This window comes from Actinomadura opuntiae, assembly GCF_030283205.1.
GTDB lineage: Bacteria > Actinomycetota > Actinomycetes > Streptosporangiales > Streptosporangiaceae > Spirillospora.
This window is the reverse complement of record NZ_JASNWF010000020.1, coordinates 111363-166421: the sequence shown is the minus strand read 5'-3', so window position 1 is coordinate 166421 and position 55059 is coordinate 111363. Positions and strand designations below refer to the sequence as shown.

Below are 55059 nucleotides of genomic sequence, written 5' to 3'. Positions count from 1 at the left end.
CGCGACGGGCCGGAGGCCCCGCGCCCCTCCGACCAGGAGCGCTACGGCCTGTCCGGCACCGCCTGCGAGGACGAGGAGGAAGAGGAGACCTCCTGACGGCCGGAGGCGCCCGCCCGTCCGCTGATCAGGAACACCGCCGCGGCGACGAGGCACAGCGCGCCGGCCGCGCCGAGGCTCGCGACGTCGAAGCCGTGCACCGCCGCGCGCGCCCCCGCGCCGGGATGGGCCCGCAGGTAGTGCGCGGCGGCCGTCCCGGCGACCGAGCTGAGCAGGGCGGTGCCGAGGGACGCGCCGATCTGCTGCGACGTCATGACGGTCGCGCCGGCCACGGCGGTGTCGGGGCCCGCGTCGAGGGTGGCGGTGCTGTTGGCCGTGACGAGCACCCAGCCGGTGCCGAGCCCCACGAGCAGGAACACCGGCAGCACGTGCGTCCAGTAGCCGCTGCCGGCCCGCACGGTTCCGAGCAGCGCGAGCCCGGCGGCGACCGCCAGCAGCCCGGGGGCCAGGAGCGCCCGGACCGGCGCCCGCACGAGCAGCCGGCTCACCGCCCGCACGCCGATCATCAGCCCGGCGGTGAGCGGCAGGAACGCGACGCCCGCGCGCACCGGCGAGTAGCCGAGCACGTTCTGCAGGTAGAAGGTGAGGAAGAACAGCGCGGCGAACATCCCGGCCGACAGGCCGAGGACGGCGAGGTAGGAGCCCCCGCGGCGCCGGTCGAGGACGACCCGCGGCGGCAGCAGCGGCGCGGGCGCCCTGGTCTGCGTCCAGGCGAACACCGCCAGCAGCGCGGCCCCGCCCGCGAGGGGGCCGGCGGACGTCGCGGCGCCCCAGCCGTCCGGTTCCGCCCGCGCGAAGCCGAGGACGAGGCCCATCAGCCCGGCGGTGGCGAGCAGCGCCCCGACGACGTCGATCTTCACGCCCGGGGTGCGCGGCACCGGGCGGACCGCGTGCAGGACCCCGGCGCCGGCGGCGACCGCGATCGGCACGTTCACGAACATGCACCATCGCCAGTCGAGGTAGTCGGTGAGGACGCCGCCGAGCAGGACGCCGAGCCCGGAGGAGCTGCCCATCACCGTCCCGTAGATCCCGAACGCCCGGCCGCGCTCGGCCGGGGCGGGGAACGTCGCCGCGAGCGTCGCCAGCACGGACGGGGTGAGCAGGGCCCCGAAGGCGCCCTGGGCGGCCCGCGCGGCGAGCAGCGGCGCAGGGCCGGGCGCCGCGCCGCCGAGCGCGGACGCCAGCGCGAACCCCGACAGCCCGGCCAGCAGCGCGCGGCGGCGGCCGATCAGGTCCGACAGCCGGCCGCCGAGGAGCAGCAGGCCGCCGTAGCCGAGCGCGTAGGCGGTGATCACCCACTGCCGGCCCGGGTCGGACAGGTGCAGGGAGCGCTGCAGCGAGGGCAGCGCGATGTTCATGATCGTCATGTCGATGCCGATCATGAGCTGGGCGGTGGCGACGGCGGCCAGCGCCCACCAGCGCCGCGGGGCGGGCGCGGCCGGGCGCGTGCCGTCCCGGTGGCCGGGGGCCGTTTCCGTGCTCACGGCCGCCTCAGAACATTCCGTTGTCGTTCGCGGCGGTCTCGGGGATCGGCTGCATCACGTCCCAGTGCTCGACGATCCTGCCGCCCTCGAACCGGAAGATGTCGACGATCGCGGTGCCGGCCTGCCCGGGCACCCGCACCCCGTGCACGTGCGCGATGACGCGGTCGCCGTCGGCGTACAGGGCCTTGACCTCGGCGCGCAGGTCGGGGAACTCGGCGCGGATCGTGTCGACGAAGCCGCGGAAGCCCTCGATGCCGTCGGCGATGCGCGGGTTGTGCTGGACGTAGCGGTCGCCGATCAGCCGTGCGGCGGCAGCGAAGTCCTTGCGGTTGAGCCCGGCCTCGTAGAAGGCGCGGACGGTCGCCTTGTTGGCCTCGGTGTCGTGCGGAGCCGCGTCTGCGGTCGTGGTGGACATGGTGCGCCCTTCCAATTACTGAACGGTTGTAGCGCTACGACTGTAGCGCAACGGTCGCCCGAATAGAATGCCGGGCATGGGAACGACGCGGCCCTCGCGCGGGCGGAACCGGCGCGGCCAGGGCGAACGGCTGCGCGAGGAGATCGTCACGACGGCGCTGCGGCTGCTGGACGAGCTCGGCGACGACGAGGCGCTGTCGCTGCGCGCGGTGGCCCGGGAGATCGGCATCGCGGCGACGTCGGTCTACCTGCACTTCGCCGACCGGGACGCGCTGGTCCTCGCGGCGATGGAGCGCAGCCACGCCGACCTGGTCCGGGCCGCCGACGAGGCCGAGGACGCCGCCGGCGACCCGGTGGGCGGCCTGCGCGCGCGCGTGCATGTGATGGGCGCCTGGTCGCACGAGCACCCGGGCCTCTACAAGGTGCTGCACGAGAGCGCCGTCAACCAGCGGCACGACACCTCGTTCAAGATGGCGCTGGGCAAGCGCACCACGGCGGCCGTCCAGCGGTGCATGGACGAGGGCCTGGCGCCCGCCGGCGACGCGGCGGCCGTCTCGCTCGACCTGCGCGCGGCCGTGCACGGCGCGGTCTCGATGCGCGTCAACGAGCCGAACCTGCCGTGGGAGCCGCTGGAGCAGCAGGTCGACCGGCTGCTCGCCAAGCTCGTCGGCGTCCGGCTGCGTTGACGGGGCCTAGAGAGTTGACGGGGCCTAGAGATACGCGCGGGCCTGGAGCTCGAACAGCTCGGCGTAGAGGCCGCCCTCGGCGAGGAGCGCGGCGTGGTCGCCGGCCTGGACGACCCGGCCGCCGTCCATGACGACGATGAGGTCGGCCATCCGGACGGTCGAGAAGCGGTGCGACACCAGGATCGTGATCGCGCCGGTTCCGGCGGCGGTGCGGCGGGCGGCGTCGAGGTAGCGGCGGAACAGCGCGTCCTCAGTGGGCGCGTCGAGGCTCGCGGTGGGCTCGTCCAGGACGAGCAGCAGCGGGCGGTCGCGCATCATCGCGCGGCCGAGGGCGAGCTTCTGCCACTGCCCGCCGGACAGGTCGGCGCCGCCCTGGAACGACTTCCCGAGCGGGGTGTCGAGGCCGGACGGCAGCTCGTCGACGACGCCGGTCCCGGCGGCGCGGTCGAGGGCGGTGCGGACGGCGTCCTCGTCGCCGAGGCGGGGCAGGTCGCCGATGCCGACGGCCTCGCCCGCGAGCAGGTTCCACTTCACGAAGTCCTGGAAGGCGGCGGACGTGCGGGCGCGCCACGCGGTGCGGTCGACGGCCGCCAGGTCGGCGCCGTCCAGCAGGATCCGCCCGCTCGTCGGCGGATACATGCCGGTCAGCAGCTTGACCAGCGTGGTCTTGCCGGCGCCGTTCTCGCCGATCAGCGCCACGGTGCCGCCGGCGGGCAGGGTGAGGTCCACCTCGCGCAGGACGGGCGCGCCGGCGCCGGGGTAGGTGAACGCGACGTTCTCCAGCGTGATGCCGTGGTCGAGCCGGTCGGGGGCGGGCGCACCCGGGGTGCGCTGCGCGGCCGCGTGGTCCTCCAGCCACAGCAGGCTCTGCGCGGCGGACGCCGTGGTGACGGTCTGCCCGATGGCGTTGGACGCCTGCGACACGGTGAGCTGCGCGCGCCGCAGCAGGCTGACCGCCAGCACGACCTGGCCCGCCGACGCGTCGCCGCGCGCGGCCCGGACCGCGATGAGCGCGATCGCGCCGGAGAAGGCGGCGGCGTACAGGAACCAGCCGAGCGCGCTCCACAGCGCGCCGGCGGACGCGGCGCGGACGGTCGCGCGGCGGGCTGTGGCGCTGAGCCGGTCGTGCCGGGCGCGCAGCTCGGGCCCGAGGCCGTAGGTCCGCAGCTCCTTGGCGGGCCCGGCGGTCGCGGCCAGCTCGAACAGCTCCCCGGCGAGCCGCCGCTCGTCCGCGACGGCGGACTCGGCGCGCTCGCGCAGCTTCACGGACCGCTTGTCGGCGAGGTAGGGCGGCAGCCCGGCGAGCGGGAGCAGCGCGAGCGGCCGGTACACGGTCGCCAGCAGGATGGCGATCCCGGCCGTCCGGACGGCGACGGACGCGAGGGTGAGCGCCTGCCGGGGCCCGGCGGCGAGCATCGGGCGGCGCCGTTCGAGCCGTTCCAGCTCGGTGAGGTAGTCGGGCCGCTCGAAGTGCTCCAGGCCGGGGACGGCGTTGACGAGCGCGGCGATCCGGGCCGACAGCCACACCGACACCTCGTCGGTCAGCGCGATCAGCCGCCCCGCCGACACGATCATCAGCGTCCAGGACAGGGTGAACAGCACGGCGACGGCGACCGTCCCGGCGATCTCGCCGGACACGTCGTGCCGCGCCAGCGCGTCGATCATCGTGCGGATGCCGATCGGGTAGGTGACCTGCGTGAGCGCCGTCGCGAGGGTGGTCAGCGCGGCGACGGCCATCGGGCGCGGCGCCGCCCGGAACCCGTCGGCGACCAGGACGCGGAACGTGCGGCGGATCGTCGTCATGCGTCCTCCTCCGGGGCGTGGAAGCGGGCGGCCTGGAGGCGGAACATCTCCGCGTAGATCCCGCCGAGCGCCATCAGCTCGTCGTGGCCGCCCTGCTCGGCGAGGCGGCCGCCGTCCAGCACGCAGATCCGGTCGGCGCGGCGCACGGTCGAGAAGCGGTGCGAGATGACGATGGACGTCAGGCCGCGGGTGAGGTCGAGGAACCGGTCGAAGAACGCGGCCTCGGCGCGGACGTCCAGCCATGCGGTCGGCTCGTCCAGGACGAGCACCTTCGCGCCGTGCTCCACGGCGAACAGCGCGCGGGCGAGGGCGACGCGCTGCCACTGCCCGTCCGACAGGTCCGTTCCGCCCGCGTACTGGCGGGACAGGACGGTGTCCCAGCCGACCTCCTCGGCGAGCCCGAGGGCGCCGGCGCGTTCGGCGGCGCGGGCGCGGCCGTCCTCGTCCCCGGCGTGCTCGACGGCGCCGAGCGCGATGTTCTCGCCGAGCGTCAGCGGATAGCGGTTGAAGTCCTGGAACACGGCGGCGAACCGGCGCTGCCAGCCCGCCGCGTCCAGGTCGCGGAGCGGGACGCCGTCCACGGTGATGGTCCCGCCGGTCGGGTCGTGCATGCGGGCGAGCAGCTTGACCAGCGTGGTCTTGCCGGCGCCGTTCACGCCGACGATCGCGGTGGAGCGTCCAGCCGGGATGTCGAGGTCGAGGCCGTCCAGGACGGGCTCGCCGCCGGGGTAGGCGAAGCGGACGCCCTCCAGCCGGATGCCGCGCTCGGGCAGGCCGGCCGGGTCCCGTCCACCGCTCAACTCTTCGCGGGCGGCGTGCAGGCGCGCCTCCAGCGCGGCCTGGTCGGGCAGGGCGGAGACCATCCACTCGGCGGAGATGTCGCCGGTGGTGACCGTGCCCGCGTACATGGTGGCGGGCAGGAGCGGCAGCATGACCGACAGTTCGCGCAGCCCGATCTGGTGGTGCAGCGCCGCGTACGCGAGGGTGCCGCACGCGACGAGGTAGACGGCGAGGACCGCGCCGGCGAGCAGGTAGGCGCGGCGGCTGAGCCGGGCGTAGCTCTCCCGGGTCGTCGCCATGCCCTCCGCCCAGTGCTCGCGGTAGCGGTCGATCGTCCAGTCGCCGAGGCCGAAGACGCGCAGCTCCTTCGCGGCGGCCGGACGGATCGCCAGGTACAGGAAGTACCAGGCGCGCCGCAGCACCTCGGCCTTCGTCCGGAACCCGACGATCTGCGCGAGGATGATCGTCCGGAGCGGGCGCCGGATCAGCAGCCAGACGGCCAGCAGCGCGAGGCCGAGCCACCACCGGAAGGTGGCGAGCACCGCGCACGCCGCGATCCCGGCGAGCCGGGACCCGGCGGCCGAGGCGAGCGCGACCGGCGCGTCCGCCGGCACGTGGCCGGTCAGCTTGCCCTTGGCCAGTTCGAGCCGGTCCTGGATCTGCGGGTCCTCCAGGTGCGCGACGCCGACGGGCCCGCTGACGGCCGCCATGAGACGGCTCTGCAGGTCGTCCACCAGGCGCGCCTTCACGCAGGCGCCGAGCCACTCCTGGTAGGGGCCGGTCAGCAGCGTCGCCGCGTACAGCAGGCCCGCGACCAGCAGCGCGACGGCGAGCGCCCGTCCGGGGGCGCCGTGCAGGTGCGCGGCGGCAGCGGCGGGGATCCGCCCGACCGCGTAGCCGAGGGCGACCAGGCTCGCGTTCGGCAGCACCGCGTTCGCCGCGACCAGCAGGGCGACCGCCGCCGTCCAGCCCGGCCACCGCGGGCGTCAGCTGGGGCACGTTCTTCACCTACTTCCCCAGCAAGGACGACGTGGTCCTGGAGGCCGCGACCGCCGCCTGCGCGGCGTTCGCCGACGCCTGCCGCACGGGCCTGGCGAGCGGCGCGCGGACCGGCGTGATCGTCGGCAACGCCTTCACGGCCCTGCGCCGCACGGCGCCGGCGCCCGGCCCGCTGCGCGACGCGATCATGCGCGGCATCGCCGACCGGCCCGAGCGCCTGTCCGACCATCTCGGCGAGGACGTCCCGGACCCCGTGCTCGCGCTGAGCGAGGTCCTGGAGGCCGGGCAGCGGCGGGGCGAGATCACGGCCGGGGAGCCCGCCGAGTCGCTGGCGGCGGTGCTGGTGCACGCCACGGTCGCCGCCGGGCAGCGCGAGGCCGCGATGGCCCGCGCCGCCGGCGCCACGGAGCGGACCGGGCTGCCGCTGACCGTCCTCACCGTCCAACTGCTGCTGCGCGGCATGCGTCCCGAGCCCGAGCCGGACGACGCCCGCGCGGTCGCGCTCCAGCGCGCCGCGGCCGCCCTCACCGACACCGCGCCCGGCAGCGCGCCCGACGCCGCGCCGCGGACGGAGTGACGGGCCCCCTCGGCCGATCTTGGCCAACGGGGGCGGCGGGTGCGGCATCGCGGCGAGACTGGCGGGCGACGGTCTTCCCCATCCGACGGAGCGCCCATGCCCGAGCACCCGGAGATCGACTCGTCCGTCCCGCATTCGGCGCGGATCTGGAACTACTGGCTGGACGGCAAGGAGAACTACCCGATCGACCGGGAGGTCGGTGACGCGTTCGTGCGGATCTTCCCCGGCCAGGTGGACATCGCCCGGCACTCGCGCGCGTTCCTCGGCCGGGCGGTGCGCTTCCTGGCGGGCGAGGCGGGCATCCGGCAGTTCCTGGACATCGGCACCGGGCTGCCCACCGTCGACAACACCCACGAGGTCGCGCAGCGCGTCGCGCCCGAGTCCCGGATCGTGTACGTCGACAACGATCCGCTGGTGCTGGCGCACGCCCGGGCGCTGCTGACCTCGACTCCGGCGGGCGTGACCTCCTACATCGACGCCGACATCCGCGAGCCCGGCGCGATCCTGGCGAAGGCGGCCGACACCCTCGACTTCGGCGAGCCGGTGGGGCTGCTGCTGCTCGGCATCCTCGGCCACGTCACCGACGAGGAGGACCCGGAGGCGATCCTCGCGCAGCTGGTGGACGCGCTCGCGCCGGGCAGCTACGTCGTCATCAACGACGGCACGAACGTCTTCGGCGGCGGTGGCGACGGGGACGGGGACGGGGACGGGGACGGGGACGGCGAGCAGGCCGAGAGGCCCGACGAGACGGCCCGCGTCCGCGCGATCGCCCGGTACGTGGAGGCCGGCGGCGTCGCCTACAACCTGCGCTCACCGGAGCGGATCACCGCGTACTTCGACGGCCTGGAGCTGGTGGAGCCCGGCGTGGTGCCGGTGTCGCGGTGGCGGCCCGAGGCGCTGCCGTTCGGCGAGCCCGACGAGGTCGACGCGTTCTGCGGCGTCGCCCGCGTCCCCTAGGCGCCGCCGTCCGTGATGAGGGGCCACAGGCCGCCGGCGCCCGCGTCGAGGGCCCGGCCGCCGACGGCCTCGCCCCATTCGGCCTCGTTGCCGCACTCGTCGCGCCAGGCCCACAGCCGCGTGGTGGCGTGCCGGAGGCCGTGCTCGTCGGTGAACCCGATCGCGCCGTGGACCTGGTGCGCGAGCCGGCACACGGTCCCGGCGGCCTCGCTCACCGCCGCCTTCGCCGCCGCGACGGCGAGACCGGTGCCCTCCGCGGCCGCCGCCTGCGCCGCGACCCGCGCCATCAGCGTCTCGCCCGCCATCTCGGCGAGGTGCTGCTGGACGGCCTGGAACTTCGCCAGCGGCCGTCCGAACTGGACGCGCTCGCCCGCGTAGCGGAGCGCGAGACCGGTCGCGGTCTCCATCGCCCCGGCCATCAGCGCCGTCCGTCCGAGCGCTCCGCGTTCCCGGAACGCCTGCGCGGTCGCCGCCGAGGCGAGCACGTGTGCGGGCGCGGCGTCGCGCAGGTGGACGGTGTCGCGCGGCTCGCCCGCGAGATTCGCGCCGTCGTCGATCTCGAAGCCGCCGCGCGGGACGTAGGCGACCTGACCGCCCACCAGCACCGCGATGCCCTCCGCGTGCCGGGCCCACGGGACGCGCGGCAGCGTGCCCGACAGCCTCCACCCGTCGCCGTCCTGCCGGAGCGCGACGTCGGGCCCGGCGAGCGCGGCGGTCAGCGGCCCGGACGGGACGTCGGCGCCGACGTCGGCGAGCAGCCATCCGGCCAGCAGTGCGGTCTCCGCCAGCGGGACGGCCGCCGCGTGCCGTCCCAGCGCGCGCAGCACCTCGGCCGCGGTGGCGAGGTCGGCTCCGGCGCCGCCGCGCTCCTCCGGCACCGGCAGCAGCGTCACGCCGACCTTTTCCAGCTCGTCCCACAGGCGCGGGTTCCAGGTCTGCTCGGGGTCGGCGTACCGGGCGCACACCGCGTCCACCGTGGACACCAGCGCTTCGACGACGTCGTTCACCGCGCCTCCCCTCCTCCGGCCAGGATTGCTTTGGCGACGACGCCGCGCAGGATCTCGTTCGTCCCGCCGCGCAGCGTGAACCCGGGGCCGTGGAGCACCGACTGGGCCAGCAGCTGGGCGAGCGGGTCGGACGACGCGAGATCGGGTTCGACGCGGACCAGCAGCCGGACGGTCTCGGTCAGCGCGCCCTCGAACCGGGTGCCGAGGTCCTTGACGACGGCGGCCTCAATGGCGGGCGCGTCCCCGGCGGCGAGCCGCGCGGCGACCGCGAGGGACATCTGCCGCAGCGCCCACAGCCGCGCGACGAGCATCCCGATGCGGGCGCGGTCGGCGGCGTCGGCGCCGCGTTCGGCGAGCCGCCCGGCGACGGCCGCGAGCAGCGGGAACGTGCTGAGGATCCGCTCGGGCCCGCTGCGCTCGAACGACAGCTCGCTGGTCACCTGCCGCCAGCCGTCGCCGACCGTGCCGAGCACCCGGCCGTCGGGCACGAACACGTCGGTGAGGACGACCTCGTTGAAGTGGTGCTCGCCGGTCAGCAGCCGGATCGGGCGGATCTGCAGGCCGGGCGAGCGCAGGTCGACGATCAGCTGGGTGAGGCCCTCGTGCCGGCTCTGCCCGGCCGGTCCGGTCCGCACCAGCGCGATCATGGCGTCGGCGAGGTGGGCGCCGCTCGTCCACACCTTGGCGCCGTTGACGACCCAGCCGCCGTCCGCGCGCTCGGCCCGGGTCCGGACGGACGCCAGGTCGGAGCCGGAGTCGGGCTCGGACATGCCGATCGCGAAGGACGTCTCGCCGCGCGCGATGCCGGGCAGGTAGGCGCGGCGCTGCTCCTCGGTGCCGAACTTCAGCAGCGACGGCCCGGACTGCCGGTCGGCGATCCAGTGCGCGGCGACCGGCGCCCCGGCCGCCAGCAGCTCCTCGGTGACGGCGAACCGGGCGAGCGATCCGGCCTCGCTCCCGCCGTAGGCGCGCGGGAACGTCATCCCGATCCAGCCGCGCTCGCCGAGCCGCCGGCTGAACGCCGGATCCCAGCCGGCCAGCCAGTTGTCGGCGTGCGGCACGATCCGTCCGGCGGCGATCTCCTCGGCGAGGAAGGCGCGGACGTCCCGGCGCAGGCCGTCCAGCTCGGGCGGCGGGACCGCCGCGTCCAGCCTCAGTGCGGGCACGGCACCTTCTTACCGGATGCCCCCAGAACGGGATTCGGCGGCACCGGCCCGCGGGCCGTCCCGCTGGTCGGGAGGCGGTGGCGGGGGCGGTGCGCGCGGCCCGTTACCCTACCAAACAGTTGTTAGAAAAAAGGCGGTCCGGCAGTGACGAGGGCCCTGGAGGAGGCACCGCATGGATCTTGAGTTCGGGGCGGCGGACGAGGCGTTCCGCGCCGAGGTGCGGGAGTGGCTGCGCGCGAACGCGCCGGCCGAGCCGCTGCCGTCGCTGGAGACCGAGGAGGGCTTCGCGCTCCACCGCGACTGGGAGCGCCGGCTCGGCGAGGCGCGGCTGGGCGTCGTGTCGTGGCCGGAGGAGTACGGGGGGCGCGGCGTCTCCGTCCTCCAGTGGCTGATCTTCGAGGAGGAGTACTACGCGGCGAACGCGCCGGGCCGGGTCAGCCAGAACGGCATCAACCTGCTGGCGCCGACGCTGCTCAAGCACGGCACGCCCGAGCAGCTCGCGCGGATCCTGCCGCCGATGGCCGCCGGCGAGGTGATCTGGGCGCAGGCGTGGTCGGAGCCCGGCGCGGGCAGCGACCTCGCGGCGCTGCGCTCCACCGCGACCCGCACCGACGGCGGCTGGCTGCTGGACGGCCAGAAGACGTGGAGCTCGCGGGCCGCGTTCGCCGACCGGGGCTTCGGGCTGTTCCGCTCCGACCCGGAGTCGTCGCGGCACAAGGGCCTGACGTACCTGATGTTCCCGCTGGACGCCGAGGGCGTGACGGTCCGACCGATCGGCCGCCTCGACGGCAAGCCCGCGTTCGCCGAGCTGTTCCTGGACGGGGTCTTCGTCCCGGACGAGGACGTCATCGGCGCGCCCGGCGACGGCTGGCGGGTCGCGATGAGCACCGCCGGCAACGAGCGCGGCCTCACGCTGCGCAGCCCCGGCCGGTTCACCGCCGCGACCGAGCGGCTCGTCGAGCTGTGGAAGGAGCGCGCCGACCCGTCCGACACCGCGCTGCGCGACCGGGTCGCCGACGCGTGGATCCGGTCCCGCGCGTACCGGCTGAAGGGCTTCGAGACGATCTCGCGGGACGACGACATCGGTGCCGAGTCCAGCCTCAACAAGGTCTTCTGGTCGGAGCTGGACGTGGCGCTGCACGAGACGGCCCTGGACCTGCTCGGCCCGGACGGCGAGCTCGACTCCGACTGGCTGGAGGGCTACGTGTTCTCCCTGGCCGGCCCGATCTACGCGGGCACCAACGAGATCCAGCGCAACGTAATCGCCGAGCGGCTGCTCGGCCTGCCGAGGGGGTCCCGGTGAAGTTCGTCCTCTCCGCCGAGCAGCGGATGTTCGGTGAGACGCTGCGCCGGCTGCTGGCCGGCGCGCAGACTGCGAAGGCCGTCCGGGCGTGGGCGGCGGGCGACGCGGCGCCGGGCCGGGCGCTGTGGGCGCAGGCCGCCGAGGCGGGCGTGTTCGCGCTGGCCGTGCCGGAGGAGCACGGCGGCATCGGGCCGCTGCCGGTCGAGCTGGCCGTGGCGATGGAGGAGCTGGGCCGCGCCGCCGCGCCCGGCCCGTACGTCGAGACGCTCGCCGCCGCCGAGGTCCTGACCGACGGCGACCTGCTGGCGAGGATCGCCGAGGGCGAGGCGCTGGTGTCGGTCGCCGTCCCGCACGCGCTGGACGCCGACGCCGCCGACCTCGTCATCACCACCGACGGCACCGCCGTGCAGGCCGGCGAGCGCGTCGCGTCCCTGGACCCGGCGCGCCGCCTGTTCAAGGTGGACGGCGAGCCGTCCGGCCTCACCGACCTCGGCGTGATGCTGTGCGCCGCGCAGCAGATCGGCCTCGGCCGCGCCCTGCTGGACGTGTCGGTCGAGTACGCCAAGACGCGGCAGCAGTTCGGGCACCCGATCGGCGAGTACCAGGCCGTCAAGCACCACCTCGCCACCGCGCTGGTGGAGCTGGAGTTCGCGCGGCCGCTCGTCTACGGCGCGGCGCTGTCGTACGGGACGGACGACTTCGCGCGGGACGCGTCCGCCGCGAAGGTCGCCGCGTCCGACGCCTCCTACCTCGCGGCGAAGACGGCGCTGCAGGTGCACGCCGCCATCGGCTACACCGACGAGTACGACCCGTCGCTGTGGATCCGCAAGGCCCGCGCCCTGTACTCGGCCTGGGGCACCCCCGCCCACCACCGCGCCCGCGTCGCCGCCGCCCTCTAGGCGCCGGCCTGCTCTTTGAGCTCGACGCGGCGGACCTTGCCGGACGCGGTCTTCGGGAGGTCGTCCACGAAGACGACCTCCCGGGGGACCTTGAAGTTCGCGAGCCGCTCGCGGCAGTGCGCGACCAGCTCGTCGGCGGTCGCGGTGCGGCCGGGGCGCAGCCGGACGTAGGCGCGGCCGACCTCGCCCATCCGGGCGTCCGGGACCCCGACGACGCCGGACTCGGCGACCGCGTCGTGCCGGGCCAGGACGTCCTCGACCTCCGCCGGGTACACGTTGAAGCCGCCGACGACGAACATCTCCTTGGACCGGCCGGTGATCGACAGGTTGCCGCGCTCGTCCAGGCGTCCCCGGTCGCCGGTGTCGAGCCAGCCGTCGCGGATCGTCTCGGCGGTCGCCTCCGGGTCGTCGAGGTAGCCGCTCATCACGTTGTAGCCGCGGACGAGGACCTCGCCGTCGGCGCCCGCCGGGACCTCGGCCCCCTTGTCGTCGACGATCTTCACTTCGACGTCGTCGATGGGCCGGCCGCAGGTCGTCGCGATCGTCTCGTCATCGTCGTCCACCGAGCAGGCGGTCACCGTGCCGGTGCACTCCGTCAGCCCGTAGGCGGTGACGACCTGCGGGAACAGCTCCTCGCGGATCCGCCGGACGAGCGCGACCGGGACGTCGGCGGCGCCGGTCACCGCCAGCCGCAGCGAGGACAGGTCGCGGTCGCCGCGGCCGGGGGCGTCCAGCAGCGTGGTGTAGATCGTCGGCGGGCCGGGCAGCACCGTGATCCGCTCCGCCTCGATGATCCGCAGCGTCTCCGCGACCTCGAACACCGGCTGGAGCACCATCGTGGCGCCCTTCAGCACGCACGCCAGCACGCCGGCCTTGTAGCCGAACGAGTGGAACATCGGGTTCACGATCAGGTAGCGGTCGCCGGCGTGCACGCCGGTCCGCGCCGCCCACGCCTCGAACGTCCGGACGTTCTGCTCGTGCGTGCACATCACGCCCTTGGGCCGTCCGGTGGTGCCGGACGTGAACAGGATGTCGGCGACGTCGCCCGGGCGGACGGCGGCGGCCCGCGCGTCCGCCTCCTCCGGCGGCACGGCCTTGCCGACGAACGCCGGCCACGACGTCACGCCCGGCCGCTCGTCCCCGTTGAAGGTGACGACGGCCTCCAGGTCGGGCAGGCCCGGGTACGCGCCGGTCGCGTCGACCCCGAGCATGCCGGGGTAGTCGATGCCGAGGAACCCGTCGGCGACGAACAGCATCTTCACGCGGGCGCGGGTCAGCGGCCAGCGCGCCTCGTCGCCCTTGTAGCGGGTGTTGAGCGGGACGAGCGTCGCGCCCGCGCCCATGGCGCCGAGCACGGTGACGATCCACGGCAGCCCGTTCGGCGCCCAGATCGCGATCCGGTCGCCGGGCTCGATCCCGGCTCCGGCGAACGCCGCGGTCGCCTCCCGCACGCGGTCCCGCAACTGCGCGAACGTCACCCGGACGTCCCCGTCCACCACGGCCTCGGCGTCCGGATACGCCTTCGCCGCCCGTGCCAACACCGCCGGAATCGTCAGCTCGCCCATGACAGCCCATAGTGGCCCCGGTCACTCGAAATCGGCCAGAGCGTCCCGCTCACCGGTACCCACCGCGCCGCCCCCGCGGCCAGCGGCCCCCATCGCCTCCCTGGGGCTCGCGGGGACAAACGGGGACATGTATAGTCCCGGTTCATGCGGATGGGCGAGGGCGTCGAGTGGGGGCTGCACTGCTGCGTGACGCTGGGCTGGCTGGACGACCGGGCGCCGGTGTCGATCCGGCGGCTGGCCGCCTGGTTCGACCTGCCGCAGGAGTACCTCAAGAAGCGCCTCCAGCCGCTCGCCCGCGCCGGGATCCTGACCTCGAGCCCGGGGGTGCGGGGCGGCTGGTCGCTCGCCCGGCCGCCCGAGAAGATCACGGTGATGGAGGTCGTCACCGCGCTCGAAGGGCCGCTCGAACCGTTCCGCTGCACCGAGATCCGGCAGCGCGGGATCGGCGGGCGCGACGCCGGCCGCGAGTTCGACGGCCCCTGCGGCATCTCCGCCATGATGCGCCGCGCCGAACTGGCCTGGCGCCGCGAACTGGCCGGCCGCACCATCGCCGACCTGATGGAGGACGCCCCCGAGGGCGCCGCCCGCACCCGCCGCAACTACGGCCGCCTCGCCGACTGACCCTTTCCGGCCCGGACGCGCCCGGGCCCTTCTTGTGGGAGAAACAGGGACGTTGAATACCCCGATACATCGCTCAGTGGACCGGCCGGCCCCGCCGGAGATCGCCCCGCGCGGCCTGCGCTCGACCCTCGTCCTGGCCCTCGGCACCTTCGCCGTCGGGACGGACGCCTACGTCGTCGCGGGCTTCCTGCCCGAGATGGCGTCCTCGCTGCACGTCTCCGAGGGGACCGCCGGGCAGTCGGCGACGGCGTTCGCGGTCACCTACGCCGTCCTGTCACCGGTCCTCGCGACCGTCCTCGCCCGCGTCCCCCGCCGCGCGCTGCTGGTCGGCGCCCTCGCGGTGCTGGCCGCCGCCAATCTCGGCTCCGCGCTGGCGCCGAACTTCGCACTGCTGATGGCGTCGCGCATCGCGGCCGCGTCCGGCGCGGCGGCCTTCACCCCGAACGCCGGGGCGGTCGCCTCCGCGCTCGTCGCCCCGGCCCAGCGCGCCCGCGCCCTGGCCGTCGTCATCGGCGGCCTCACCGTCGCCACCGCCCTGGGCGTCCCGCTCGGCAACCTCGCCGCCCGGGCCCTCGACTGGCACGCCGCGCTCGCGCTGGTCGCGGCCCTGTGCGCCGTTGCCGCCGCGGGCGTGTTCGCCGCGATGCCCGCGCTCCCCGGCGGCCCCCGCATCCCGCTCCGCCAGCGGCTCGCCGCCCTGCGCCGCCCCGGCGTCGTTGCCGTCCTGCCCCTGACCGTGCTGGGCATGGCCGCCGGGTACGGGCTGTACGCGTACGCCGTCCCGATCATGCGGACGCTCGGCGCCGGTGAAAGCGCCGAGCCCTGGCTGCTGTTCCTCTACGGCGCCGGCGCCGTCGCGGGCAACCTCGTCGCGGGCACGCGCGTCGACCGGCACGGCCCCATCCGCGTCCAGGCCGTCGGCTACACCGCCCTCACCGCGACGCTCGCCCTCTTCACCTGGGCCGCCGCCGCGCGCACGGACTGGCTCCCCCTCACCGCCGCCCTGATGATCGCCTGGGGCGCGACCACCTGGTTCCAGACCCCGGCCCAGCAGGTCCGCCTCATCAACGCCGCCCCGCAGGAGACCGCCGTGGTCGTCGGCCTGAACGCCTCCGCCCTCTACGCCGGGATCGGCCTCGGCACCGTCCTCGGCGGCGCCCTCCTTCCCCTGGGCGCCACGGCGGCCCTCGCCGCCTGCACCGCCCTGGCCGCCCTCTGCCTCGTCCACCTCCTCCTCACCCGCCGCCACTGACCGCGCCCGCCGGCCGGAACCGCTCAGGCGGAACGCCGCTCGTAACGTGCGCGGGCCAGCTCATGGGCCGTACGAAGCAGCTCCAGGACGACCGTCCCGGTTCGCTTCCCGGGATTCACCACGGCCAGCCACCCCGCGTTCCCGTAGACCGGGTGCGCCATCAGGACGTCCTCCGCGCTCGGGTCCGTTTGTGCCGCCCACCGCGCGGAGGCGTCCTTCCCGGCGGCGATGTTCACCCGGAACGCGCCGGGCCGATCGAGCCGCGACCCCTCGTCGCCGGGGTAGTCCTTGGTCACGATCGTCGCGAACGGCTGCGTCGTCTTCGGGACGTTCCCGTCCGGCGCGTAGTAGAAGAACGCGTCGCCCCAGGCGATCTCGGGCGAACCGTCGCCCTCTTGCGGCCGCAGGACCAGCACGCCCTCGAACCCGTCCACAACCTCGATGATCTCGTCGATGCCCATGCGTTCCAGCGTCACATTCAAGTGTTTGTGGAGACTTGAGCACGCAGACCACAAGCTAGAGGGGTGGCAAGTCTCCAATCCGCTCTTCGCACGGTCGACGTCGCGCGCCGCGCGGGGTACTCCGTCCAGCAGGTGCGCAACCTCGAACGCGACGGCGTGCTGCCCCCTGCGGCGCGCAGCCCTTCGGGCTACCGGCGCTACACCGAGGCCCACGTCCATTCCGCCGTGGCGTACCGGGCCTTCGCCGCCGGCACCGGTCCCGTCGAGGCCAAAAGGATCATGCGCGCCGCCCACGCGTACCCCGGTTCCGACCTGCTCGCCCTGCTGGACGCCGCGCACGCCCGCCTCGCCACCGAGCGCCGCGACCTCGCCCTGGCCAGGCGGGCCGCCGAGGCGATCACGGCGGAGCCCATCGAGGACGTCCGCCCGTCCGACTCCCTGACCATCTCCGAACTCGCCGCCGCCCTCGGCGTCCGGACCTCGACCCTGCGCCACTGGGACGCCGAGGGCCTCGTCGTCCCCCGCCGGACCACCCCGCGCGGAGCCCGCCGCTACGCCCCCGCCGACGTCCGGGACGCCCGGATCGTCCAGCAACTCCGCATGGCCGGCCACCGCATCGCCCCCCTCAAGGCCCTGATGCCGCACCTGCGCGACGCCCACCACCGCAACACCGTCATGACCACCCTCACCGCCCGAGACGCGGCCATAGAAACCCGCTCCAAAGCCCTCCTCCAAGCCACCACCACCCTCGCCGCCCTCCTCCCAATCCCACCGGTGTGACCGAGCCCGGCTCACCTCGGTCACTCTTGCTCTGGCCCGTGAACCGAACTACTGTGAACTGAACTTCACAACACTCGGGAGGGAAGCCGTGGAGCCACTGGATCCGCCGCCGGACATCGACCCGCGCGAGCACGCCACCGACTCCTGGGCGTGGGGGGATCAGGGGTACCACGTCGTCCGGCACGGCGACCGGTGGTACGCGTGGGTGGACGCCCAGCCCGAGGCGTCGGTCTACGAGGTCGCCGACGAGCACGAAGCCCGCGCGGTCCTCGACCGCGAGCAGGCGTGGTGGGTGTTCGCGTCCGAGCACGGCAATCGCGTGGCCAGGGTGGAGGTGGCCGACCGCCCGGGCACCGACCTCAACGGCGTGCTGCGGACGTTCTATGACGCGGTCCTCGTTGACGGCGGCGAGGCCGGTGTCCTGCTGGCGATCCGGGAAGAGGAGAACTACGCCCTGCAGCGCTTGCCTGATCTGGTCGATGCCGGCGAGGCCTTCGCCGTCGAGGCCGAACGGTTCGCCGAGCAGGTGGAACGGCAGGGACTGACCCGGTTCCCCGATATCGCCGCGGCCAATCTGCGCTACCGCGCGGCGGTGGCGCGGTCCGACACCGCCCGGGTCGCGCTCGGGGACGCGGTGCGCCGCCACGAGGCCCGGCTGCGGGGGGAGCGCGGGCTGACGCCGTTCATGGCCCACCGCCTCGGAGTCTCCCGCGAGTTCCTCTACCGGGTGCTGGCGGGACGGGAGTGGGCCGGGCAGACGCCGGGGCCGTCGCCGTCCGCCGGCTGGACGGCGACGGCCGGGTTCGCGATCGAGGGCGACGGCCTGCGCCAGGCCCACGACATATTGGTGCAGGTGCTGGAGACGATGGGCGTCTCGTTGACCGAGGACGCATCGCTGGAGGAGGGACAGCGGGGCATCTGGTTCGCCCGATGCCGGCTGGACCTGACCGACCTCTCAGAGGTCGCACCCGACGACGCGCTCTCCCGCCTCAGGTACATCGTGCGGGAGTTACCGGAGGTGACCTGGCGGGCGCAGGCCCGGCCCGGCCGGCGGACCGGCCGGTTCGACTGGCCGAGCGGCTGGGACACCCGCGACCAGGTGCTGGTGCACCCGGCCGTCCGAGCCGCCGAGATCCAGGTACACGAAGCCGGCTGACTTACACGTGGATCGGGACGCCGCAGTGCCAGCCCTTGTAGCTCTCGCACGCGGTGATCTCGATCTGCGAGTAGGTGCTGAAGTGGCTGCTGTCGTGGAAGTGCACTTTGTGGTTCTGCCGCGCGCCGGCCTTTCCTATCTGCTTGTTGTGCGCGCTGCTGCCGAAGTTCTTGTAATGCAGATACAGGTAGACGGTCCCACTGCGGCAGGAGTTGTAGACGTTGCCGTCGTACTCCACGTAGCCGGGGAACGCGACCGACCCCCAGCCACCCCAGCCCAGGGTGCCGTCACCGCCTCCACAGCCGACGCGAGGGTGCACACGGTGTTTGTGGTCGTTCACCTTCTTGGACGGGCTCGGCTTGTTGCGGTGGGGGTCGGGCCCACGGGCGGAACTGGCGAAAGCCGCAGAGGCCGGGAGCACGCTCAGCGCCGCCGCCGCGGCGGTGGCGGCAACGAGTCGTTCGATCTTCACAGTCGGTCCTTCCCTTCGGGGGATTCAACGCAGTGGCACGTGATACCGACGGACGCGAACGAAAGCGGACGCGGCCCGAAAGTCGAGCACGCCGGCATCACGCCCTTACGCGTGGACTGATCGGCCGTCCGTCCGGCCGGAACTGCGAAAATCTTGGCGCGAATACGACGAAATACCCATCCGGAAATACACATACTTCAACAGGTTGTTGACACGCGTGTTACCGGCTGAGGGTCGTGGTTCTCTCGTACTCGGCCGTGATGGGAGCGACGTGCCTTAACGGTCTGGGGTGAGGAGGGGGAGGCCGCTTGTCAGGGTGTGTAGGCAGCGGACGACCAGGTGGGCCGGGGATTCGGCCGAGTCGGCGTCCGTTGCGGCCCAGGCCTCCAGGGAGACGCGGATCGCGCTGGTCGCTGCGGCGGCGACCAGGCGGATTTCCAGGGGGTCCGCGTCCGGGCCGGCCAGCCTGGTCAGGACGGGGAGCAGGCGTAGCTCTGACTCGTGGTTCACGCGGGCCCAGACGGCTCGTAGGGCGGGGTCGTTCTGGGCCGCGCGCAGCAGGCCGCGCGTCCAGCGGAGAGCCTCCGCCTCCGCTTCGCCCTGCGTGGTGAGGGAGGCGACCGCCGCGGACTCCAATGCCTCGGCCAGGCCGACGTCCGGGGCGGTCTCGGCGAGCAGGGCGCGCCAGCGGTCACCACCGGACGACAGCAGCGGTCCGACCGCGTCCTGCTTGTTGCGGAAGTACCGGTAGAACGTGCGCAGCGCGACTCCAGCCCGGTCCGCGATCTCCTCGGCGGTGGTGGCGTCGGGCCCCTTGTCGGCGAACAGTTCGGCGGCCGCGCGGGCGATGTCGAGCTGTGTCGCGGCCTTGCGGCGCTCGGTCAGCGAGGGCGTCCGGTCCTGTCGCGTCCTGGGGCGGCTCATGGAGGGAAGCCTACGTCCGGCAGAGCCGATCAGGCATGGAAAGCCGCTCTGACAAAACGTGCCACTTTGACGTACCGTGGACAGAGCCTGCTTCCCATAAAGCATCGGAGAACGATATGGACCGCTACAACGGACGCCGGGTGCTCGTCACGGGCGGAGGCTCGGGCATCGGTCAGGCCACGGTGCTGCGCATCCTCGCCGAGGGCGGGGACGTGGTCGCCGCCGACGTCAGCGAGCCAGGCCTTAAGGACACCGTGGCCAAGGCGGGCGCCCATGCCGAGCGTCTGAGCACGGTGATCGTGGACGTCGCGGACGAGGCGTCCGTGCGGGCCGCCGCCTCCGCCCTCTCGGCCCTCGGCGGCCTGGACGTCCTGGTCAACGCGGCCGGCATCCTGCGGTCCTCGCACACGCACGAGACGTCCCTCGCCGACTTCACCAAGGTGATCGCGGTCAACCTGACCGGCACGTTCCTGATGATCCGCGAGGCGATCCCGGCGCTGCTGGAGGGCACGGCACCGGCGGTGGTCAACTTCAGTTCGACCTCCGCGATGTTCGCGCACCCCTACATGGCGGCCTACGCGGCGAGCAAGGGCGGCATCCAGTCGATGACGCACGCCCTGGCCGCCGAGTACGCGAAGCAGGGCATCCGGTTCACGGCCGTCCAGCCCGGCTCGATCTCGTCCGGCATGACGGACGGTTCGGGCGAGAGCAGGCAGAGCCGGGGCCCCGGCCTGCCCGAGGACGCCGACCTGGGCCTGTTCGTGAAGCTGTCCCCCGCGCTCGGGAAGGGGTTCGCCGGCCCCGAGTCGGTGGCGGGCGTCGTCGCGATGCTCGCCTCCGAGGACGGCGCCTTCATCACCGGCACCGAGGTCCGCATCGACGGCGGCACCCATTTCTGAACCCGGCCGCCGGGTTCAGGGCCGTGTTCCGAGGACGATGCCGGCGCGTTTGACGGTCCGGATGTCGGTTCCCTTGGCGGCAGCGCGGACGACCCCGCCACCGGAAGGTCCGCACTCGCTCGCGACTACACGGACGCGGTGCAGCTGGCCCTGGCGTTCAGCCTCGCCGCCGTGGCGCTGGCGTGCCTGCTCGCCTTCCTCTTCCCTCGGCGCACCACGCCGGCCCGCACCACCGGTGAGGAGACCGGCGGTGCGAGGGAGGATCCGGGGCGAGGCGGCCGGGTCAGGTGAAGCGGGCGTGGGCGGCGGAGAGGACCTTCGTGGCGTCCACCGAGGCCTCGAAGGTGACCGTGTCGTCGGTTTTCCAGGCTTCGACGGCGAGTTCGTCGCCGGGGAAGACCGGGGACGCGAAGCGGGCTTCAAGTTCCTTCAGATCGGCGGGGTGGGCGCCGACCTCCGTGGCGAGAGGCAGGGTCACCGCCGCCAGGGTGCACAGGCCGTGCATGAACGGGCGGGGCATGCCCGCGGCCTGCGCGGCCGACGGGTCGATGTGCATGTGGTGGCGGTCGCCCAGCAGCCGGTAGAGCGCCGCCTGATCCGGGTTGGTCTGGACGGCCAGGGACAGATCAGGTGCCGTGGACGGGCGGGGCCGCGCCGACGGACCGCGCTCGCCGCCGAAGCCGCCGCAGCCCGGGGCGAACAGCGACCAGGTCGCCTCGAAGTAGTCGCTGGTCACCGTGACGTCGAAGACGGCGGCGCGGCCCTTGTCCCAGACGTTCGAGACGTGCGCCGACATCTCCACCGTCCCCGAGCGCGGAAGCTCCCGGAGGACGCGGAGGCGCTGCGTCCCGTGCACCGCCGTGCGAACGTCGAACGCTCCGGCGGAGCCGAGGGCGTCCGGCGCCCACTGCGCGAGCGTCAGCGCGAAGGTCGGCAGGACGCGCAGCTTCTCCTCGAAGACCAGGTCGAGGTCGGTGGCGTGGGCGCCGACGGCGAGCGCGTAGAGGATGGGGCGCGTCTCGTCGTAGGAGACGGTGCGGGTGCCGAGGGCGCGGCCCTCCCATTCGCTCACTGGTCGGCTCCCAGGATCAGGCCGCTGGTCGGGACGCCGGTTCCGGCGGTGACCAGGACGTTGTGGACGTCCCCCGGCTGGTTCACCGAGGTGCCGCGCAGCAGCCGGACGGCCTCGGCGATGCCGTTCATGCCGTGGATGTAGGCCTCGCCGAGCTGGCCGCCGTGGGTGTTGAACGGCAGGCGGCCGGTCAGCGAGAGGTTGCCGTCGGCGATGAAGTCCTTGGCCTCGCCCTTGGCGCAGAAGCCGAGCTCCTCCAACTGCGGCAGGACGAGCGGCGTGAAGTGGTCGTAGAGGATCGCGGCCTGGATGTCGGCGGGCGTCAGGCTCGCCTGCGCGTAGAGCTGGCGTCCGACCAGCCCCATCTCGGGGATGCCGGAGATCTCGGAGCGGTAGTAGCTCGTCATCATGTGCTGGTCGTTGCCCGAGCCCTGCGCGGCGCCCCAGATCAGGGCGGGACGGTGCGGGAGGTGGCGGGCGCGCTGCGCGGACACGACGACGAGGGCCTGGCCGCCGTCGCTCTCCTGGCAGCAGTCCAGCAGGTGCAGGGGTTCGGCGATCCAGCGGGACGCCTGGTGCTCTTCGAGGGTGATCGGCCGCTCGTAGAACCAGGCCTTGGGGTTGGTGGCGGCGTGGGCGCGGTCGACGACGGCGACGCGGCCGAAGTCCTCGCTGGTCGCGCCGTACTCGTGCATGTACCGGCGGGCGAACATGGCGACCCACTGGGCCGGGGTCGACAGCCCGAACGGGGTCATCCACGAGTAGGCGGCGCGGTCGGCGCTGACGTCCATCGGGCGGCCCGCCTGGCCGAGGCCGTAGCGCTCGCCGGACCGCTCGTTGAACGCCCGGTAGCAGACGACGACGTCGGCGACGCCGGTCGCGACGGCCATCGCGGCCTGCTGGACGGTGCCGCAGGCGGCGCCGCCGCCGTACCCGACGCGGGAGAAGAACGTCAGCTCGCCGATGCCGAGGTTGCGGGCGATGTGGATCTCGCTGCTGGTGTCGGCGGTGAACGTCACCAGGCCGTCGACGTCGGACGGCTCCAGTCCGGCGTCGGTGATCGCGGCGAGCACCGCCTCGCAGGCGAGTTGCAGCTCGCTGCGGCCGGACTCCTTGGAGAACTCGGTGGCGCCGATGCCGGCGATCGCGGCGGCCCCGGGCAGGACGCTCACGCGCCACCTCCCTGCAGTCGGACGACGACCGTTCCGGTCACGTGCGGGCCGAGCGCGTTGACGCCGCGGACGGCGATCTCGACGCGGCGGTCCTCGTCGTGCTTGGCGGAGACGGTGCCCGTCAGCACCATCGTGTCGCCCGGGTAGTTGGGCGCGCCGAGCCGGATCCTGATCGCCTTCACCTCGGCCTCGGGCCCGGCCCAGGACGTGACGTATCGGTCGACGAGCCCGTTGGTGGTCAGGATGTTCATGAAGACGTCCCTGGAGCCGCGCTCCTCGGCGAGCGCCGGGTCGTGGTGGACGTCCTGGTAGTCGCGGCTCGCGATGGCCGTCGCGACGATCATCGTACGGGTCAGCGGGATGGGCAGCTCGGGGAGCTCCTCCCCCACCGTGACCTCCTCGTAGGCGCGGCTCACAGGGCGGCGCCCAGGGTCTCGAGGTCGGCGGACGCGCCGCCGAGCATCCCGGAGATGTGCTTGCCCCACAGGAAGTACCGGTGGACGGGGTAGTCGACGTCCACGCCGATGCCGCCGTGCAGGTGCTGGACGCGGTGCACGACGTTCAGCCCGCCCTCGTCCGACCACCACTTGGCGACCAGGACGGCCGTCTCGGCGTCCTCGCCCGCGGCGATCAGCGAGACGGCGTGCCACAGGCACACGCGCAGCGCGTCGATCTCGATGTAGCAGTCGGCGAGCTGGTGCTGGACGGCCTGGAACGTCGCGAGCGGCCGGCCGAACTGCTCGCGTCCGGCGAGGTACCCGCCGGCGATCCGCAGCGCGCCCTCGGCGACGCCGACCTGGACGGCGGCGAGCGCGACCCGCGACAGCCGCAGCGCGGTCGCCAGGGACCCGGCCGGGAGCTGCTGCGCGGGCGCCCCGTCGAGGACGAGGGTGGCGGCGCCGTCGTGCGCGGTGGTGTCGACGTCCTCCCAGCGCGTCCCGTCGACGCCGGTGCCGAGCAGGAACAGGCCGGGGCCGGCGGGGGTGCGGGCGGCGACCAGCATGAAGTCGGCGCCGCGGGCGAACGGGACGGCGGCCTTGGTGCCGGTCAGCCGCCAGCCGTCGCCGTCGCGGACGGCCTCGCAGCGCGGCCGCGCCGGGTCGGCGGGCGCGAACTCCTCCAGCGCGAGCGTCAGCCGGGCCGTCCCGTCCACGACCCCCGACACCAGCAGGCCGGAGGTGTTGTGCGAGGCCAGGGTGAGCGCCGCGGTCAGCGACGGCCACAGCGGGACGGGCGCGACGGCGCGGCCCTGCTCCTCCAGCAGGACGCACAGCGCCTCGATCCCGAGTCCCGCGCCGCCCGCGTCCTCCGGGAGCGCGACGCCGAGCAGCCCGGCGGACGCCAGCTCGTTCCAGAGCACCCGGTCGACGCCGTCCTCGGAGCGCTCGGCGGCGCGGACGCGGTCCTGCGTCGCGTGGTCGGTGAAGATCTGCCGGGCCAGGTCCCGGACCGCTTCCAGCTCCTCGCCCAGGGTGAAGTCCATCAGCGCTCCTTGTGTGCGGCCGGGCGGAACACCGGCAGCGAGAGGTCGGGGTCGGGGTCGATCCAGTCGAGGACGACCGGCATGCCGACCTCGACGCCCGCTGGCTCGACGCCCGCCATGTTCGCGATCAGCCGGGTGCCCTCGGCCAGCTCGATCACCGCGACGACCAGCGGGTAGTCGAAAGCGGGGTGCTTGGGGTGGTGGTTGACCGTGAAGGTGTAGACGTGGCCTTCGCCGGACGACTCGATGGTGTCCCAGGCGAACGAGCCGCACTGCGGGCAGCACGGGCCGGGCGGGTGCCGCAGCGCCTTGCAGTCGGCGCACCGCTGGATGACGAGCCGGTGCTCGCGGGCCGCCTCGAACCAGAACGCGTTGTCCGGGTTGATCGCGGGCCGCGGCCGCAGCGCCTTCGGCTTCTCCTCCGCGGGCGCCGCCTTGTCGGCGGGGCGGAACCGGAGCGTCCGCCACCGCTGCGTCGCGACGACCGCGCCGGACGCGTCCCGGTACGTCTTCACCGTGCTGACGAACCGTCCGGCACCGAGGCCGGTCTTCTTCTCCGGGGAGATCGACTCGACGTGCTCCTCGACCGAGACGTGGTCGCCCGGGACGAGCTCGCGCTCGAACTCCAGCTCCGAGTCGGTCGCGACCACGGAGGTGTAACCGCCCTCGGCGAGCAGCGCCACCAGCGCGTCGAACCCGCTCGGCTCGCCGGAGTCGCCGGAGGGGTGGACGGTCGCGGCGTAGCCCCGCATCGTCCACGCCTGGATCATCGACGCGGGCGCCACGACGCCGTCGCGTCCCGTCGCCTTCGCCGCGTCCTCGTCCAGGTAGACGGGGTTCGGGTCCTCCATCGCCTCGACCCAGTGCCGGATCATCGGGACGTTCACCGGGTCCTGGCCGGGACGCCGCGCGACCAGCTCCCGCCCGACCCACGCCTGCAGGCGGGCCTCGTAATCCTCGTTCATGGCCGCGTCCCCGCTCATGGCCGCGTCCCCGCTCATGACCGCGCCCCCGCTCATGACCGCCTCGACCTCGGCAGCCCGAGCCCCTGGACGGCGACCATGTCGCGCAGCACCTCGTTGACGCCGCCGCCGAACGTGTTCACGATGCCCTGCCGCGACAGCTGCTCGATCTGCCCGTACAGCACCGCGCCCGGCGACTCGGGGCGGATCCGGCCCGCCGCGCCGAGGATCCCGGTCAGCGTCCGCTGCACGAAGATGTGCGTCTCGGTGCCGTAGGACTTCGCGGCGCCGGCCTGCGCGCCGGTCAGCTCGCCCGCCTCGACGGCCATCGTCATCTTCCAGTTCATCAGCCGCATCGCCTCGAGACGCGCGTAGGTGCGGGCGAGATCGGCGCGGACCCACGGCAGGTCGATGACGCCGTTCTCGCGGGCCCAGTCCCGCACGTCCTCCCACAGCCGGATCATCCGGCCGCCGAGCGCGGCGAGCCCGATCCGCTCGTGGTTGAGCTGCGTGGTGATCAGCTTCCAGCCGCCGTCGACCTCCCCGACGACGTCCGACGCCGGGATGCGGATGCCGTTGTAGTACGTCGCCGTGACGACCATCCCGCCGACGGTCTGGATCGGGCTCCAGGAGAACCCGTCCGCGCTGGTCGGGACGATGAGGATCGAGATGCCCTTGTGCTTGGGCGCGTCCGGGTTCGTGCGGGCGGCGAGCCAGATGTGGTCGGCGGTGTTGGCGCCGCTGGTGAAGACCTTGTTGCCGTCGATGACGTAGTGGTCGCCGTCCAGGACGGCCCGGGTGCGCAGCGACGCCAGGTCGGTGCCCGCGTCCGGCTCGGAGTAGCCGATCGCGAACACGATGTCGCCGGCGAGGATGCCGGGCAGGAACTTCTTCTTCTGCTCCTCGGTCCCGTACCGCATCAGCGTCGGGCCGACCGTGTTCACGGTGACGAACGGGAACGGCAGGCCCGCGCGCTGCACCTCGTCGAAGAACACGTACTGCTCGGCGATCGACCTGCCCTGCCCGCCGTACTCGGTGGGCCAGCCGTAGCCGAGCCAGCCGTCCTTCCCGAGCATCTTCACGATCTCGCGGAACGTGCCGCCGCCGACGCCCTCCTCGCCGGCCCGGCGGCGGACGTCCGGGGGCAGCAGGCGCGCGAAGTACGCCCTCAGTTCCGCGCGCAGTTCCTGGTGCGCCGCGGACTCACGCAGATCCATGTAAGCCCTCTCGTGGTCGTCGGATCGGGGTCGCCCGAAGTGCGGGTCAGGGGAGGAAGCGTTCGCGGCCGCTGGCGGTGAACTCCTCGCGGAGCGCCGCCTTGTCCGCCTCGGTCATGGGCTCGTACTGTGGCGCACCGCGGCCCGCCCACCGGTACACGGGGTCCTCGGTGCGCCAGCCTTCGAGCTGGAGCTGCTTCTTGCTGAGCTTGCCGGAGCCGGTGGTCGGCAGCGCGTGCGAGACGCGGACGAACCGCGGCGCGCCCTTGGTGCCGAGGTCGTCCTGGGCGGCGAGGAACCCGGCGAAATCCAGGTCCGCGAACTCCACGCCGGCCGGGAGCTCGATCGCGGCCATCACCTGGTCGCCCGAGCGCGGGTCGGGGACGCCGAACGCGACCGCGTCCACGATCTTGGGGTGGCGGCGGACGACGGTCTGGGTGACCAGCGCGGAGATGTTCTCGGAGTCGACGCGGATCCAGTCGCCGGACCGTCCCGCGAAGTACAGGAACCCGGCCTCGTCGATGTAGCCGAGGTCGCCCGTCCAGTACCAGCCGTGCCGGACGCGCTCGGCGTCCGCCTCCGGGTTCTTGTAGTAGCCCTCGAACTTCCCGGCGCCGTCGACGTCGACGATCTCGCCGACCGCCTCCTCGGGGTTGGTGACGCGGCCGTGCTCGTCCAGGACGGCGCGGGCGCAGGTCTCGCGGGTCTCCGGGTTCACGATGCGGACGCCGCCGTGCATCGGGACGCCGAACGCGGTCGGCGGCGCGTCCGGCACCCGCTTGATCATCCCGGCGCCCTCGCTGGACCCGTACCCCTCGACGAGCCGCGCGCCGAAGCGGCGCAGGAACTCGGCCTTGTCCTCCGGGGACGCCTCGGTGCCGAACCCGTGCGTGAGGGTGTTGTCGGCGTCGTCGGGCCGCTCGGGCGTCGTGAGGATGTAGCCGATCGCCTTGCCGACGTAGGTGAAGAACGTCGCGCCGTAGAAGCGGACGTCCGGCAGGAACCCGGACGCGGAGAACTTCGGCGCCAGCACCACGCACGCGCCCGCGGCCAGCGACGGCGCCCACAGCGCCATCAGCGCGTTGCCGTGGAACAGCGGCATCGGGCAGTAGCTGATGTCGTCGCGCTTGACGTCGTACTTGGCGCTGTTGTTGCGGCCCAGCTCGGCGAGCCGCCCCTGCGAGCAGCGCGTCGCCTTCGACGCGCCGGTCGTGCCGGAGGTGAACAGCAGCAGCATCTGCGTCTTCGGCGTGATCGCCGGGTCGCGCTCGGGCTCGCAGGCGTGCCGCTCGACCAGCGGCGCGTAGCCGGGGTCGTCGATCAGCAGGAAGCGGTCGCGCGGGACGCCGACGTCCAGGCCGTCCAGCAGCTTCGCGCCCGCCGCGTCCGTGATCAGGAGCTGGAGGTCGGTGTGCCGGACCTCCTGCTCCAGGTACGCGCCGGTGCGGGTCGGGTTGATCCCGACGATCGTCGCGCCGCTCAGCGCCGCCGCGCCCAGCCACAGGACGTACTCGGGCACGTTGTCGAGCAGCACGCCGATGTGGAACGGTCCGTCCCGGCGCAGCCCGCGGGCCAGCGACGCGCGCGCCGCGCTGTCCCGGACGACCTCGTCCCACGTCCACGTCCGCTCGCGGCTGCGCAGCCCGGGCCGCTCGTCGCCGAGCTTCTCCAGGAGCAGGTCCGCGATCGTCTCGTCACGCACTCGCGCTTCCCCAGGCAGGCTCGGTGGACAGGACGCAGTGGGTGCCGCCGTAGATCGCCGTCATGCACTTGTTGCAGTGGATGCACAGCGATCGGGTGGCGGGCTCGTCCTTGATCCGGTTGATCAGGTCGGGCTCGCGCAGCAGCGCGCGGGCCATCGCGACGAACGGGAAGCCCTCCGCCATCGCGGTGTCCATCCCGGCCCGGTCGGTGACGCCGCCGAGCAGGATCATCGGCAGCTTCACCGCGGCGCGGATCTGCCGGGCGTCCCTCAGCAGGTAGAGGTCCTGGTACGGGTAGGACTTCAGGAAGTGCCTGCCGATCAGCTTGATCCCGAGCTTGGTCGGCTGCTTCATCACGGCGGCGAACTCGTGCAGCGGCGCGTCGCCCTTGAACAGGTACATCGGGTTCAGCAGCGAGCTGCCGGCGGTCATCTGGAGGGCGTCGACCGAGCCGTCCGCCTCCAGCCACCGCGCGACCTGGATCGCCTCGTCGATCCAGAAGCCGCCGGGCACGCCGTCGTCCATGTTCAGCTTCGCGGTGATCGCGATGCGGTCGCCGACGGCGTCGCGGACGGCGCGGCCGATGTCGCGGGCCAGCCGGGCGCGGTTCTCCAGCGAGCCGCCGTACTCGTCCTTGCGGTGGTTGATCTTGGGGCTGAGGAACGAGCTGGTCAGGTAGTTGTGCCCCATGTGGATCTCGATCGAGTCGAACCCGGCCTCGATCGCCATCCTGCCCGCGTGGGCGTGCGCGTCGACGATCCGCCTGATGTCCGCGTGCGTGGCGGCCCGCGCGACCGTCTGCGTCGTCAGGTGGAAGTGGCGGCTCGGCGCGAGCGCCGGGAGCCTGTTGCTCTTGGGGTTGGCGACCGGGCCGGCGTGCCCGATCTGCGCCTGGGCCGCGGCCCCCTCGGCGTGCACGGCGTCGGTCAGCTTGCGCAGGCCCGGCAGCGCCTCGTCCCGCCAGTGGATCTGCCGCCGGTCGGTGCGCCCCTCCGGCGCGACCGCGCAGTACGCGACGGTCGTCATCCCCACGCCGCCGCGCGCATGCCGGACGTGGAAGTCGATCAGCGCGTCGGTGACCTGGCCGTCCCTGGTCAGCCCCTCGTAGGTGGCCGCCTTGACGATCCGGTTGCGCAGCGTGATCGGGCCCAGTCTCGCCGGGGAGAGCACATCGGGGGTTTCCTTGGTCATCGACTTCCCTGGGTGAGTCTTGCGGGTCGGCGCGGGCCCGAGGTGGGTGGCCACTCGACGTTAATCAGCGGGATGCCCGGACGTTCCGGGCATCCCGCTGACTGGGAGCGATGGCCGCGTCAGCGGCTCTCGAGCGCCGCCGCGATCCGGTCGGCATGGGCGCCGTGTCAGCCGAAATGGGCTTGGCCGCCGTCCAGCGGCACCGTCGCGCCGGTCAGGTAGCGCAGGGCCGGCTGGACGAGGGCGACGACGGCGTTGCCGATGTCTTCCTCGCAGTCGCCGATGTAGCCGAGCGGGATGGTCTTGCGGAACTCCTCCGCGGCCTCCGGGAACGCCTCGGTCCACCGCTTCAGACCAGGTGAGAGGGCATGCGGGGCGATGGAGTTGGCGCGGATACCGTCCGGTCCCCACTCGGCGGCGGCCGTCCGGGTCAGCGACCGCAGCGCTTGCTTGGCCGCCGCGTACGCGCCGTACGTCGTCGGATCCCAGCGCACCATCGCCGAGGTGACGAGGTTGATGATGTTGCCGCCGCCGCGCGCCTTCATGTGCGGGTGGCACGCCTTCATGAACGCGAACGCCGCGAACGGGCCGGTCCGGAAGCCCCGCTGGAACTTCTCGTCGCTCATCTCCAGCAGCGGCCCGAACCCGCCCGAGTAGGCGTTGTTGACGAGGATGTCGACACCCCCGAAACGTCCGGCGACCGCGTCCACCACACCGGGGATCGCGTCGGTGTCGGCCACGTCGCAGGCGAACGGCTCGGCGTCCGCGCCGCGCTCGCGGACCAGGCCGCACGTCGTCTCCAGCTTCGCCGCCGTCCGGCCGAGCACGGCGATCGCCGCGCCCTCCGACGCCAGCGCCAGCGCGATGCCCTGGCCGACGCCCTGGCCCGCACCGGTGACGATCGCGACCTTGCCGTCGAGGCTTCCCATGCCCGTCCCCCCTGCTTGCGTCCTGGTGCGGTCATGGTGAGGTGACGCGGCCCACGCGATCGCCGAAGTCCCGCTCACCGGAACGCTCCCAACGCGACGGGCACCCTGCGGCCCGGTCTCGCTCAGTGGAAAGACCTGCTGGTCCGCGCGGCCGGGGTGAGAGCCTTCGGCCACGCGAGGAGGAGGCTCGATGGCCACGACGGCGATGGAGATCATGCAGCGGCTGACCGGCCCCGGCGGCGAGTTCGAACTGCGCGAGGAGGAGGTGCTCGGCACCCGGCTCCCGGTGTTCGCCGGACGGGCCCGCAGCCTCGGTGAGGTGCTCGCCCGGTCCGCCGTGCACGGCGACCGCGACTACATCGTCACCGCGGACCGCCGGCTGAGCTTCGCCGAGCACGCCGCCCAGGCCGCGTCGCTGGCGAAGGCGCTGCGCGACGAGCACGGCGTGCGGCCCGGCGACCGCATCGCCATCGACGCCGCCAACAGCCCGGAATGGATCGTGGCGTTCTGGGGCGCGATCGCCGCGGGCGCCATCGCCGTCGGCTACAACGCCTGGTGGGCGCCCCGCGAGATCGAGTACGCCCTCGGCCACACCGAGCCTTCGATCGTCGTCGCGGACGCCAAGCGCGCGGCGCAGATGCCCGCCGGCACCCGCGTCCTGACGATGGAGGAGGACGTCCCCGCGCTCGCCGCCCGGTACCCGTCCGCCGCCCTCGACCTCCCGGACGTCGCCGAGGACGACCCGGCGGTCATCCTCTACACCAGCGGCACGTCAGGCCGCCCGAAGGGCGCGGTGCACTCGCACCGCAACCTGACCTCGGTGATCGAGTACCACCGGCTGAACGACGCGCTGATGCGGGCGTTCGGCGACCCCACCGACCCCGCGACCCGCCGCTACCTGCTCGCCCTCCCGCTGTTCCACATCGCCAGCCTGCACAACCTCGCCGTCCCCCGGCTCGCCACCGGCACCGCCGTCGTCATGCACGAGGGCGCGTTCGACGTCGACAGGGTCCTGCGGCTGATCGAGAAGGAGCGCGTGACGAACTGGGGCGCCGTCCCCACGATGGCGAACCGGATGATCGAGCACGGCGATCTGTCCCGTTACGACACGTCCTCGCTCACCGCCTTCGCCTTGGCCTCGGCACCGTCCTCGCCCGCGTTCAAGGAGAGGCTGCGCGCCGCGTTCCCGCCGGCCGCGAACGCCCTCGTCGACAGCTACGGCCTCACCGAGACCTGCACCGGCGTCGCCGTCGCGTCCCCCATGGACCTCGCCGAATCCCCGGGCACGCTCGGCCGCCCCGTCGCCGGCGTCGCGCTGGAGATCCGCGACCCCGACGGCAAGCCGCTGCCCGAGGGCGAGGAGGGCGAGGTCTGCGTCCGCAGCGCCTACAACATGCTCGGCTACTGGCGCGACGACGACGCCACCGCCCGCGCGATCCGCGCCGGCCGGTGGCTGCACACCGGCGACATCGGCATGGTCGAGCAGGGCCGCCTCCGCCTCACCGCCCGCCGCTCCGACCTGATCATCCGCGGCGGCGAGAACGTCTACCCGGCCGAGATCGAGAACGTCCTCGCCGAGTACCCGGGCGTCCGCGAGTGCATCGTCCTCGGCGTCCCGCACCCCGACCTCGGCCAGGAGGCCCTCGCCGTCGTCGTCTTCGGCGCCGCCCCCGCCACCGAGGCCGACCTGGCCGCCTTCGCCCGCGACCGCCTCGCCTACTTCAAGGTCCCCTCCCGCTGGAAGATCACCACCGCCCCCCTCCCCCGCAACGCCACCGGCAAGGTCATCCGCCGCGAGGTCGAGGCCGCCCTCGACTGATCCGGGATCAGGAGCGCCAGGCGGCCACCACGTCCTCCGGCGTCCAGACGAGGTCGACGCCGTCGCGCGCCCGGATGCCGGACAACGACACCACTACGAGCCCGGTCGCGGCCGGATCGAACCCCGGGACCTGGACGGCCGCGCGCCGTAGACCTGCCAGGTCGTGCTCGTCGAAGGGGCTGCCGAGCCACTTGACCGCCCCGGCGAACCCGATGCGGCCCGCGACGGGCGCGCGGTCGGCCCCGACCAGGTCGACCTCGGGATCGAACCGCCGGTTCCACCATCCGCCGACCGCCTCCACCTCCGGCCAGGGCAGGTCCGCGCGTTCGAGGGCCTCCCTCACCAGCGGCTCGACGGCGCGCCCGCGCCACGAGGTCCAGCGCCGCCGGACGATCCGGAAGCCCGCCTCCGGGCGGCCCCGCCGCGCCTGCTCGTGCGCCGCCCGCAGCGCGGCCAGATACAGGCGCAGGTTGCTGTCGGCGATGCGGTAGAGGGCGGGCTTGCCGGGACGCGTCGACAGCGGCTCGTCCACCGCGATGACCCGCTTCTCCTCGATGAGGCGCCGCAGCAGGGGCGAGAGCGTCCCCGACGGGACGGCGCCGGCGCGGCTGCCCGCGGACGCGGCGATGTTGGCGTGCGTGCGGTCGCCGAACCCCACCGCCTCGATCACACGGCGGGCGACGTCGGGGTTGGGGAACTCGGCGAGCATCGACGCCTCCGGGACGCCGAACAGCGCCGCCGCGGGATCGGCACACTCCTCCTCGAGGAACTCCAGCGCGGGCGTCCCGTGCGGCCAGGTGCGGACGATCCCGGGCAGTCCGCCCGTCACCAGGTGCGCGTCGATGGCGTCCGCCGCGCCCAGCCCGAGCGCGTCGCTCAGGTCCGCCGGGTTCAGCGGGCCGAGGACCATGGTGTCGGCACGCCCGTAGAACGGCCGGTCGTGGGCGGTGAGCCGTTCCATCATGTGCACGTCGCTGCCCAGCAGCAGGAGCAGCACCGGCCTGGACGACAGGAGCCGGTCCCAGGCCGTCTGCAGCGCGCCGTCGAACAGCGCGTCCTGCTCGGCCAGCCAGGGCAGCTCGTCCAGGACGAGGATGGACGGCGCGTCCGGCAGCAGCGAGGCCAGCACCCGGAAGGCGTCCGGCCAGCTGCCGTTCTGCAACGTCGGCACGAGTTCGGGGTCCGTCGGCAGCGCCGACTCCCGGACGTCCCGCAGGAAGGCGTCCACCGCCTCGATCGGCGAGGCGCCCTTGGTGGCGGTGGAGAACACGTACGGCACACCCGCGCGGTCGCAGAACTCCTGGACGAGCCGGGACTTGCCCACCTGCCGCCGGCCGCGCAGCGCGAGCGCCGCTCCCGCCCCGCTCCTGGCGACGCGGTCCAGCCGCTTGCGCAGGACCGCGAGTTCCACGTCCCGCCCGATGAACCCCGGCAAGGTAGCTCCAATCTACATAGATTGAATCTACATAGATTAACTCAAGGAGCACGCGGCGAGGCGGGGCTCGTCAGCGGGAGGCGGGGTGGGTGTTTGGCTATGAAGAGGGCTTCGGCAGGCCCAGGGTGACGGTGCTCTCCATCGGCATCAGGCGGTTCCGGCGGGCTGTGGGTCGCGGGGGAGCCCGAGGAGCCGCTCGCCGATGATGTTGAGCTGGACGTCGGTGGTGCCGCCCGCGATCGACATGTTGCGGGAGTTGAGGAACATCCAGGTCGGGTCTCCCCTGCCGGTCCCCTCGCCGGTCAGCGCGTCCGGGCCGATCCAGTCGACGGCGGTCTCCCAGACCTGCTGGAGGTGCTCGACGCCGATCAGCTTGCCGATGCTGGACTCGGCGCCGGGCTGGTCGCCGGCGATGGAGCGCAGCGTGGTGCGCAGCCCGAACAGGCTGCTGGACTGGGCGTCGCAGAGGATGCCGCCGAGGGTGGTGAGGCGTTCGTCGTCGGCGCCGCCGGCGGCGAGCTTGAGGAGGGCTTCGCCGCCGCTGCCGAGGGACGAGTCGTTGGACAGCGAGACGCGCTCGTTGGCGAGGGTGGTGCGGGCGAGCTTCCAGCCGTCGCCGGGCCGCGCGACGAGCAGGTCGTCGGGGATGAAGACGCCGTCGAGGAACACCTCGTTGAACAGCTGGTCGCCGGTCAGCTCGCGCAGCGGGCGGACGTCGATGCCGGGCGACCTCATGTCGAGCAGGAAGTACGACAGCCCCTTGTGCTTGGGGACGGACGGGTCGGTGCGGGCGAGCAGGATGCCCCAGTCGGCCTCGCGGGCCATGGACGTCCACACCTTCTGCCCGGTGATCGTCCAGCCGCCGTCGGCCTTCTCGGCGCGGGTGGACAGCGCGGCGAGGTCGGAGCCGGCGCCGGGCTCGGAGAACAGCTGGCACCAGCGGACGTCGCCGCGCAGCGAGGCGGGCAGGAACCGCTCCTGCTGGGCGGGCGAACCGTGTGCGATCAGCGTCGGGACGACCCAGTTCCCGATGATCATGTCGTGGACGCGCAGGCCGGCGGCGCGCATCTCCTCGGAGATGACGAGCTGGGTGACGGCGTCGGCGCCCTTGCCCCAGGGGGCGGGCAGATGCGGGGCGGTGTAGCCGCGGTCGGCGAGGTGGTCGGTGCGCTCCTTGCCGGTGAGGGCCTTGGCCGGTTCCAGTTCGGCGCGGATCCCGGCGCGGACGGCCTCGGCCTCCGGCGGCAGGTCGACGCCCAGGTCGCGGCGGACGCCGGCGAGGGTGAGGGACGCGACGCGGCGCCGCCAGGACGCGGTGGAGCCGAGCAGGACGCGCAGGGTCTGGGCGCGGCGCAGGTAGAGGCTCGCGTCGTGCTCCCAGGTGAAGCCGATGCCGCCGAGGGTCTGGATGCAGTCCTTGGCGGTCTGGAAGGCGGCCTGGACGCTGGTCGCGCCGGCGACGGCGGCGGCGAGCGACGCCTCGCCGGGCCTGGTGCCGGTCTCGTCCTGGGCGCGGGCGGCGTCCCAGGCGCAGGCGCGGGCCTGCTCGGCGTGCGCGAGCATCCGGGCGCAGCGGTGCTTGACGCCCTGGAACTGGCCGATCGGGCGGCCGAACTGCTCGCGGACCTTGGCGTACTCGGCGGCGGTGGTGGTGGCCCGGTCGGCGAGCCCGGACGACTCGGCGGCGAACAGCGTCGCGGCGAGGTCCCGCACGTCGCGTGAGTCCAGATTCACAACCGACTCGGCGGGGACCGTTGTATTCTCCAACCTGACCCTGGCCAGGCGGCGGGTGAGGTCGTGGCTGGGCAGCGCCTCGACGGTGACGGCGTCGCGCGGCAGGACGGCCCAGGCCGTCGCCTCGCCGTCGGCGGCCGGCAGGACGAACACGTCGGCGAGCTGCCCGCCGAGCACCGGCGCGGAGACGCCGGTCAGCGTGACATCGCCGCCGGAGCGCGACACCGTCACGTTCCGGCCGGAGGGCGACACCGTCGCGTCGCCGTCGGGGCGCGACAGCGTGACGCCGCCCGCTTCCAACCCGACCGCGCCGAGCACCGCGCCCGACGCCAGCCTGGAAAGGTGCGCGGTGTGTCCGGCCCGGTGCAGCACCGCGCTCGCCAGCACGGTCGGCAGGAACGGCCCCGGGGTCATCGCGCGGCCCAGCTCCTCCAGCACGACGGCCAGCTCGACCAGCCCGTATCCGGCGCCGCCCGCGTCCTCCGGCAGGTGCAGGCCGAGCAGCCCCTGCGCGGCGAGGTCGGCCCAGAACGCGGGCGCCTTCTCGGCCTCGGCGTCGACCGCGGCGCGGACGGCCGCCTGCGTCACCTGCCGGGACGTGAAGGCCCGCACCGCGTCCCGCAGGTCGCGGTGCTCCTCGGTCAGCCCGATGGTCATAGGTGTCCTCAGATCCGTTCGATGATGGCGGCCGTGGCGCGGCGCGGAGGTCGGCGGCACGACACTAGAATTCGTTCTTGTCGGGTGCAACCGGCGTCCCACTCACCGGTCCGCGCTGACCACCGCCCGCGGGCGGGCCCGCTCAGCGGGACGGCGGCGGCGAGCGCACTAGAATACGTACTAGCCTCCGTGTCCGGCCGAATCGCACGGACACACCGGGAGCACCGATGAACGCTGACCTCTCCCTGGCGGGCCGCACCGCCGTCGTCACCGGCGCGGGCGCCGGGCTGGGCCGCGCCGAGGCCCTCGCGCTGGCCGCGCGCGGCGCCAACGTCGTCGTCAACGACATGGGACAGGCCGCCGAGAAGGTCGTCGCCGAGATCACCGAGGCGGGCGGCAGCGCGATCGCGGTCACCGGGGACGTCGGCGACTGGTCGATGGGCGACACGCTCGTCTCCGCCGCCGTCGACACCTACGGCTCCCTGGACGTGCTGGTCAACAACGCCGGCGTGCTGCGCGACAAGATGCTGTTCAACCTCGCGGAGTCGGACTGGGACGACGTGCTCCGCGTCCACCTCAAGGGGCACGCGTCGGTGTCGCGCGCCGCCGCCGTGCACTGGCGGGCCGCGAGCAAGGCCGCCGGCGGCCCGGTCTACGGCCGCGTGGTCAACACCGCGTCCGAGGCGTTCCTGTTCGGCTCGGCGGGGCAGCCGAACTACTCCGCGGCCAAGGCCGGCATCGTCGCGCTCACCCTGTCGACGTCCGCCGGGCTCGCCCGGTACGGCGTCCGCGCCAACGCGATCTGCCCGCGCGCCCGCACCGCGATGACCGAGGCGACGTTCGCCGAGGGCACCTCCCCCGGCGGCCTGGACGCGATGGCGCCCGAACGCGTCGGCACGTTCGTCGGCTACCTCGCCTCGCCCGCCGCGGAGAAGATCAGCGGCCAGGTGTTCATCGTGTACGGCGACATGGTCGCGCTGATGGCCGCGCCGACCGTCGAGCAGAAGTTCACCGCCGCGGACGGCGTGTTCTCCGTCGAGGAGTTCGGCGAGCAGATCACCCCGTACTTCGAGGACCGCGACCCGCACCGGACCTACGCCGCCTACAGCGTCGCCAAGCTGGACAACACCGGCACCAACGTCCGCTGACCCGAACGTCCGAAGGGCGCCCCCGGCGCGGGGGGCGGCCTTCGGACCTTTCCAACGGCCGCACGCCCGTTCCGGCCATGCCCAGCGGAGCGGCCGGGCGTAGCCTGGGGCGATCACACGGCAGCCGTGGCCGGCACCTTCGCGGTCGTATACGTCGGCGGGCTGATCGCCGTGCTCGCGTCGTAAGGAATCCCATGGCTTCCCGCGTGGTGGACCGTGCCGCGGATCAGAAGACGGAGGGGCCGCGCAGGGTGGCTTCGGCGCCGCCGTCGACGTAGATGACCTGGCCCGCCATGTGGGAGTTCGCGGGCGACACCAGCCAGGCGAGCGCCTCGGCGATCACGATCGCGTCCGCGTAGCCGTTCAGCGGCATCGGCACCGCCTCGTTCATGATCTTGAACATCTTCTCGTCCTCGAACAGCGGCGCGCTCATCGGCGTCCGGACGACGCCGGGCGCGACCGCGTTCAGCGGGATCCCGGCGCCCGCCCACTCCGGGGTGACCGAGACGCGCCGCAGCCACTGCGCCAGCGCCGACTTCGACGACGGGTAGAGCCGGTTGCCCCGCCGGGCCTCCAGGACGCGGTCCGCGGCAGCGAGCGCGGCCGGCTCGTCGCCGTCCAGGCAGGCGCGCAGCACCGCGTCGTCCACCGGCTGCGTGCCGGAGATCGACCCGACGACGGCGGCGCGAGGCGCGCGGGCCTCGGCCAGCGCCGGGCGCAGGCCGTCCAGCAGCGCGATCGCGCCGAAGTAGTTGACCTGGACGGTCAGCGGCGTGGGACCGGTCACACCGGCGCAGGCGACGGCGCCGTCCAGCGCGCCGCCGGACCGTTCCAGAACCCCGGCGACCGCCTGGATGCGGCCCTCGGCCGTGCTCAGGTCGGCGCACACCTCGGCGTCGCGCAGGTCGACCCCGACGACCTCGTCGCCCTGCTCGCGCAGCAGCTCCGCCAGCGTCCTCCCGATGCCGGAGGCCGACCCGCTCACGGCGATGGTGCGTCCCATGGACGACTCCCTTCGAATAAACCGGACGGCGCTACAGGTGCGAGCCGCCGTCGACGCGCAGCTCGGCACCGGTCAGGTAGCCGGCGTCGGACGACCCCGCGAACGCGATGACGGACGCGATCTGCTCCGGATCGGCGACGCCGAACGGCGCGACGATCCGGCTGAAGTAGCTCAGGTCGGTCCCGCGCGGGAACATGTCCGCCCTGGTCAGCGGGGTGTTCACGGTTCCTGGGGAGATCGGCACGACGCGGATGCGGCGCGCGGTCAGCTCGGCCGCCAGGCTCAGCGAGAACGACAGCACCGCGCCCTTGGACGCCGAATAGGCCGTCATGTACGGGTTGCCCTGCGTCGCCGACAGCGACGCGGTGTTGATGATCACTCCGGTGCCGTCCGGGAGGTGCCGGAGCGCCTCCCGGCAGAACAGCGCGGTGCCGATCAGGTTGACGTTGAAGATCCAGGTCAGGTCCGCGACCGACAGCGTCGCGATCGGCGTGGTCTTGTGCACGCCCGCCACGTTGACCAGCACGTCGATGCCGCCGAGCGTCTCCGCCGCGCCGTCCACGGCGGTGATCACGGCGGGCTCGTCGGCGACGTCCGCGACGCGCGTGGTGATCGTCCCGGGGCCGGTGGCGCCGGCGGCGGTCTCGGCGAGGCCGTCCTCGGACCGGTCCACCGCGTAGACGGCGGCGCCCTCGGCGGCGAGCCGGTGCGCGGTGGCCCGCCCGATGCCCGACGCGGCCCCGGTGAGCAGCACTTTCACGCCGTCGTAGCGATTCATGCGGGAACGCTAACCGCGCCCCCGGATCCCCCGCCGGGACGATCCCGATGAACGGGAGCGCCTACCCGGGCGCGTCTACCCGGCGCATCTGAACGGCGCATCTGAACGGCGCATCTGAACGGGAGCGCCTACTCGGGCGCGTTCCGGGGGGCGTTGGAGCGCGGCGCGAGCAGCAGCTTGCAGGCGAGCCGGATGTCGCTCTCCACGTCCGCCATCGACGCCCGCCCGTTCAGGCTCGACTGCAGCACGCCGTACCAGCACTGCATCAGCAGGCGGACGAGGGTGATGTCCTTCGCCGTCGGCACCTCGATGCCCACGGCCCGCAGCAGGATCTCGCGGAAGGTGTTGTCGATGTGGACGGTGTCGGCGACCGTCGCGACGTGCGCGGTGTTGGACGCGTGCAGCATCGACGTCGACAGCACCGGCTGCGCCATCAGGTACCGGCTGGCCTGCACCAGCATGTCGGCGACCGCGTCCTCGGGAGCGGTGCCCTGCTGCGGCTCGGTGACCTGCTCGCGCAGCCGGTCGACCTGCGCCGCCATGACCGCGGTGAAAAGGTGGACCTTGGACGGGAAGTACCGGTAGAGGGTGCCGATCGCCACCCCGGCGGCCTTGGCGACCTCGTGCATCTGGACGCGCTCGAGGGACTTCTCCGCACCGATCCGCGCCGCCGCGCGGAGGATGCGCTGGCGGCGGTCGTGCTGGTCGGGTGAGTTCGGCTCGGCGGACAGCCTCGCCGACGCGATCCTCGCCACGGTCCTCCCCCAGGGGTCCATTCCTGTGCTGACAAGGAAGAATATCCGGCTCCCCGGCACGTCCCGCGATCGTCGATACCGGTCAGTGGGACCGGCCGTCCCCGGGCGCCGCGCCCCCGCTTACGTTGTGCCCGCGCCAGGACCCGAGGGCTCGGAGGGGACGTCGGATGGGAAACGCCGGGGAAGCGTGGGACGACGAGTACGACGTCGTGGTGGCCGGCTCGGGCGCCGGCGCGATGGCGGGCGCGCTGGCCGCGGCCTCCGCCGGCCTGCGGACGGCCGTCCTGGAGAAGACGGGGCTGCTCGGCGGGACGTCCGCCTACTCGGGGTCGGCGATCTGGCTGCCCGGGACGCGGGTGCAGGAGCGCGCCGGGATCGGCGACTCGACCGACGGGGCGCGCACCTACCTGCGGGCGCTGCTCGGCGACGGCACCGCCGCGCACCGCAAGGCGTTCCTGGAGACGGCGCCGGAGCTGGTGGAGTTCCTGGAGAACGACCCGGCGATCGAGTTCGAGTTCCAGCCGTTCCCCGACTACTTCGACGCGCCCGGGCGGCTGGCCATGGGCCGGTCGTTCGTCCCGCTGCCGCTGCCCGCCGAACGGCTCGGTGATCTCGCCGGGCTCGTCCGGCCGCCGGTCGACCGCGACCGCGCCGGGCGCGGGCATTCCACGTCCAAGCCATTGGTGCAGGGCCGGGCGCTGATCGGTCGGCTGCTGCTGGCGATCACCGCGACCGGCAACGGCGCCGTCCGCACCCGGACCGCCCTGACCGGGCTGCGCGCGGAGAACGGCCGGATCACCGGTGTCACCGCGGCGACGCCGGACGGTCCGGTCCGGCTGCGCGCCCGGCGCGGCGTGCTGCTCGCCGCCGGGGGCTTCGAGGCGTCGGCCGCGCTCCGCGACGAGCGCGGCGTGCCCGGCGCCGCCGCCTGGACGATGGCCCCGGACGGCGCCAACACCGGCGACGCGATCACCGCCGCCGCCGCGATCGGCGCGTCCACCGGCCTGCTGGACCAGGCGTGGTTCTGCCCGGGCGTCCTCACCCCGGACGGCCTGCCCGCGTTCACGCTCGGCTTCCGCGGCGGGCTCATCGTGGACGGCTCGGGCCGCCGGTTCGCCAACGAGTCCCTGCCCTACGACCAGATGGGCCGCCGTCTCGCCGCCGCCGAGGGCCCCTTCCACCTGATCTTCGACGCCCGCTCGAAGGGCCTGCCGGCGATCTCCGTCCCGCCGGTGTCGCTGGACGACCAGGTCGCGTCCGGTACCTGGATCCAGGCGGGCTCCCTCGCCGAGTTGGCCGCGACGGCCGGCCTTCCGGCGGACGCGCTCGCCGCCACCGTGGAACGGTTCAACGGCTTCGCCGAGAAGGGCGTGGACGAGGACTTCCACCGCGGCGAGGACCCCTACGACCTGTTCTTCACGGGCGGAAAGCCGGGCCTCGCCCCGGTCGGCGAGCCGCCGTACTACGCGGCGAAGATCGTCCTCAGCGACCTCGGTACGAAGGGCGGGCTGCGCACCGACCCCGACGGCCGCGTCCTGGACACCGCCGACGCCCCCGTCCCCGGCCTGTACGCCGCGGGCAACACCAGTGCCTCGTTCACCGGACCCGTCTACCCGGGCCCGGGCATCCCGATCGGATCGGCGATGGCCTTCGCCTACCGCGCCGTCCAGGACATGAGAAGGAGCAACGCGTGAGATCAGCCAGGGGACGCGCGACCGCGATCGCCGCCGTCGCCGCCGCCGCCGGGCTCGCGGTCACGGCCGTCCCCGCCCACGCCCACGCCGACGCCGGGCACCGGGGACGGCTGCTGACGAGCCGGCCGCTGCACACCGCGGCGGCGCTGCCGTCCGCCTCGGTCACCCGGTCGATCGGCTACGTCTCGGAGGGCGTCGGAGGCAGGCGGATCACGGTGACGGGCACCGTCGCCGTCCCGAAGGGCAAGGCCCCGCGCGGCCGCTGGCCCGTGATCAGCTGGGCGCACGGCACGACCGGCACCGCCGACGTCTGCGCCCCGTCCCGCGACACCGCCACCGGACCCGCCCACGACTACCTGTCGATCACCGAGGGTTTCCTCGACAAGTGGGTCGCGCACGGATTCGCGGTCGTCCAGACCGACTACGAGGGCATGGGGACGCCGGACGGGCATCCCTACATGAACGGCGCCAGCGAGGCGAACACGGTCATCGACATCGTCCGCGCCGCCCACAGCGTCGACCCGCACATCGGACGTAATTTCTACGTCGCCGGCCACAGCCAGGGCGGCCAGGCGACCCTCTACACGGCCGCCGCGAAGAGGGCGAAGGACGTCCGGTTGAAGGGCGCGGTGTCGATCGCGCCCGGCTCGCACATGGCCGAGACCGCGCAGTACGTGCAGGCGGGGTACCCGGGCGCGGAGGCGGCGTTGCCGTTCCTGTTCGTCCTGCTCAACGGCGCGAAGGCGGCGAACCCGTCCTTCCAGCCGGAGAGCCTGCTGACCGACCGGGCCGCGAAGGTCCTCGCGTCCGGCCAGACGACCGCGTGCCTCGCCCAACTGCGCGAGGCGGGCGCGTCGATCCCGCTGTCCCAGGTCTTCCGCCCGGCCGCCGACCTCACCGAGTTCGAGAAGTACTTCGACTCGCAGGAGGCCACCGGCCTCGACCTGCGCGTCCCCACCCTCGTCGCGCAGGGCTCCGCCGACACCGCCGTCTCCCCCGCCGCGACGACGGCCCTGGTCGCCGACCTGTGCAAGCGGTACCCGGCCATCACCTACCGCGAGTACCCCGGCGCCGACCACCGCGCCAGCATCAACGCGTCCTTCGACGACGCCCTGACCTTCGTCCAGACCCTCCAGTCCGGCCGAACCCCACCCACCACCTGCTGACCCGCACGGCGAGTCGTCGTTATGGCCGCCGCCATAACAACGACTCACCGCAACTCAATGGCTAGTGCGGGCGGCCGAAGTGGCGGGTGAAGAAGAGGACGGCGTTGTCGGCCTCGAATCTGGGGAGTTCCTTGTGCGCGCCCGCATTGGCGTGCAGGGTCTTCTCCTTTGAGGCGAAGGCGTCGAACAGCGCCAGGCCGGATTCGCGCGGGATGTGTTCGTCGTCCCACTGGAGGTCGAACTCGATCGGAATGGTGATCCGCTTCGCCGCCTCGGCCAGGGCGTCGGGCCAGTGCAGGCCGAAGACGGCGGCGGAGATCCTCGGTTCGGACGCCACGAACGGGACGCCGATCGCGGTGCCCATGTTCAGGCCGAAGAAGCCGACCGGGCCGTCGGGGCCGATCTCGGGGAGTTCCTGGAGGGCGTCCAGGGTCGTGCGGTATTCCGGGACGGCCTGCTCCGCCAGGTGGGCGTTGTACCGGACGACGATCGGGCCTTCCGGCTCGCCCGCCGCCCGCGCCCGGAACAGTTCGGCGATCTCCTGCTCGTCGTGCGGCGTGCGGGGACGGTCGCCGTGCCCCGGAGCGTCGATGACGGCGACGTGGAAGCCGCAGCCGGTGACGAGGCGGTGCGCGCGGCCCGACATCGCCGGCGACTTCTTGTGGTTGCCGCCGCCGTGGGCCATCAGGATCAGAGGCGCGCGGCCGGCGCCGGATTCGGGCGACCAGAGGACACCGGGAAGCCCGTCCACGGTGAAGTCGCGTTCGCGGACGCCGTTCGCCGACGTCTCGGCGGTGAATTGCAGAGAGTTCATGGTGTTGCCTTTCGGGAGTGCCTGTTTCGGGGCGCTCCCGGCGACACCTAGGTCAGCCGCACGACCGTGACGAAAGGGGGAGCACCCACCTCGATCCAGCGTTCATGGGTCTCACCTCCTCGCGTTCCTTCACGATCCCGGGCAACCTACCAGGCGGGCGTCGTCGCGCCCAAGCCCTTTTCCGGCGTCACTTGACCAGGACGCCGCCGTACTCGCAGAGGTCGGGGTGGTTCTTGGACGCGCCGGCGAACTGGGCGAGTTCGGCGGGGACGGGCGCCAGCGGCGGCTGGCCGGGGTCGGGACGCCAGTCCCGGATGTCCACCAGGCCCGGCTCGACGGGGGCGGGGCCGGCGAGCAGCGCGTCGACCTCCTCGCGGCTGCGGGTCCGCCACGGCATGCCGGCGCCGTTCGCGGCGGCGTCCATCCCGGCGCGGCGGGCGGGGTCGGCCGAGGTGATCTGGGTGAACACCAGGTGGCTGCCGGGCACGGCCCGGTCGAGGACGCCGTGGACGACGCGGCGCGGGTCGTCGCCGTCCAGCAGGTGGTGGCCGATCGACAGGTAGAGCACGGCGACCGGCTCGGAGAAGTCGATCAGCCGCTTGGTCTCGGGGTCGTCGAGGATCGCCCGGGTGTCGCGCATGTCGGCGTTGATGACCGTGGTGGTGCCGTCGCCGGCCAGCAGGGCCCGCCCGTGCGCCAGCACGATCGGGTCGATGTCGACGTAGACGACGCGGGCGTCGTCGGCGAAGCTCCGGGCGACCTGGTGGACGTTGTTCTCGGTCGGCAGCCCGCAGCCCATGTCGATGAACTGCCGGATGCCGGCCTCCTGCGTCAGGTACCGCACCGCCCGGTACAGGAACAGCCGGTTCTCCCGCGCGATGTCCACGATCTCGGGGAAGTGGGGCAGGTACTCGAGGGCGAACTTGCGGTCGATCTCGTAGTTGTCCTTGCCGCCGAGCGTCCAGCCGTAGATGCGCGCCGACGCCGGGACGTCCGTGGGGATCTGGGTGGGCGGCTGGTCGTCGGTCATCGCGCGGCTCCGGGCGGCAGGTGAGATCGAAGCTCGTCACAGTAACCCGCCGCACCCCCGCCGCACGGGCGATTCGTGAAGAAGATCCACATTTGTATCAGACGAGGTTGTCCTCCACCGCGAGGCCGAACTCCCCGCGCCCGTACATCGACAGCGCGTGCTCGACGTCGTTGGCCACGTGCACGCTGCCCGCGTGCGCGTCCCGCCACGCCCGCTCGATCACGTTGCCGCGGTGCAGCGAGTTGCCGCCGGCGGTCTTGAACAGGATGTCGATCGCCTCGATGGCCCGCTCGGTGCCGCGCACCTGGTCGCGGCGCGCGCGCAGCCGCAGCTCCATCGGGATCTTCTCGTTGCGGACCGCGTACGCGTAGATCTCCCGGACGTTCCGGTCGGTCTGCAGGATCGCCGCGTCGATCTCCGACGCCGCCCGCGCCACCGCGACCTGCGCGAACTGGTCCTCGACGAACCGCCCGCCGCCGAGGCTCAGCCGGATCCGGTCGCGCATCCGCGCCACGTACAGGTCGTGGCAGCCCGCCGCCATCCCGATCACGCTGGCCGCGACCGTGGTGGTGAAGATCGTCCCGAACGGCAGCCGGTACAGCGGGCCGGTGTTGACCTTGCGGCCGGCGGTGCGCAGCTGCGCCTGGTCGAAGTTGCGCATCGCGCGGTGCGCCGGCACGAACGCCCGCTCCACGACGATGTCGTCGCTGGCGGTGCCGCGCAGGCCCATCGAGTTCCACACCTGCTTGATCTCGTAGTCCGTCCTCGGGACGAGCACCGTCATGAAGTCGACCGGGCGGCCCTCCGCGCCGACGACGAGGCCGCCGAGCAGCGCCCAGTCCGCGAACTCGCAGCCGGACGAGAACGCCCACCGGCCCGACACCTCGAACCCGCCGTCCACGGGGGTGAGCCGGCCGATCGGCGCGTACGACGAGGCGGCCAGGACGTCCGGCCCCGGCTCCCACACCTCGCGCTGCGCCTCGTCCGGGAACAGCCCGAGATGCCAGGAGTGCACGCCGAGGACGGCCGTCACCCAGCCGGTCGACCCGCACGCGCCGGACACCGCCCGGACCACCTCGTAGAAGGCGACCGGGTCGTCCTCCGCGCCGCCGTACCGGGCCGGCTGCAGCATCCGGAACACCCCGGCGGCGGTGAGCTCCTTCATCGTCTCCGCCGGGATGCGGCCCCTCTCGTCCACGGCCCGGGCCCGTTCGGCGATCCCCGGCAGCAGCCCGCGCACGGCCTCCAGGACCTCGTTGCTCATCCCCGCTCCTCGCTCCCGTCTTCCCTCGTCCGGCCCTCGCAGGACACCATGGCGGCGTGCCGCCGCGCGGACGCGCGTCCCGGCCACCGAGACTGCCCGGACCGGACGGCGGGGCGCGACCTAACGTTCGCATCACCGGTCCATCGCCGAAGGGATGATCCACGTGACAGCAACCGAGCCGGACGCCGTCCGCAAGATCGAGGCGGAGGCCGTCTCCTCCCGTTTCGCCCGGGGATGGCACTGCCTCGGGCTGGCCGAGAAGTTCAAGGACGGCAAGCCCCACACGGTCAACGCGTTCGGGGGGAAGCTCGTCGTCTTCACCGGCGCGGACGGCAGGACGAACGTGCTGGACGGCTACTGCCGGCACATGGGCGGCGACCTGTCCGACGGCACCGTCAAGGGCAACGAGATCGCCTGCCCGTTCCACGACTGGCGCTGGGGCGGCGACGGCCGGTGCAAGAGGATCCCGTACTCGCGCCGCGTCCCGCTGCGCGCCCGGACCGCCGCGTGGCCGACGATGGAGCAGGACCAGATGCTGTTCGTCTGGAACGACCCGGAGGGCAAGCAGCCGCCGGCGGACGTGACGATCCCGCGGATCGAGGGCGCCACCCGCGACGACTGGACGGACTGGCGCTGGACCGAGCAGGTCGTCCACACCAACTGCCGCGAGATCATCGACAACGTCGTCGACATGGCGCACTTCTTCTACATCCACAACTCGTTCCCGACGTACTTCAAGAACATCTTCGAGGGGACCGTCGCGACGCAGATCATGAAGGGCAAGAGCCGGCCGGACGCGCGCCGCGAGGGGAGCGGGAGCGGCGGGCCGCGGATGCTCGGCAACTCCTCGGTGGCGTCCTACCACGGGCCGTCCTTCATGATCGACGAGCTCACGTACCACTACGAGGGCTACGACCTGAACTCGGTGCTGATCAACTGCCACTACCCGATCGACGAGCACTCGTTCTCGCTGCACTCGGGGATCATCGTCCAGCACAGCGACAAGCTGCCGCCGGAGGTCGCCGAGGCGACCGCGGAGAAGCTGTCCAGCTTCATCCTCACCGGGTTCGAGCAGGACGTCGCGATCTGGAAGCGCAAGGCCCGCATCGACAACCCGCTGCTGTGCGAGGAGGACGGGCCGGTCTACCAGCTGCGCCGCTGGTACCAGCAGTTCTACGTGGACGTCGCCGACGTGCGGCCGGAGATGACCGACCGGTTCGAGTTCGAGATCGACACGACCCGTCCGGTCGAGTCGTGGGAGAAGGAGGTCGAGGAGAACCTGGCCCGCCGCGCGGCCGAAGGGGCCTCGGCGTGACGATCCGCCAGGACGAACGGCTGGTGGACGGGCCGCTGCTGCCCGTCCGCTGCCGCCGCTGCGCCGCCGAGGTGCTGGTGCGCAAGTCGAGCTGGGAGCAGACCAGCATCCAGTGGACGGCCGAGGCCCGGGCCGCGTGCCCGGAGCTCGCCGCGGACCCGCACGAGACGTGCCCGGCGCTGCGCTCGGCGATCCAGGAGGCCGCGCTGACCGGCGCGATCCGGGTGATGGACGAGTGACGCCCTCGCCGGCCGGTCCGCGATCGTCACCGGCGCGGGCGACGGCATCCGCCGCGGTGTGGCCCGCCGGTTCGCCGCCGAGGGCGCCCGCGTCCTGGCCGCCGAGCTGAACCCCGAGGCGGGCGCGCGGGTCGCCCCGGACCTGGACGGAGAGCAATGATCGACCGCTACGGCCCGTGGGCCGTCATCGCCGGCGGCTCCGAGGGCGTCGGCTCCGCCTTCGCCCACCGGCTGGCCGACGCGGGGCTGAACCTCGTGCTGATCGCCCGCAAGCCCGGGCCGCTGGAACGCACCGCCGCGGAGGTCCGCGCGAAGGGCGTCGAGGTCCGCACCATCGAGCTGGACCTCGTCGCCCCCGACCCGCTCAAGACGATTTGCGAGGTGACGGACGGCCTGGACGTCGGGCTCCTGGTCTTCAACGCGGGCGCCAACGGCTACGGCCACGAGTTCGTGTCCGGCGACCTGGACCGCTTCCAGGGCGTCATCGACCTGAACATCACCGCGCAGCTTTCCTTGACGCACCACTTCGGCGCGCTGATGAAGGAGCGCGGGCGCGGCGGGATCCTGCTGGTCGGCTCGCTCGCCGGCTACATGGGGCAGCCGCAGATCAGCATCTACGCGGCGGTGAAGGCGTTCGGCCGCGTCTTCGCCGAGGGGCTGTGGCTGGAACTGCGCGAGCACGGCGTGGACGTGCTGGAGCTCGTCCTCGGCGTCACCCGAACCCCGGCGATGGAGCGTGCCGGCCTCAACATGGACATCCCGGGCCTCAACGTCGCCGAGCCCGACGACATCGCCCGCGAGGGGCTGGAGCACCTGTCCGACGGCCCGGTCTGGGTCGCCGGCGGCAACTACAAGGCCGCGCAGAAGCGCAACGGCTTCCCGCGCCGCGAGCTGGTCGCGGGCGCGCACGAGGCGATGCAGCGGATGCTTCCGAAGCCGTCCTGATCCCTGGTTCCGGCCGCCCCGTGCCCCTTCAGGCGCCGTCGAGGTGCGAGTCGTAGAGCCGTCTCAGCAGGCGGTTGAGCTGGGCGCGTTCGGTGCGGCCGAGCGCGCGCAGGAAGCCGTCCTGCTCCTCGGCCGCCGCGTCGGCGATCGTCTTGACGAGCGCTTTTCCGTGCGCGGTGAGCGCGACGATGCGGCGGCGCCGGTCGGTGTCGTCCGGTCGCCGTTCCACGAGCCCGCGCTCGGCCAGTGAGTCGAGCACCGTCACGATGTTGCGGGCGTCCACGGCGACGAGCCCGGCGAGCCGCCGCTGCCCCTGCGGGCCGTGCTCGTCGAGCGTCACCAGGACCGCGTACTGCCCCTGCGTGAGGTCGTGGGCGGCGAGGAACGCCGTCCACGACCGCGCCGCCAGCGACCCCATCCGGGCCAGCAGGAACCCGGTCCCCCGCTCGTAGGCGTTCACGGTTCCAGCCTAGTGGTTAGACATGGAGCATGTGCTTTGATAGACATGCTCCATGTCGATTAACCATGCCGCCATTCCGGTCGGCGACCACACCTTGCACGTCGCCGAGTCCGGCGATCCGGCGGGACGGCCGTTCCTGTTCCTGCACGGCTGGCCCGAGTCGTGGCGGACGTGGACGGGCGTCATGGAGGCCGCCGACGGAGCCCGGCTCATCGCGATCGACCTGCCCGGAATCGGCGGGTCGACCGGGCCCGCCACGGGCGGCTCGAAGCTCGCCCTCGCCTCGATCGTCCACGGCCTCGTGGAACGCCTCGAACTCGCCGATCTCACTCTCGTCGGGCACGACGCCGGTGGCATGGTCGCCTACGCCTACCTGCGCCGGTACGACGCCGCGCGGGTCGTCATCATGAACACGGTGATCCCCGGCGTGGCCCCGTGGGACGACGTCCTGCGCAACCCCTACATCTGGCATTTCGGCCTGCACGCCGTCCCGGCGCTGCCGGAGACGCTCGTCCGGGGACGCGAGCGGGAGTACTTCGACTACTTCTACGACGTGCTGTCAGTCGATCCGTCGCGGATCACGCCCGAATCCCGGGCCGCCCACGTCGCCGCGTACACCGGCGCCTCGCTCACCGCCGGCTTCGACCTCTACCGGGCCTTCGCCCAGGATGCGAAGGACAACGCGTCCTTCACCGGCCCCACCTTGACCCCGCTCCTCTACCTCCGCGGCGACAGCGAGGGCGGCGACCTCGACGCCTACGCGCAGGGCTTCCGCGACGCGGGCGTCCGCGACCTCACGACGGCGATCGTCCAGGACGCGGGCCACTTCGCCCAGGAGGAGCAGCCGGCGCAGGTGTGGGCCCGCATCTCATCCTTTGCCGGGTGAAAGATCCGGCGATCCCACGACATGTGAAGGGTGACCGCCGAGGACGCCACATGCGGAGGATCCCCCCACATGGATAAAGAGGAGTTCGCGGCCGTCTACGCCACGACCTACAGAGGGCTGCTCGGCTACGCGCTGCGGCGCTGTGACACCCCCGATGACGCCGCGGACGTCGTCGCCGAGACCTTCACGATCGCCTGGCGGCGCGCCGCTGACATCCCCGCCGGCGACGGGGCCCGGCTGTGGCTGTACGGGGTGGCGCGCCGCGTCCTCGCCAACCACCGGCGCGGCGAGCAGCGCCACGCGCGCAAGACGGCGGCGCTGCGCGCCGAACTCTCCGCGCCCGCCCCTGACGACTCCCCCGTGGCCGAGGTGTTCCGCACCCTCCCCGACCGGGACCGCGAACTGCTCACCCTGGTCGCGTGGGAGGGCCTGTCCGTCCCCGAGATCGCCGCGGTGCTCGGATGCTCCCGCAACGCCGTGAGCATCCGCCTCCACCGAGCCCGCAAACGCTTCGCGCGCGCTCTGCAGGCCGCCGGAGTCGACCAACCGGAGCCGGGCAGGCCCGTCCTGAGGAGCGAACTGGCATGACGTACCCGGTCGACGACGTCGTGGCGTCCCTGAACCCCGTCCGAGACGACGACATCCCCACATCGGACGAAGCGTCCCGCACCCTCCTGAACGCCATCACCACGGACACGCCCCCGGTCCGACGCCGGCGCTTCCGCTTCCGCCTCGCCGCCTTGGCCGCTACGGCCGTCACCGCCACCATTGCCACGCTCATCGTCCTCTCCGGCCACGGCTCCGGCCCGCTCCGCAGCTACGCCAACGCCGCCGTGCAGATCGACGTCACGGGCAAGGACGCCTACGAGGTCGAGGTCAAGGACGCCTACGCCGACCAGCGCGAGTTCCGCGAGGCGTTCGCGAAGTTCGGGCTGGACGTCCGGCTCAGCATCGTCCCGGTGTCCCCGGCCGGCGAACGCCGGATCATCAGAATCGGCTCCCTGCACGCGCCCTCCGGCGACGAGCCGCCCGGCGGCGTGACCGGCACGTCCGACACCGACCTGAAATGCCCGCCCGACCAGGGAGCCTGCCCCCTCAGGGTCAGGCTGGGCGGTGCGATGTTCCGCCTCGAAGGCGCCGACATCGTCCTCGGCCGCAAGGCCCGCCCCGGGGAGGTCTACCAGGACGCCTACCCCGGACCCGGCGACCGCCCGGCGAGCCTGCACCTCACCGGCCGCACCGTCGACCAGGCCCTCACCGACCTTCACCGACGCGGCCTGACCTGGTCATTCTTCCTCGGCCAGTTCAAACTCGACGGCTCGGGCGGCGGCTGGGACCCGCCCGCGCACTGGCGCCCCTCCGGCGACCGCCGCATCACCGGCGCCTGGATCCGCAGCTCCAACTCGCTCGGCCTCCTCGTCACCCCGCAAAAGGACGACCCAGAACCCGACCCGGACAACTGACCCGCGCGTCCGTGCCATCGCCCGGGCACGGACGCCCGTTTCACCAGGTGGCCGGAAACATGCGGCGCTTGAGCAGCCGCCCGACCCGATCGGCCGCCGCGTTGACGTCCCCGCACGGAAACAGAAACCCGTCCCGCCCCCGCCGCGCCTCGCAATACGCCCACCCATTCCCGGGTACGGCCCGCACCTCGACCACAACACCCACGTCCTCGGCTACGCCGCTCGCATAAACCCACAACAACGGCACGGAAACCGGGAAGCGTTCGTCCCGATAAAGCTTCACGCACCGCCACCCGTCCATCCGCACGGCCACGGACAGATGCTCCAGGTATCGCACGGCGATTTTCCGCCCGCAATACGTTCGCCACCATAGGAGAGGTCGCCCGTGCATCAGAACGCGACCTCCGCCCAGACCCACTTGCCGGGCCGCGTCCGCTCCACCCCACACCTCGTCGCGAGCGCTTGGACGATCGGCAGACCCCATCCGCCCGTCCCGTCGTCATACCCCGCATCCAGCGCACACGGGTCGGGAGCGATGTCGTCCAGCGTCAACTCCACCACCGGTCTGGCGACCGGCATGGCCTCCGAGGCGTCCCAGACCGCCAGCCGGACGGCCCGCGCCTCCCGCGTGAACCTGACCCGGATCTCCCGATCCGGCGTACTTTGTATCGCATTAGCGACCAGTTCTCCAGCGATGAGATGAACGTCCCCGGCCGCACGAAGAGCCAAGTTTCCAAGTACGAGGGCGGCACCCGCCAACTCGACGAACGCGAAGCCGCGATCCTCGACCAACTGTGGGACACCGGCGGCCTCTTCACCATCCTCCTCCGCTACGCCAAGCTCGGGGTGGACCCCAACTGGTCCGAGAAGCTCCGGAGATACCAGCGCGACGCATCCGTCCTGCGCCTCTACAGCGGCAACATCATCCCGTTCCCGTTCCAAGCGGAGGGTTACGCCAGGGCGCTCCTCGGCGCAGGGCATGCCGCCGGCCTGGTGGACGACATCGACTCCGCGGTCGCGAGGCGCATGGAACACCAGGCCGCCATGCTCGCCAACGATCCCCGGATCTGGGCCGTGCTCGACGAGGTCGCTCTGCGACCGATGGGAGGCACTGCCGTCATGGAGGACCAGCGTGACCTGCTTCTCAAGCTCGCCGAGCTACACCACGTCTCAATCCGTGTCCTGCCAGAAGGTGCAGCGCCCCATATCGGCTTGGACGGCTCCTTCTGCTGCTTCGACCTTCCGAAGGGCGCCCGAGCCGCGTTCGCAGGAACTAATCTCGACGTCGGACGAGTCGTAGAGGATCAAGGCGAGGCGGCCGACGTAGCGGTACGCTTCGAGCAGATCTCTGCGCGGGCTTGGAGCGAGGACCAATCACTCGAGTGGATAGCGAGGATGCGCACATGACGACTTGGCGGAAAAGCAGTCACAGTGGCCAAGGCGGCACAGGTGAGTGCGTCGAATTGGCTCGCCTTCCTCATGCCATCGGTTTCCGCGACAGCAAGAACCCCGAAGCCGGGCACCTCGAGCTTCCTCGAGTGGCTTTCGCCGCCCTGCTCGGCCAACTGAGGAACGATCGGCCCTTCGTCTGAGCCGAGAGCGTCCAGGCGTGCTCCCGGGGAGCAGGACGAGGGCAGCGACCGACCGTTACCGGCGATACAAGCCATGCATCACTTCGGAGGTGGCGCGGTGAGCGCCGTTGAGATAGGTCTGCGGCCGGTCACCGAGGACGATCTCGCGATGTTCCGGCGTTTCGCCACGGAGCCTGGGTTGATCGGCCTGGACTGGACGGGGTTCCGTGACGCGCAGGCCCCGGCACGGCGCTATGCCGCCGACGGTTACCTGGGCGAGGATGGCGGCAGGCTCATTGTCGAGACCGACGGCACGGCCACGGGTTTTGTGAGCTGGTCGGCGCAGGGGTTCGGCGTCTCCCGGTACTGGGAGATAGGGATCGCCCTGCTACCCGACTGGCGCGGGCGCGGCATCGGCTGGCGCGCTCAGGCGATGCTCTGCGATTACCTGTTCACCCACACCCCGGCCGAACGCATCCAGGCGGCCACCCATCCTGAGAACATCGCAGAGCAGAAATCGCTGGAGAAGGCCGGATTCAGCCTGGAGGGCGTCCTGCGCGCGGTGGAGTTCCGCGCCGGTCGGTGGCGTGACGGCTGGATGTACAGCAGACTGCGAAATGATCCGTCACCGACCGGGTGAGTGCTCCATTTGCTGATTTCGTCGGTCAAGCGCGCGTCCAGTCTGGGCGCCCGGCCAAGATCAGTCCTGAACGGTCTACTCATGGCACGGTCGACCTCTGCGTCCCTCACCCCTGTCCTGGCCGCACGTGGCAGGAGCTCGGCGATAAGGGCTCGCCTGTCAAAGCCGTGCTCCTCGCCATGCCGCATCTGACGGCCTATGTGGACCACCGGAGCAGGCATATCCTCACCGCACGTTTGTCCGCCACTGCACCGCTGGCGGCTCACGGCGGCTGATCAGGCCGTTGGGGTTACGTCTGCCGGCGTGCTGGATGGGGCGTCGTAGGACTCGCGGGCGTCGAGCAGTTCGTCCCAGTGCTGCTCGGCCCAGGCGCAGGCGGCCGCCATCGGTTCGAGCATGCTGCGGCCCAGCGGGGTCAGCTCGTACTCCACGTGCGGGGTGGCCTCGGCGTAGACGGTGCGCTTGACCAGGCCGTCCCGTTCGAGGGAGCGCAGCGACTGCGTCAGGACCTTGGGAGTGACGCGGCTCAGCGGCACGCGCAGTTCGGAGAAGCGGCGCGGGCCCTGTTCGAGGCAGCGGATGATGAGCCCCGCCCACTTGTCGCCGAACCGGAACGGATTCAGCGATGACGGGCACAGCTCGTCGAACATGTCGGCGGGCAGCGGTTCCCTCATGGCGCCACAGTAGCCGGTATCCCGGAGGGAACCGCGGCCCCGGTTAGCGTCGGCGAACCGGCCGGGCACATGGGCTCCGGCCCTGCTGAGAGGTGGTTCGTCATGAACATCGTGGTCTTCGGTGCGGGCGGTCGCGCGGGGCGTCAGGCCGTCGCGGAGGCGCGGCGGCGCGGCCATCAGGTCACCGCCGTGGTGCGCGACCCCGCACGCCACGGCGACCTGGACGGCGCGCGGGTGGTGGCGGGCGACGTCACCGACGAGGCCGGCATCGAGCAGGCCGCCGCCGGGCACGACGCCGCCATCAGCGCCGCCGTGGACCTGTCGGTGCCGCCGCACGACTTCTTCACCACCTCGGCCCGTGCCCTGGTCACCGGACTGACGAAGGCGGGCGTGCGTCGCCTGGTGCTGGTCGGCATCGCAACGGTCATGCCCGGGGCGTCCGGCACGCGCTTGATGGACGAGCCCGGCTTTCCGGACGAGTTCCGTCCGTTCTCCCTCGGCCACGCGGCGGGACTGGAGGAACTGCGGGCAAGCGACCTGGACTGGGCTTACATCGCCCCCGCGGGCGACTTCGACCACGACGGCGCGCGCACCGGCCGGTACGAGCTCGCCGACCACGGGGACATGGCCCGCCGGATCTCCTACGCGGACTTCGCGATCGCGCTTCTCGACGAGGTGGACGCGCCCCGCCACCACCGCACGGCCGTCAGCATCCGGGAAGCGTAATGCCCCAGGGCGACGACACCCCCGAAGTGGGGATGCTGGGTGTGTGGACGACAACGAGCCGCTGCTGACGTTCGGGCACGGGACGGCGGGACGGGAGGAACTCGCATCCCTGCTGCAAGGCGCCGGAGTGCGGGACGTGGTGGACGTGCGGACCGCGCCCGGCAGCCGCCGCAACCCCGACGTGCACCGCGACGCCCTGAGCGAGTGGCTGCCCGAGGCGGGCATCGGCTACCGGTGGGAGAAGCGGCTCGGCGGCTTCCGCCGGGCCGCGCCCGACTCCCCCGACACCTTCTGGCGCAACGACTCCTTCCGCGGCTACGCCGGTTACACCCGCGATCCCGAATTCGCGGCCGCCATGGACGAACTGCTCCCGGAGGCCGACCGCAAGCGCACGGCGGTGATGTGCAGCGAGTCGGTGTGGTGGCGCTGCCACCGGCGGCTCATCGCCGACTTCGCGGTCCTGGCCCGCGGCCGGTCCGTCCTGCACCTCGCCCACGACGGCCGCCTCACCGAACACCCGCCCACACCAGGAGCACGCCTACGCCCCGACGGCCTCCTCGTCTACGACGGCGAGTGACCACGAAGCACCACGTTCGCGGGGCCGTTGAAAGGCGCGAGCGACAACACCGTCCGCGGCGTCCTGAGCGCCCGGTTCCCGGTGAACAGGGCGCGCGCGGTATCGAAATCGACTTCGTCACGCGTGACGTGCGCGACCTGGTCGTAGAGGGCGCGGACGTCGTCGGTCAGCGCGTCGTCGTCGCTCGCCCAGGCTCCCCAGACGTCCCACAGCAGCGTCTCGACCTTGTTGAGCGCGGCCAGGTCGATGCGGACCTCGCCGATCACGAACCACTC

60 protein-coding genes (2 of these 60 running past the window's edge) are annotated in these 55059 nt (G+C 72.9%); 28 read left to right on the top strand and 32 right to left on the bottom strand.

Translation table 11 applies throughout. The features are described 5' to 3' along the window. On the top strand, window positions 1–96 hold the 3' end of the coding sequence (locus QP089_RS36510) for a DUF5954 family protein (RefSeq protein WP_285918144.1). 897 nt of this gene lie to the left of the window's left edge; only the last 96 of its 993 coding nucleotides appear in the window; the start codon falls outside the window, past its left edge; its stop codon occupies window positions 94–96. On the opposite strand, the gene QP089_RS36505 is transcribed toward QP089_RS36510, so the two are convergent. Together QP089_RS36505 and QP089_RS36500 are read right to left on the bottom strand one after the other, a co-directional pair. Continuing rightward, entirely contained in the window at window positions 42–1541 is a 1500-nt protein-coding gene (locus QP089_RS36505; protein WP_285918143.1) for an MFS transporter, read from the bottom strand. The genes QP089_RS36510 and QP089_RS36505 overlap by 55 nt on opposite strands. 7 nt (window positions 1542–1548) lie before the next feature. Then, entirely contained in the window at window positions 1549–1956 is a 408-nt protein-coding gene (locus QP089_RS36500) for a nuclear transport factor 2 family protein (protein ID WP_285918141.1), read from the bottom strand. 76 nt (window positions 1957–2032) lie between these two features. Here QP089_RS36500 and QP089_RS36495 point away from each other — a divergent pair, with 76 nt between their 5' ends. Then, a complete protein-coding gene (locus QP089_RS36495) occupies window positions 2033–2641 on the top strand; it encodes a TetR/AcrR family transcriptional regulator (RefSeq protein WP_285918139.1) in 609 nt (202 codons plus the stop codon). A gap of 24 nt (window positions 2642–2665) precedes the next feature. Here the strand turns inward: QP089_RS36495 and QP089_RS36490 are convergent, their stop codons facing one another. Continuing rightward, on the bottom strand, window positions 2666–4444 hold the full coding sequence (locus QP089_RS36490; RefSeq protein WP_285918137.1) for an ABC transporter ATP-binding protein: 1779 nt from the start codon (window positions 4442–4444) through the stop codon (window positions 2666–2668). Continuing rightward, a complete protein-coding gene (locus QP089_RS36485; RefSeq protein ID WP_285918135.1) occupies window positions 4441–6153 on the bottom strand; it encodes an ABC transporter ATP-binding protein in 1713 nt (570 codons plus the stop codon). Before QP089_RS36485 ends, QP089_RS36490 begins: the two co-directional genes overlap by 4 nt. 101 nt (window positions 6154–6254) lie before the next feature. On the opposite strand from QP089_RS36485, the gene QP089_RS36480 reads away from it, so the two are divergent. Continuing rightward, window positions 6255–6800: a hypothetical protein gene (locus QP089_RS36480; RefSeq protein WP_285918134.1), complete on the top strand. Its 546-nt coding sequence runs from the start codon at window positions 6255–6257 to the stop codon at window positions 6798–6800. Window positions 6801–6896: 96 nt separating this feature from the next. Next, window positions 6897–7757 carry an SAM-dependent methyltransferase gene (locus QP089_RS36475; RefSeq protein ID WP_285918132.1) on the top strand — a complete coding sequence of 287 codons (861 nt, stop codon included), beginning with the start codon at window positions 6897–6899 and terminating at the stop codon, window positions 7755–7757. Here the strand turns inward: QP089_RS36475 and QP089_RS36470 are convergent. After that, window positions 7754–8764: an acyl-CoA dehydrogenase family protein gene (locus QP089_RS36470; RefSeq protein ID WP_285918130.1), complete on the bottom strand. Its 1011-nt coding sequence runs from the start codon at window positions 8762–8764 to the stop codon at window positions 7754–7756. The genes QP089_RS36475 and QP089_RS36470 overlap by 4 nt on opposite strands. After that, complete coding sequence (locus tag QP089_RS36465) at window positions 8761–9930, bottom strand: acyl-CoA dehydrogenase family protein (protein WP_285918129.1); 1170 nt, start codon at window positions 9928–9930, stop codon at window positions 8761–8763. The genes QP089_RS36470 and QP089_RS36465 overlap by 4 nt, the downstream gene beginning before the upstream one ends. A 172-nt stretch (window positions 9931–10102) precedes the next feature. Here QP089_RS36465 and QP089_RS36460 point away from each other — a divergent pair, with 172 nt between their 5' ends. Both QP089_RS36460 and QP089_RS36455 read left to right on the top strand, forming a co-directional pair. Further along, window positions 10103–11233, top strand: a complete 1131-nt coding sequence (locus QP089_RS36460) for an acyl-CoA dehydrogenase family protein (RefSeq protein ID WP_285918128.1) — start codon at window positions 10103–10105, stop codon at window positions 11231–11233. Next, a complete protein-coding gene (locus QP089_RS36455; protein WP_285918126.1) occupies window positions 11230–12132 on the top strand; it encodes an acyl-CoA dehydrogenase family protein in 903 nt (300 codons plus the stop codon). The genes QP089_RS36460 and QP089_RS36455 overlap by 4 nt, the downstream gene beginning before the upstream one ends. Here the strand turns inward: QP089_RS36455 and QP089_RS36450 are convergent. Next, a complete protein-coding gene (locus tag QP089_RS36450) occupies window positions 12129–13697 on the bottom strand; it encodes a FadD3 family acyl-CoA ligase (protein WP_285918125.1) in 1569 nt (522 codons plus the stop codon). The two genes, QP089_RS36455 and QP089_RS36450, sit on opposite strands and share 4 nt — an antisense overlap. Window positions 13698–13841: 144 nt before the next feature. Here QP089_RS36450 and QP089_RS36445 point away from each other — a divergent pair, with 144 nt between their 5' ends. Both QP089_RS36445 and QP089_RS36440 read left to right on the top strand, forming a co-directional pair. Continuing rightward, on the top strand, window positions 13842–14318 hold the full coding sequence (locus QP089_RS36445; RefSeq protein WP_285918123.1) for an RrF2 family transcriptional regulator: 477 nt from the start codon (window positions 13842–13844) through the stop codon (window positions 14316–14318). A gap of 76 nt (window positions 14319–14394) precedes the next feature. Continuing rightward, window positions 14395–15570, top strand: a complete 1176-nt coding sequence (locus tag QP089_RS36440) for an MFS transporter (RefSeq protein WP_285918121.1) — start codon at window positions 14395–14397, stop codon at window positions 15568–15570. 23 nt (window positions 15571–15593) lie between these two features. Here QP089_RS36440 and QP089_RS36435 read toward each other — a convergent pair whose 3' ends face one another. Then, window positions 15594–16031: a DUF6194 family protein gene (locus QP089_RS36435; protein WP_285918119.1), complete on the bottom strand. Its 438-nt coding sequence runs from the start codon at window positions 16029–16031 to the stop codon at window positions 15594–15596. Window positions 16032–16094: 63 nt separating this feature from the next. On the opposite strand from QP089_RS36435, the gene QP089_RS36430 reads away from it, so the two are divergent. Together QP089_RS36430 and QP089_RS36425 are read left to right on the top strand one after the other, a co-directional pair. Further along, complete coding sequence (locus tag QP089_RS36430; protein ID WP_285918117.1) at window positions 16095–16811, top strand: MerR family transcriptional regulator; 717 nt, start codon at window positions 16095–16097, stop codon at window positions 16809–16811. An 88-nt stretch (window positions 16812–16899) separates the two neighbouring features. After that, window positions 16900–17967, top strand: a complete 1068-nt coding sequence (locus QP089_RS36425; RefSeq protein ID WP_285918116.1) for a hypothetical protein — start codon at window positions 16900–16902, stop codon at window positions 17965–17967. A 1-nt stretch (window position 17968) separates the two neighbouring features. Here the strand turns inward: QP089_RS36425 and QP089_RS36420 are convergent, their stop codons facing one another. Both QP089_RS36420 and QP089_RS36415 read right to left on the bottom strand, forming a co-directional pair. Then, window positions 17969–18439 carry a hypothetical protein gene (locus QP089_RS36420; RefSeq protein WP_285918114.1) on the bottom strand — a complete coding sequence of 157 codons (471 nt, stop codon included), beginning with the start codon at window positions 18437–18439 and terminating at the stop codon, window positions 17969–17971. 276 nt (window positions 18440–18715) lie between these two features. Beyond that, complete coding sequence (locus QP089_RS36415; RefSeq protein ID WP_285918112.1) at window positions 18716–19363, bottom strand: TetR family transcriptional regulator; 648 nt, start codon at window positions 19361–19363, stop codon at window positions 18716–18718. 116 nt (window positions 19364–19479) lie between these two features. Here QP089_RS36415 and QP089_RS36410 point away from each other — a divergent pair, with 116 nt between their 5' ends. Then, window positions 19480–20262, top strand: a complete 783-nt coding sequence (locus tag QP089_RS36410) for an SDR family NAD(P)-dependent oxidoreductase (RefSeq protein WP_285918110.1) — start codon at window positions 19480–19482, stop codon at window positions 20260–20262. A gap of 138 nt (window positions 20263–20400) precedes the next feature. After that, entirely contained in the window at window positions 20401–20553 is a 153-nt protein-coding gene (locus tag QP089_RS36405) for a hypothetical protein (protein ID WP_285918108.1), read from the top strand. Here QP089_RS36405 and QP089_RS36400 read toward each other — a convergent pair. From QP089_RS36400 to QP089_RS36360, 9 genes are all read right to left on the bottom strand, one after another. Next, window positions 20546–21334: a MaoC/PaaZ C-terminal domain-containing protein gene (locus QP089_RS36400; protein ID WP_285918106.1), complete on the bottom strand. Its 789-nt coding sequence runs from the start codon at window positions 21332–21334 to the stop codon at window positions 20546–20548. The two genes, QP089_RS36405 and QP089_RS36400, sit on opposite strands and share 8 nt — an antisense overlap. Next, window positions 21331–22506 (bottom strand): lipid-transfer protein, encoded by a 1176-nt coding sequence (locus tag QP089_RS36395; RefSeq protein WP_285918104.1) that lies wholly within the window; start codon window positions 22504–22506, stop codon window positions 21331–21333. Before QP089_RS36395 ends, QP089_RS36400 begins: the two co-directional genes overlap by 4 nt. Then, entirely contained in the window at window positions 22503–22895 is a 393-nt protein-coding gene (locus tag QP089_RS36390) for a MaoC family dehydratase (RefSeq protein WP_285918103.1), read from the bottom strand. The genes QP089_RS36395 and QP089_RS36390 overlap by 4 nt, the downstream gene beginning before the upstream one ends. Window positions 22896–22918: 23 nt before the next feature. Further along, the gene (locus QP089_RS36385) at window positions 22919–23989 is read right to left on the bottom strand and encodes an acyl-CoA dehydrogenase family protein (protein ID WP_285918101.1); all 1071 of its coding nucleotides are present in this window, start codon (window positions 23987–23989) and stop codon (window positions 22919–22921) included. Beyond that, window positions 23989–24954 (bottom strand): bifunctional MaoC family dehydratase N-terminal/OB-fold nucleic acid binding domain-containing protein, encoded by a 966-nt coding sequence (locus tag QP089_RS36380; RefSeq protein WP_285918099.1) that lies wholly within the window; start codon window positions 24952–24954, stop codon window positions 23989–23991. Before QP089_RS36380 ends, QP089_RS36385 begins: the two co-directional genes overlap by 1 nt. 50 nt (window positions 24955–25004) lie before the next feature. Further along, entirely contained in the window at window positions 25005–26168 is a 1164-nt protein-coding gene (locus tag QP089_RS36375; protein ID WP_285918097.1) for an acyl-CoA dehydrogenase family protein, read from the bottom strand. A 46-nt stretch (window positions 26169–26214) separates the two neighbouring features. Continuing rightward, window positions 26215–27870 carry a steroid-22-oyl-CoA synthetase gene (casI, locus tag QP089_RS36370; protein ID WP_285918095.1) on the bottom strand — a complete coding sequence of 552 codons (1656 nt, stop codon included), beginning with the start codon at window positions 27868–27870 and terminating at the stop codon, window positions 26215–26217. Next, the gene (locus QP089_RS36365; RefSeq protein ID WP_285918094.1) at window positions 27863–29062 is read right to left on the bottom strand and encodes an NADH:flavin oxidoreductase; all 1200 of its coding nucleotides are present in this window, start codon (window positions 29060–29062) and stop codon (window positions 27863–27865) included. Before QP089_RS36365 ends, casI begins: the two co-directional genes overlap by 8 nt. A gap of 167 nt (window positions 29063–29229) precedes the next feature. Next, window positions 29230–29991: an SDR family NAD(P)-dependent oxidoreductase gene (locus QP089_RS36360; RefSeq protein WP_285918093.1), complete on the bottom strand. Its 762-nt coding sequence runs from the start codon at window positions 29989–29991 to the stop codon at window positions 29230–29232. 190 nt (window positions 29992–30181) lie between these two features. Between QP089_RS36360 and casG the strand changes: the two genes are divergently transcribed. After that, complete coding sequence (casG, locus tag QP089_RS36355; RefSeq protein ID WP_285918091.1) at window positions 30182–31810, top strand: steroid-24-oyl-CoA synthetase; 1629 nt, start codon at window positions 30182–30184, stop codon at window positions 31808–31810. 7 nt (window positions 31811–31817) lie between these two features. Here casG and QP089_RS36350 read toward each other — a convergent pair whose 3' ends face one another. Beyond that, on the bottom strand, window positions 31818–33245 hold the full coding sequence (locus QP089_RS36350; RefSeq protein WP_285918089.1) for an AAA family ATPase: 1428 nt from the start codon (window positions 33243–33245) through the stop codon (window positions 31818–31820). A 147-nt stretch (window positions 33246–33392) separates the two neighbouring features. Then, window positions 33393–35636, bottom strand: coding sequence for an acyl-CoA dehydrogenase family protein (locus tag QP089_RS36345; protein WP_285918087.1), 2244 nt, complete (start codon window positions 35634–35636; stop codon window positions 33393–33395). Between the two features lie 227 nt (window positions 35637–35863). Here QP089_RS36345 and QP089_RS36340 point away from each other — a divergent pair, with 227 nt between their 5' ends. Further along, complete coding sequence (locus QP089_RS36340) at window positions 35864–36784, top strand: SDR family NAD(P)-dependent oxidoreductase (protein WP_285918085.1); 921 nt, start codon at window positions 35864–35866, stop codon at window positions 36782–36784. Window positions 36785–37010: 226 nt separating this feature from the next. Here QP089_RS36340 and QP089_RS36335 read toward each other — a convergent pair whose 3' ends face one another. From QP089_RS36335 to QP089_RS36325, 3 genes are all read right to left on the bottom strand, one after another. Beyond that, window positions 37011–37787: an SDR family oxidoreductase gene (locus QP089_RS36335; protein ID WP_285918083.1), complete on the bottom strand. Its 777-nt coding sequence runs from the start codon at window positions 37785–37787 to the stop codon at window positions 37011–37013. A 31-nt stretch (window positions 37788–37818) separates the two neighbouring features. Continuing rightward, window positions 37819–38565, bottom strand: coding sequence for an SDR family NAD(P)-dependent oxidoreductase (locus tag QP089_RS36330; RefSeq protein WP_285918081.1), 747 nt, complete (start codon window positions 38563–38565; stop codon window positions 37819–37821). A gap of 128 nt (window positions 38566–38693) precedes the next feature. Beyond that, on the bottom strand, window positions 38694–39320 hold the full coding sequence (locus QP089_RS36325) for a TetR/AcrR family transcriptional regulator (protein ID WP_285918079.1): 627 nt from the start codon (window positions 39318–39320) through the stop codon (window positions 38694–38696). 167 nt (window positions 39321–39487) lie between these two features. Between QP089_RS36325 and QP089_RS36320 the strand changes: the two genes are divergently transcribed. Together QP089_RS36320 and QP089_RS36315 are read left to right on the top strand one after the other, a co-directional pair. Next, window positions 39488–41014, top strand: a complete 1527-nt coding sequence (locus tag QP089_RS36320) for an FAD-dependent oxidoreductase (protein ID WP_285918078.1) — start codon at window positions 39488–39490, stop codon at window positions 41012–41014. Then, window positions 41011–42180 (top strand): alpha/beta hydrolase family protein, encoded by a 1170-nt coding sequence (locus tag QP089_RS36315; protein WP_285918077.1) that lies wholly within the window; start codon window positions 41011–41013, stop codon window positions 42178–42180. Before QP089_RS36320 ends, QP089_RS36315 begins: the two co-directional genes overlap by 4 nt. A 61-nt stretch (window positions 42181–42241) precedes the next feature. Here QP089_RS36315 and QP089_RS36310 read toward each other — a convergent pair whose 3' ends face one another. From QP089_RS36310 to hsaA, 3 genes are all read right to left on the bottom strand, one after another. After that, window positions 42242–42994 (bottom strand): alpha/beta fold hydrolase, encoded by a 753-nt coding sequence (locus QP089_RS36310; protein ID WP_285918075.1) that lies wholly within the window; start codon window positions 42992–42994, stop codon window positions 42242–42244. Window positions 42995–43181: 187 nt separating this feature from the next. Beyond that, window positions 43182–44024: an SAM-dependent methyltransferase gene (locus tag QP089_RS36305; RefSeq protein ID WP_285918073.1), complete on the bottom strand. Its 843-nt coding sequence runs from the start codon at window positions 44022–44024 to the stop codon at window positions 43182–43184. Window positions 44025–44121: 97 nt separating this feature from the next. Continuing rightward, window positions 44122–45288 (bottom strand): 3-hydroxy-9,10-secoandrosta-1,3,5(10)-triene-9,17-dione monooxygenase oxygenase subunit, encoded by a 1167-nt coding sequence (gene hsaA, locus QP089_RS36300; protein ID WP_285918071.1) that lies wholly within the window; start codon window positions 45286–45288, stop codon window positions 44122–44124. 154 nt (window positions 45289–45442) lie between these two features. Between hsaA and QP089_RS36295 the strand changes: the two genes are divergently transcribed. The 4 genes from QP089_RS36295 to QP089_RS36280 are packed head-to-tail and all read left to right on the top strand — an operon-like array spanning window position 45443 to window position 47787. Beyond that, window positions 45443–46603, top strand: coding sequence for a 3-ketosteroid-9-alpha-monooxygenase, oxygenase component (locus tag QP089_RS36295; protein ID WP_285918069.1), 1161 nt, complete (start codon window positions 45443–45445; stop codon window positions 46601–46603). Next, window positions 46600–46842 carry a ferredoxin gene (locus QP089_RS36290; RefSeq protein WP_285918067.1) on the top strand — a complete coding sequence of 81 codons (243 nt, stop codon included), beginning with the start codon at window positions 46600–46602 and terminating at the stop codon, window positions 46840–46842. The genes QP089_RS36295 and QP089_RS36290 overlap by 4 nt, the downstream gene beginning before the upstream one ends. Before the next feature lie 22 nt (window positions 46843–46864). Further along, window positions 46865–47002 carry an SDR family NAD(P)-dependent oxidoreductase gene (locus tag QP089_RS36285; RefSeq protein ID WP_285918230.1) on the top strand — a complete coding sequence of 46 codons (138 nt, stop codon included), beginning with the start codon at window positions 46865–46867 and terminating at the stop codon, window positions 47000–47002. Next, window positions 46999–47787: an SDR family NAD(P)-dependent oxidoreductase gene (locus tag QP089_RS36280; RefSeq protein ID WP_285918066.1), complete on the top strand. Its 789-nt coding sequence runs from the start codon at window positions 46999–47001 to the stop codon at window positions 47785–47787. Before QP089_RS36285 ends, QP089_RS36280 begins: the two co-directional genes overlap by 4 nt. Window positions 47788–47815: 28 nt before the next feature. On the opposite strand, the gene QP089_RS36275 is transcribed toward QP089_RS36280, so the two are convergent. Next, window positions 47816–48247: a MarR family winged helix-turn-helix transcriptional regulator gene (locus tag QP089_RS36275; RefSeq protein WP_285918065.1), complete on the bottom strand. Its 432-nt coding sequence runs from the start codon at window positions 48245–48247 to the stop codon at window positions 47816–47818. Window positions 48248–48299: 52 nt separating this feature from the next. On the opposite strand from QP089_RS36275, the gene QP089_RS36270 reads away from it, so the two are divergent. From QP089_RS36270 to QP089_RS36260, 3 genes are all read left to right on the top strand, one after another. Further along, window positions 48300–49133: an alpha/beta fold hydrolase gene (locus tag QP089_RS36270; RefSeq protein ID WP_285918063.1), complete on the top strand. Its 834-nt coding sequence runs from the start codon at window positions 48300–48302 to the stop codon at window positions 49131–49133. A gap of 69 nt (window positions 49134–49202) precedes the next feature. Further along, on the top strand, window positions 49203–49721 hold the full coding sequence (locus QP089_RS36265; RefSeq protein WP_285918062.1) for an RNA polymerase sigma factor: 519 nt from the start codon (window positions 49203–49205) through the stop codon (window positions 49719–49721). After that, complete coding sequence (locus QP089_RS36260; RefSeq protein WP_285918060.1) at window positions 49718–50596, top strand: hypothetical protein; 879 nt, start codon at window positions 49718–49720, stop codon at window positions 50594–50596. The genes QP089_RS36265 and QP089_RS36260 overlap by 4 nt, the downstream gene beginning before the upstream one ends. A gap of 40 nt (window positions 50597–50636) precedes the next feature. Here the strand turns inward: QP089_RS36260 and QP089_RS36255 are convergent, their stop codons facing one another. Together QP089_RS36255 and QP089_RS36250 are read right to left on the bottom strand one after the other, a co-directional pair. Further along, the gene (locus tag QP089_RS36255) at window positions 50637–50909 is read right to left on the bottom strand and encodes a glycosyltransferase family protein (RefSeq protein WP_285918058.1); all 273 of its coding nucleotides are present in this window, start codon (window positions 50907–50909) and stop codon (window positions 50637–50639) included. A gap of 77 nt (window positions 50910–50986) precedes the next feature. Next, window positions 50987–51325 (bottom strand): ATP-binding protein, encoded by a 339-nt coding sequence (locus QP089_RS36250; RefSeq protein WP_285918056.1) that lies wholly within the window; start codon window positions 51323–51325, stop codon window positions 50987–50989. Here QP089_RS36250 and QP089_RS36245 point away from each other — a divergent pair. The 3 genes from QP089_RS36245 (at window position 51296) to QP089_RS36235 (ending at window position 52807) form a co-directional block, all read left to right on the top strand. Next, the gene (locus QP089_RS36245; protein ID WP_285918055.1) at window positions 51296–52003 is read left to right on the top strand and encodes a DUF5753 domain-containing protein; all 708 of its coding nucleotides are present in this window, start codon (window positions 51296–51298) and stop codon (window positions 52001–52003) included. The two genes, QP089_RS36250 and QP089_RS36245, sit on opposite strands and share 30 nt — an antisense overlap. Further along, the gene (locus tag QP089_RS36240) at window positions 52000–52188 is read left to right on the top strand and encodes a DUF397 domain-containing protein (RefSeq protein ID WP_285918054.1); all 189 of its coding nucleotides are present in this window, start codon (window positions 52000–52002) and stop codon (window positions 52186–52188) included. The genes QP089_RS36245 and QP089_RS36240 overlap by 4 nt, the downstream gene beginning before the upstream one ends. Window positions 52189–52285: 97 nt before the next feature. Further along, entirely contained in the window at window positions 52286–52807 is a 522-nt protein-coding gene (locus tag QP089_RS36235; RefSeq protein ID WP_285918053.1) for a GNAT family N-acetyltransferase, read from the top strand. A 275-nt stretch (window positions 52808–53082) separates the two neighbouring features. Here the strand turns inward: QP089_RS36235 and QP089_RS36230 are convergent, their stop codons facing one another. Next, on the bottom strand, window positions 53083–53481 hold the full coding sequence (locus tag QP089_RS36230; RefSeq protein WP_285918051.1) for a winged helix-turn-helix transcriptional regulator: 399 nt from the start codon (window positions 53479–53481) through the stop codon (window positions 53083–53085). A gap of 102 nt (window positions 53482–53583) precedes the next feature. Here QP089_RS36230 and QP089_RS36225 point away from each other — a divergent pair, with 102 nt between their 5' ends. Both QP089_RS36225 and QP089_RS36220 read left to right on the top strand, forming a co-directional pair. Beyond that, on the top strand, window positions 53584–54207 hold the full coding sequence (locus QP089_RS36225) for an NAD(P)-dependent oxidoreductase (protein ID WP_285918049.1): 624 nt from the start codon (window positions 53584–53586) through the stop codon (window positions 54205–54207). Between the two features lie 43 nt (window positions 54208–54250). Further along, window positions 54251–54784 (top strand): DUF488 domain-containing protein, encoded by a 534-nt coding sequence (locus QP089_RS36220; RefSeq protein ID WP_285918047.1) that lies wholly within the window; start codon window positions 54251–54253, stop codon window positions 54782–54784. Here QP089_RS36220 and QP089_RS36215 read toward each other — a convergent pair. Further along, window positions 54769–55059 carry the 3' end of a transglutaminase-like domain-containing protein gene (locus tag QP089_RS36215; RefSeq protein ID WP_285918045.1) on the bottom strand. It continues 633 nt past the right edge of the window, so 291 of the gene's 924 nt are visible here — the last part of the coding sequence; its start codon lies off the right edge, out of view; its stop codon occupies window positions 54769–54771. The two genes, QP089_RS36220 and QP089_RS36215, sit on opposite strands and share 16 nt — an antisense overlap.

Excerpts from the sequence above, each read along its gene's own strand:
- QP089_RS36500 (WP_285918141.1), bottom strand. The coding sequence starts at position 1,956 with ATGTCCACCACGACCGCAGACGCGGCTCCGCACGACACCGAGGCCAAC.
- QP089_RS36495 (WP_285918139.1), top strand. The coding sequence starts at position 2,033 with ATGGGAACGACGCGGCCCTCGCGCGGGCGGAACCGGCGCGGCCAGGGC.
- QP089_RS36490 (WP_285918137.1), bottom strand. The coding sequence starts at position 4,444 with ATGACGACGATCCGCCGCACGTTCCGCGTCCTGGTCGCCGACGGGTTC.
- QP089_RS36475 (WP_285918132.1), top strand. The coding sequence starts at position 6,897 with ATGCCCGAGCACCCGGAGATCGACTCGTCCGTCCCGCATTCGGCGCGG.
- QP089_RS36460 (WP_285918128.1), top strand. The coding sequence starts at position 10,103 with ATGGATCTTGAGTTCGGGGCGGCGGACGAGGCGTTCCGCGCCGAGGTG.
- QP089_RS36450 (WP_285918125.1), bottom strand. The coding sequence starts at position 13,697 with ATGGGCGAGCTGACGATTCCGGCGGTGTTGGCACGGGCGGCGAAGGCG.
- QP089_RS36445 (WP_285918123.1), top strand. The coding sequence starts at position 13,842 with ATGCGGATGGGCGAGGGCGTCGAGTGGGGGCTGCACTGCTGCGTGACG.
- QP089_RS36435 (WP_285918119.1), bottom strand. The coding sequence starts at position 16,031 with ATGGGCATCGACGAGATCATCGAGGTTGTGGACGGGTTCGAGGGCGTG.
- QP089_RS36415 (WP_285918112.1), bottom strand. The coding sequence starts at position 19,363 with ATGAGCCGCCCCAGGACGCGACAGGACCGGACGCCCTCGCTGACCGAG.
- QP089_RS36410 (WP_285918110.1), top strand. The coding sequence starts at position 19,480 with ATGGACCGCTACAACGGACGCCGGGTGCTCGTCACGGGCGGAGGCTCG.
- QP089_RS36385 (WP_285918101.1), bottom strand. The coding sequence starts at position 23,989 with ATGGACTTCACCCTGGGCGAGGAGCTGGAAGCGGTCCGGGACCTGGCC.
- QP089_RS36380 (WP_285918099.1), bottom strand. The coding sequence starts at position 24,954 with ATGAACGAGGATTACGAGGCCCGCCTGCAGGCGTGGGTCGGGCGGGAG.
- QP089_RS36375 (WP_285918097.1), bottom strand. The coding sequence starts at position 26,168 with ATGGATCTGCGTGAGTCCGCGGCGCACCAGGAACTGCGCGCGGAACTG.
- QP089_RS36365 (WP_285918094.1), bottom strand. The coding sequence starts at position 29,062 with ATGACCAAGGAAACCCCCGATGTGCTCTCCCCGGCGAGACTGGGCCCG.
- QP089_RS36360 (WP_285918093.1), bottom strand. The coding sequence starts at position 29,991 with ATGGGAAGCCTCGACGGCAAGGTCGCGATCGTCACCGGTGCGGGCCAG.
- casG (WP_285918091.1), top strand. The coding sequence starts at position 30,182 with ATGGCCACGACGGCGATGGAGATCATGCAGCGGCTGACCGGCCCCGGC.
- QP089_RS36345 (WP_285918087.1), bottom strand. The coding sequence starts at position 35,636 with ATGACCATCGGGCTGACCGAGGAGCACCGCGACCTGCGGGACGCGGTG.
- QP089_RS36340 (WP_285918085.1), top strand. The coding sequence starts at position 35,864 with ATGAACGCTGACCTCTCCCTGGCGGGCCGCACCGCCGTCGTCACCGGC.
- QP089_RS36335 (WP_285918083.1), bottom strand. The coding sequence starts at position 37,787 with ATGGGACGCACCATCGCCGTGAGCGGGTCGGCCTCCGGCATCGGGAGG.
- QP089_RS36330 (WP_285918081.1), bottom strand. The coding sequence starts at position 38,565 with ATGAATCGCTACGACGGCGTGAAAGTGCTGCTCACCGGGGCCGCGTCG.
- QP089_RS36320 (WP_285918078.1), top strand. The coding sequence starts at position 39,488 with ATGGGAAACGCCGGGGAAGCGTGGGACGACGAGTACGACGTCGTGGTG.
- QP089_RS36310 (WP_285918075.1), bottom strand. The coding sequence starts at position 42,994 with ATGAACTCTCTGCAATTCACCGCCGAGACGTCGGCGAACGGCGTCCGC.
- QP089_RS36305 (WP_285918073.1), bottom strand. The coding sequence starts at position 44,024 with ATGACCGACGACCAGCCGCCCACCCAGATCCCCACGGACGTCCCGGCG.
- hsaA (WP_285918071.1), bottom strand. The coding sequence starts at position 45,288 with ATGAGCAACGAGGTCCTGGAGGCCGTGCGCGGGCTGCTGCCGGGGATC.
- QP089_RS36295 (WP_285918069.1), top strand. The coding sequence starts at position 45,443 with ATGATCCACGTGACAGCAACCGAGCCGGACGCCGTCCGCAAGATCGAG.
- QP089_RS36280 (WP_285918066.1), top strand. The coding sequence starts at position 46,999 with ATGATCGACCGCTACGGCCCGTGGGCCGTCATCGCCGGCGGCTCCGAG.
- QP089_RS36270 (WP_285918063.1), top strand. The coding sequence starts at position 48,300 with ATGTCGATTAACCATGCCGCCATTCCGGTCGGCGACCACACCTTGCAC.
- QP089_RS36265 (WP_285918062.1), top strand. The coding sequence starts at position 49,203 with ATGGATAAAGAGGAGTTCGCGGCCGTCTACGCCACGACCTACAGAGGG.
- QP089_RS36260 (WP_285918060.1), top strand. The coding sequence starts at position 49,718 with ATGACGTACCCGGTCGACGACGTCGTGGCGTCCCTGAACCCCGTCCGA.
- QP089_RS36245 (WP_285918055.1), top strand. The coding sequence starts at position 51,296 with ATGAACGTCCCCGGCCGCACGAAGAGCCAAGTTTCCAAGTACGAGGGC.
- QP089_RS36240 (WP_285918054.1), top strand. The coding sequence starts at position 52,000 with ATGACGACTTGGCGGAAAAGCAGTCACAGTGGCCAAGGCGGCACAGGT.
- QP089_RS36230 (WP_285918051.1), bottom strand. The coding sequence starts at position 53,481 with ATGAGGGAACCGCTGCCCGCCGACATGTTCGACGAGCTGTGCCCGTCA.
- QP089_RS36225 (WP_285918049.1), top strand. The coding sequence starts at position 53,584 with ATGAACATCGTGGTCTTCGGTGCGGGCGGTCGCGCGGGGCGTCAGGCC.